Origin of the sequence: Mesorhizobium sp. AR02 (genome assembly GCF_024746835.1) — a bacterium.
Lineage (GTDB): Bacteria > Pseudomonadota > Alphaproteobacteria > Rhizobiales > Rhizobiaceae > Mesorhizobium.
The window spans coordinates 3,855,344-3,913,014 of sequence record NZ_CP080531.1; the positions used below are offsets into that span (position 1 = coordinate 3,855,344).

The 57,671-nt window shown below is 58.9% G+C and carries 40 protein-coding genes and 12 pseudogenes (2 of these 52 running past the window's edge); 30 read left to right on the plus strand and 22 right to left on the minus strand.

Annotated features, from left to right (window positions below):
• Positions 1–918, plus strand: partial view of an ornithine cyclodeaminase gene (locus DBIPINDM_RS22830; RefSeq protein ID WP_258581350.1) — the 3' portion only. 159 nt of this gene lie to the left of the window's left edge; the window shows 918 of its 1,077 coding nt (coding positions 160–1,077); the start codon falls outside the window, past its left edge; it ends in the stop codon at positions 916–918.
• Between the two features lie 305 nt (positions 919–1,223).
• Here DBIPINDM_RS22830 and DBIPINDM_RS22835 read toward each other — a convergent pair.
• The 6 genes and pseudogenes from DBIPINDM_RS22835 to DBIPINDM_RS22860 form a co-directional block, all read right to left on the minus strand.
• Positions 1,224–1,358 (minus strand): annotated as a pseudogene (locus DBIPINDM_RS22835) (IS5/IS1182 family transposase); the annotation flags it as partial.
• 562 nt (positions 1,359–1,920) lie between these two features.
• A pseudogene (locus tag DBIPINDM_RS22840) lies at positions 1,921–3,018 on the minus strand (recombinase family protein); the annotation flags it as partial.
• Positions 3,015–3,200 (minus strand): hypothetical protein, encoded by a 186-nt coding sequence (locus DBIPINDM_RS22845; RefSeq protein ID WP_258581351.1) that lies wholly within the window; start codon positions 3,198–3,200, stop codon positions 3,015–3,017. The pseudogene DBIPINDM_RS22840 and the gene DBIPINDM_RS22845, both read right to left, overlap by 4 nt.
• Before the next feature lie 186 nt (positions 3,201–3,386).
• Positions 3,387–3,686: pseudogene (locus DBIPINDM_RS22850) on the minus strand (transposase); the annotation flags it as partial.
• A 19-nt stretch (positions 3,687–3,705) separates the two neighbouring features.
• The gene (locus DBIPINDM_RS22855; protein WP_318036892.1) at positions 3,706–5,307 is read right to left on the minus strand and encodes an IS66 family transposase; all 1,602 of its coding nucleotides are present in this window, start codon (positions 5,305–5,307) and stop codon (positions 3,706–3,708) included.
• 99 nt (positions 5,308–5,406) lie between these two features.
• Positions 5,407–5,820 (minus strand): annotated as a pseudogene (locus tag DBIPINDM_RS22860) (IS5 family transposase); the annotation flags it as partial.
• 665 nt (positions 5,821–6,485) lie between these two features.
• Here DBIPINDM_RS22860 and DBIPINDM_RS22865 point away from each other — a divergent pair.
• From DBIPINDM_RS22865 to DBIPINDM_RS22880, 4 genes and pseudogenes are all read left to right on the plus strand, one after another.
• Positions 6,486–7,565, plus strand: coding sequence for a dipeptidase (locus DBIPINDM_RS22865; protein WP_258589319.1), 1,080 nt, complete (start codon positions 6,486–6,488; stop codon positions 7,563–7,565).
• Positions 7,566–7,876: 311 nt separating this feature from the next.
• Positions 7,877–9,484: an ABC transporter substrate-binding protein gene (locus DBIPINDM_RS22870; protein WP_258581352.1), complete on the plus strand. Its 1,608-nt coding sequence runs from the start codon at positions 7,877–7,879 to the stop codon at positions 9,482–9,484.
• Between the two features lie 2 nt (positions 9,485–9,486).
• Positions 9,487–9,615 (plus strand): annotated as a pseudogene (locus DBIPINDM_RS22875) (ABC transporter permease); the annotation flags it as partial.
• 709 nt (positions 9,616–10,324) lie between these two features.
• Positions 10,325–11,403: pseudogene (locus DBIPINDM_RS22880) on the plus strand (IS630 family transposase).
• Here the strand turns inward: DBIPINDM_RS22880 and DBIPINDM_RS22885 are convergent.
• From DBIPINDM_RS22885 to DBIPINDM_RS22895, 3 genes are all read right to left on the minus strand, one after another.
• Positions 11,400–12,383 (minus strand): D-alanine--D-alanine ligase family protein, encoded by a 984-nt coding sequence (locus DBIPINDM_RS22885; RefSeq protein WP_258581353.1) that lies wholly within the window; start codon positions 12,381–12,383, stop codon positions 11,400–11,402. The pseudogene DBIPINDM_RS22880 and the gene DBIPINDM_RS22885 overlap by 4 nt on opposite strands.
• 181 nt (positions 12,384–12,564) lie before the next feature.
• Positions 12,565–12,930 (minus strand): hypothetical protein, encoded by a 366-nt coding sequence (locus tag DBIPINDM_RS22890; RefSeq protein ID WP_258581354.1) that lies wholly within the window; start codon positions 12,928–12,930, stop codon positions 12,565–12,567.
• 520 nt (positions 12,931–13,450) lie between these two features.
• The gene (locus DBIPINDM_RS22895; RefSeq protein ID WP_258581355.1) at positions 13,451–13,921 is read right to left on the minus strand and encodes a hypothetical protein; all 471 of its coding nucleotides are present in this window, start codon (positions 13,919–13,921) and stop codon (positions 13,451–13,453) included.
• Positions 13,922–14,416: 495 nt separating this feature from the next.
• Here DBIPINDM_RS22895 and DBIPINDM_RS22900 point away from each other — a divergent pair, with 495 nt between their 5' ends.
• From DBIPINDM_RS22900 to DBIPINDM_RS22935, 8 genes are all read left to right on the plus strand, one after another.
• Positions 14,417–16,024, plus strand: coding sequence for an ABC transporter substrate-binding protein (locus tag DBIPINDM_RS22900; RefSeq protein WP_258581356.1), 1,608 nt, complete (start codon positions 14,417–14,419; stop codon positions 16,022–16,024).
• A 2-nt stretch (positions 16,025–16,026) separates the two neighbouring features.
• Positions 16,027–16,968, plus strand: coding sequence for an ABC transporter permease (locus DBIPINDM_RS22905; RefSeq protein ID WP_258581357.1), 942 nt, complete (start codon positions 16,027–16,029; stop codon positions 16,966–16,968).
• Between the two features lie 2 nt (positions 16,969–16,970).
• Positions 16,971–17,852 carry an ABC transporter permease gene (locus tag DBIPINDM_RS22910; RefSeq protein WP_258581359.1) on the plus strand — a complete coding sequence of 294 codons (882 nt, stop codon included), beginning with the start codon at positions 16,971–16,973 and terminating at the stop codon, positions 17,850–17,852.
• A 1-nt stretch (position 17,853) separates the two neighbouring features.
• On the plus strand, positions 17,854–18,861 hold the full coding sequence (locus tag DBIPINDM_RS22915) for an ABC transporter ATP-binding protein (RefSeq protein WP_258581360.1): 1,008 nt from the start codon (positions 17,854–17,856) through the stop codon (positions 18,859–18,861).
• Positions 18,858–19,895, plus strand: coding sequence for an ABC transporter ATP-binding protein (locus DBIPINDM_RS22920; protein ID WP_258581361.1), 1,038 nt, complete (start codon positions 18,858–18,860; stop codon positions 19,893–19,895). Before DBIPINDM_RS22915 ends, DBIPINDM_RS22920 begins: the two co-directional genes overlap by 4 nt.
• 73 nt (positions 19,896–19,968) lie before the next feature.
• On the plus strand, positions 19,969–21,363 hold the full coding sequence (locus DBIPINDM_RS22925; RefSeq protein WP_258581362.1) for a CapA family protein: 1,395 nt from the start codon (positions 19,969–19,971) through the stop codon (positions 21,361–21,363).
• Positions 21,364–22,259: 896 nt separating this feature from the next.
• Positions 22,260–23,339, plus strand: a complete 1,080-nt coding sequence (locus DBIPINDM_RS22930; RefSeq protein ID WP_258581363.1) for an IS5 family transposase — start codon at positions 22,260–22,262, stop codon at positions 23,337–23,339.
• Between the two features lie 485 nt (positions 23,340–23,824).
• Positions 23,825–25,309: a M81 family metallopeptidase gene (locus DBIPINDM_RS22935; protein WP_258581364.1), complete on the plus strand. Its 1,485-nt coding sequence runs from the start codon at positions 23,825–23,827 to the stop codon at positions 25,307–25,309.
• Between the two features lie 864 nt (positions 25,310–26,173).
• On the opposite strand, the gene DBIPINDM_RS22940 is transcribed toward DBIPINDM_RS22935, so the two are convergent.
• On the minus strand, positions 26,174–26,515 hold the full coding sequence (locus DBIPINDM_RS22940; RefSeq protein ID WP_258581365.1) for a hypothetical protein: 342 nt from the start codon (positions 26,513–26,515) through the stop codon (positions 26,174–26,176).
• An 863-nt stretch (positions 26,516–27,378) separates the two neighbouring features.
• Here DBIPINDM_RS22940 and DBIPINDM_RS22945 point away from each other — a divergent pair.
• The 7 genes and pseudogenes from DBIPINDM_RS22945 to glyA all read left to right on the plus strand — a co-directional run bounded on the left by DBIPINDM_RS22945 (position 27,379) and on the right by glyA (position 34,883).
• A complete protein-coding gene (locus DBIPINDM_RS22945; protein WP_258581366.1) occupies positions 27,379–28,458 on the plus strand; it encodes a D-alanine--D-alanine ligase in 1,080 nt (359 codons plus the stop codon).
• 45 nt (positions 28,459–28,503) lie between these two features.
• Positions 28,504–29,726, plus strand: a pseudogene (locus tag DBIPINDM_RS22950) (IS701 family transposase).
• A gap of 556 nt (positions 29,727–30,282) precedes the next feature.
• Positions 30,283–30,469: pseudogene (locus DBIPINDM_RS22955) on the plus strand (ISL3 family transposase); the annotation flags it as partial.
• A 650-nt stretch (positions 30,470–31,119) separates the two neighbouring features.
• Positions 31,120–31,368, plus strand: a complete 249-nt coding sequence (locus DBIPINDM_RS22960; protein ID WP_258581367.1) for a hypothetical protein — start codon at positions 31,120–31,122, stop codon at positions 31,366–31,368.
• Between the two features lie 62 nt (positions 31,369–31,430).
• Positions 31,431–32,189 carry an aspartate/glutamate racemase family protein gene (locus tag DBIPINDM_RS22965; protein ID WP_258581368.1) on the plus strand — a complete coding sequence of 253 codons (759 nt, stop codon included), beginning with the start codon at positions 31,431–31,433 and terminating at the stop codon, positions 32,187–32,189.
• 46 nt (positions 32,190–32,235) lie between these two features.
• Positions 32,236–33,576: a hypothetical protein gene (locus DBIPINDM_RS22970; RefSeq protein ID WP_258581369.1), complete on the plus strand. Its 1,341-nt coding sequence runs from the start codon at positions 32,236–32,238 to the stop codon at positions 33,574–33,576.
• A 56-nt stretch (positions 33,577–33,632) separates the two neighbouring features.
• A complete protein-coding gene (gene glyA / locus DBIPINDM_RS22975) occupies positions 33,633–34,883 on the plus strand; it encodes a serine hydroxymethyltransferase (protein WP_258589320.1) in 1,251 nt (416 codons plus the stop codon).
• Between the two features lie 721 nt (positions 34,884–35,604).
• Here glyA and DBIPINDM_RS22980 read toward each other — a convergent pair.
• Both DBIPINDM_RS22980 and DBIPINDM_RS22985 read right to left on the minus strand, forming a co-directional pair.
• Entirely contained in the window at positions 35,605–36,114 is a 510-nt protein-coding gene (locus DBIPINDM_RS22980; RefSeq protein WP_318036893.1) for a GNAT family N-acetyltransferase, read from the minus strand.
• 460 nt (positions 36,115–36,574) lie between these two features.
• The gene (locus DBIPINDM_RS22985) at positions 36,575–36,790 is read right to left on the minus strand and encodes a hypothetical protein (protein ID WP_258581370.1); all 216 of its coding nucleotides are present in this window, start codon (positions 36,788–36,790) and stop codon (positions 36,575–36,577) included.
• A 176-nt stretch (positions 36,791–36,966) separates the two neighbouring features.
• Between DBIPINDM_RS22985 and DBIPINDM_RS22990 the strand changes: the two genes are divergently transcribed.
• The 4 genes and pseudogenes from DBIPINDM_RS22990 to DBIPINDM_RS23005 all read left to right on the plus strand — a co-directional run.
• Positions 36,967–38,565 (plus strand): IS66 family transposase, encoded by a 1,599-nt coding sequence (locus DBIPINDM_RS22990; RefSeq protein WP_318036894.1) that lies wholly within the window; start codon positions 36,967–36,969, stop codon positions 38,563–38,565.
• A 629-nt stretch (positions 38,566–39,194) separates the two neighbouring features.
• Entirely contained in the window at positions 39,195–40,412 is a 1,218-nt protein-coding gene (locus DBIPINDM_RS22995) for an arginine deiminase (protein ID WP_258581371.1), read from the plus strand.
• Between the two features lie 439 nt (positions 40,413–40,851).
• A complete protein-coding gene (ctlX, locus tag DBIPINDM_RS23000; RefSeq protein WP_258589323.1) occupies positions 40,852–41,736 on the plus strand; it encodes a citrulline utilization hydrolase CtlX in 885 nt (294 codons plus the stop codon).
• Between the two features lie 142 nt (positions 41,737–41,878).
• A pseudogene (locus DBIPINDM_RS23005) lies at positions 41,879–42,307 on the plus strand (transposase); the annotation flags it as partial.
• Positions 42,308–42,356: 49 nt separating this feature from the next.
• Here DBIPINDM_RS23005 and DBIPINDM_RS23010 read toward each other — a convergent pair.
• Positions 42,357–44,324 carry a transposase family protein gene (locus DBIPINDM_RS23010; protein WP_258581372.1) on the minus strand — a complete coding sequence of 656 codons (1,968 nt, stop codon included), beginning with the start codon at positions 44,322–44,324 and terminating at the stop codon, positions 42,357–42,359.
• Between the two features lie 111 nt (positions 44,325–44,435).
• Here DBIPINDM_RS23010 and DBIPINDM_RS23015 point away from each other — a divergent pair.
• Together DBIPINDM_RS23015 and DBIPINDM_RS23020 are read left to right on the plus strand one after the other, a co-directional pair.
• Positions 44,436–45,344, plus strand: a pseudogene (locus DBIPINDM_RS23015) (ISNCY family transposase); the annotation flags it as partial.
• A 715-nt stretch (positions 45,345–46,059) separates the two neighbouring features.
• Positions 46,060–47,634: a carbamoyltransferase C-terminal domain-containing protein gene (locus DBIPINDM_RS23020; protein ID WP_258581373.1), complete on the plus strand. Its 1,575-nt coding sequence runs from the start codon at positions 46,060–46,062 to the stop codon at positions 47,632–47,634.
• A gap of 96 nt (positions 47,635–47,730) precedes the next feature.
• Here the strand turns inward: DBIPINDM_RS23020 and DBIPINDM_RS23025 are convergent, their stop codons facing one another.
• From DBIPINDM_RS23025 to DBIPINDM_RS43650, 4 genes and pseudogenes are all read right to left on the minus strand, one after another.
• Positions 47,731–48,132, minus strand: a complete 402-nt coding sequence (locus DBIPINDM_RS23025) for a hypothetical protein (RefSeq protein WP_258581374.1) — start codon at positions 48,130–48,132, stop codon at positions 47,731–47,733.
• 57 nt (positions 48,133–48,189) lie between these two features.
• The gene (gene menC, locus DBIPINDM_RS23030; protein ID WP_258581375.1) at positions 48,190–49,323 is read right to left on the minus strand and encodes an o-succinylbenzoate synthase; all 1,134 of its coding nucleotides are present in this window, start codon (positions 49,321–49,323) and stop codon (positions 48,190–48,192) included.
• 108 nt (positions 49,324–49,431) lie between these two features.
• Positions 49,432–50,181 (minus strand): annotated as a pseudogene (locus DBIPINDM_RS23035) (dimethylarginine dimethylaminohydrolase).
• Positions 50,177–50,293, minus strand: a pseudogene (locus tag DBIPINDM_RS43650) (aldehyde dehydrogenase family protein); the annotation flags it as partial. The pseudogenes DBIPINDM_RS23035 and DBIPINDM_RS43650, both read right to left, overlap by 5 nt.
• A 667-nt stretch (positions 50,294–50,960) precedes the next feature.
• Between DBIPINDM_RS43650 and DBIPINDM_RS23040 the strand changes: the two are divergent.
• Positions 50,961–51,356 carry a hypothetical protein gene (locus DBIPINDM_RS23040; protein WP_258581376.1) on the plus strand — a complete coding sequence of 132 codons (396 nt, stop codon included), beginning with the start codon at positions 50,961–50,963 and terminating at the stop codon, positions 51,354–51,356.
• 21 nt (positions 51,357–51,377) lie between these two features.
• On the opposite strand, the gene DBIPINDM_RS23045 is transcribed toward DBIPINDM_RS23040, so the two are convergent.
• Complete coding sequence (locus DBIPINDM_RS23045) at positions 51,378–52,295, minus strand: LysR family transcriptional regulator (protein WP_258581378.1); 918 nt, start codon at positions 52,293–52,295, stop codon at positions 51,378–51,380.
• 137 nt (positions 52,296–52,432) lie between these two features.
• Between DBIPINDM_RS23045 and DBIPINDM_RS23050 the strand changes: the two genes are divergently transcribed.
• Entirely contained in the window at positions 52,433–53,071 is a 639-nt protein-coding gene (locus DBIPINDM_RS23050; RefSeq protein WP_258581379.1) for a DsbA family protein, read from the plus strand.
• Positions 53,072–53,109: 38 nt separating this feature from the next.
• Positions 53,110–53,721 carry an NAD(P)-dependent oxidoreductase gene (locus DBIPINDM_RS23055; protein ID WP_258581380.1) on the plus strand — a complete coding sequence of 204 codons (612 nt, stop codon included), beginning with the start codon at positions 53,110–53,112 and terminating at the stop codon, positions 53,719–53,721.
• Here DBIPINDM_RS23055 and DBIPINDM_RS23060 read toward each other — a convergent pair whose 3' ends face one another.
• The gene (locus tag DBIPINDM_RS23060; RefSeq protein WP_258581381.1) at positions 53,722–54,525 is read right to left on the minus strand and encodes a hypothetical protein; all 804 of its coding nucleotides are present in this window, start codon (positions 54,523–54,525) and stop codon (positions 53,722–53,724) included.
• 179 nt (positions 54,526–54,704) lie between these two features.
• On the opposite strand from DBIPINDM_RS23060, the gene DBIPINDM_RS23065 reads away from it, so the two are divergent.
• A complete protein-coding gene (locus tag DBIPINDM_RS23065; protein WP_258581382.1) occupies positions 54,705–55,487 on the plus strand; it encodes a DeoR/GlpR family DNA-binding transcription regulator in 783 nt (260 codons plus the stop codon).
• A gap of 57 nt (positions 55,488–55,544) precedes the next feature.
• On the opposite strand, the gene DBIPINDM_RS23070 is transcribed toward DBIPINDM_RS23065, so the two are convergent.
• The 3 genes in view from DBIPINDM_RS23070 to DBIPINDM_RS23080 are tightly spaced (at most 2 nt apart) and all read right to left on the minus strand, a layout consistent with a single transcriptional unit that may run on beyond the window.
• Entirely contained in the window at positions 55,545–56,621 is a 1,077-nt protein-coding gene (locus DBIPINDM_RS23070) for an ABC transporter ATP-binding protein (protein WP_258581383.1), read from the minus strand.
• Positions 56,618–57,418: an ABC transporter permease gene (locus DBIPINDM_RS23075; protein ID WP_258581384.1), complete on the minus strand. Its 801-nt coding sequence runs from the start codon at positions 57,416–57,418 to the stop codon at positions 56,618–56,620. Before DBIPINDM_RS23075 ends, DBIPINDM_RS23070 begins: the two co-directional genes overlap by 4 nt.
• A gap of 2 nt (positions 57,419–57,420) precedes the next feature.
• Positions 57,421–57,671, minus strand: partial view of an ABC transporter permease gene (locus DBIPINDM_RS23080; RefSeq protein ID WP_258581385.1) — the 3' portion only. It continues 610 nt past the right edge of the window; 251 of the gene's 861 nt are visible here — the last part of the coding sequence; the start codon falls outside the window, past its right edge; the stop codon is at positions 57,421–57,423.

Below are 57,671 nucleotides of genomic sequence, written 5' to 3' on the forward strand. Positions count from 1 at the left end.
TCTCATAGCGCTGACGGTGTTATCGAGTTGATGCCGACCAGCGATGGTGAGACCTATGGCTTCAAATACGTCAATGGCCATCCGAAGAACACGCGATCGGGTCGCCAGACGGTGACCGCGTTTGGTGTGCTCGCTGACGTTGGCAACGGCTATCCGATGCTGTTGACCGAAATGACGATCCTTACGGCACTCAGGACTGCGGCCATGTCTGCCGTCGCCGCAAAATATCTTGCACCCAAAGGCGCGCGCACCATGGCCATGATTGGCAATGGCGCCCAGTCGGAGTTTCAGGCGATCGCCTTCAAGGCGATCCTCGGCGTCGACAAACTTCGCCTCTACGACCTTGATCCGTCCGCCACGGCCCGCTGCCAGAGGAATCTCGCTGGAATGGGCTTCGACATCGAGAGTTGCTCTTCCTCGCAGGAAGCTGTGGAAGGGGCCGAGATCGTCACTACCGTCACGGCCGACAAACAAAATGCGACGATCCTGAGCGACAACATGGTTGGTGCCGGCATTCACATCAACGCAGTTGGCGGAGACTGCCCTGGGAAGACGGAGCTCCACCGCGACATTCTGCTGCGCTCCGACATCTTCGTGGAATATCCGCCCCAGACCCGCGTAGAAGGGGAGATCCAGCAACTCAAACCGGACCACCCCGTTATCGAGCTCTGGCAGGTCATCGTGGGCAAGGCGGCCGGTCGCTCCGATGAACGCCAGATCACGCTGTTCGATTCCGTCGGCTTCGCAATCGAAGACTTCTCCGCGCTTCGATATGTCCGCGATCGTCTTGAAGAAACCGGCCTTTACGAGGAACTCGATCTGCTCGCCGATCCCGACGAGCCGCGCGATCTCTTCGGGATGATCCTGCGCGCCGCGAACGCGGCTCCTGTATCGGTCAAGGCTGGAGTACTGTCATAACCAGACTGTCTCGTGCAAGGCCCAAGTCTGTGGAGATAAGTAGGCCGCATATCTGATCGCTAGCGGCTAAGCTGAGTGGAAGTTCATAATACAAACTATGCGAGAGTTGTTTGTTGCGCCTGACGCGCTGTAGTTAATTAGCCATTTTGGTACAGCTGAACTGCCGGCCGCTTCGAATTCGGCAACTTCAACCTGTCGGCGATTCAAGGGATCAGCGCGGCTCTTGATCTGATCGAAGTCGGCATCGAGAAGATCTAGACTCTTTGCTTCGGTCTGGGCGACAGGCTTAGAGTCCGTTTTGAAAATCACGGATGCGCGTTTCGGCGGATGAGATTGCCGCCCATTGCGACAAGGATCATGGCGTGAGAGACGTCGATGCGCTGCTCGTAGTCGCGCACGAGGCGGCGCCATCGGGTCATCCGGCCGAAGGTCCGCTCGACGAACGTCTGTACAATGTTGCGTGGAACTGGTCATTTTGCTTGGTGATTTTGGGCGGGCTGGGCCATCGAGCGGGGGAACCCGGAAGATGATCTCGATGTGCGCGTCGTCGATTTCGACCCGGCGAACCACGGAGCGGATGATCTGGCGCATGCCGGTTCGATCAAGGGCGGCGAGCCCTGCTGTCACCTTGGCGGCGAAGTCTTCCAGACGGCTGATGAGGAGTGAGAGGTCGCGTTCGTTCTCGGCCACTTCGACCGCCGCCCGGTGCCGCTCCTGAAGCTGGGAGAGGCGTAGTTTCAGGCCAGCGATACGCGGTTCGAATTCCGCCTTGTCGATGACGCCCTCCGCATAGCTGTCGATCAGCCGGCCGATGCCGCGACGCAAGGTGGTCATCTGTCGTTCGAGGCGGACGATCTCATCCGGCTCGCGGATTTCGTCGCGGGCTTGGAGGAGGCGGCGGCGGTATTCGTCGGCCACGCGACGTGGATCCTCCAGGAGCCCTTTCACCTTATCCCACACCGCTTCTTCCAGGTGATCGCCGCGCACCGCCGGGTTGTCGCATACGGAGTGGCCGCTGAAGCGGTAGCCATCCGCACCGATACAGCGATAATAGCGCAGCGTGTTCGTCGGGTCGTACTTGCGGGAACGAGGCGCACGCTTGCCATAATAGGCGTAGCCGCAACGCCGGCAGACCGTGAGGCCCTGCAGCAGCCAGTCCGCGCCGGGAGTGCGTTGGCGCTTGCGCTTCCGGTTCTCCTCAAGCTGTGCACGGGCCGCCTCGAACACGGTGCGATCAACGAGTGGGGGAACGGGGATATCGATCCACTCTTCAGGCGGAACGGGAACGCGGCAAGTGGCGCGCGGCGAGGGCTGCGGATGGCCGCGGATCGGCCGCAGCCGCGGTTGTGGTGGCAAATAGCGGGCGCGCCCGAAAGCGGCGCGTCCGACATAGGCGGGATTGGCAAGCATGCCGCGGATCGTGGAGGCGTGCCAATGCATGACTCCTGCCCGCGTCTGGCAGCCGATCTGCTTGAGCCGCCGGCACACCTCCCGCAGGCTCATGCGATCGAGGCCGACCCATGCGAAGATCAGACGAACAATGTGCGCCTCCGCCTCCACCACCTCGAAGCGTGCCACGCCGCCACCTTGGCCCCGGCTCACATAGCGGTAGCCGAAGGGCGCACCAGTCAGAGCGCTGATGGAGCCGGAACGGGCCGCATGACGACGACCGCGACGGCTCCGCTCGAGGATCTTGGCGCGCTCATATTCGGCGATCACGCCCTGAACCTGGAGCAGCAGATCATCCTCGGCCGTGCCACCAATGGGGCGGTTCAGGAAGACGATCTCCACACCGGCACGACGGAACTCGTCGATCAGCAGCGCCTGATGGGCGTAGCGGCGGGCGAGCCGATCGGGAGCATGGACGTAGAGACGCTCGACGTGGCCACTGGCAACCGCATCCCTCAGCCGCTCCAGCGCGGGGCGAAGCAGGATCGAACCACTGTAGCCGTCATCCAGATAGCTGTGACCTGGCTCAAGCATGAAGCCATCGGCGGCAATGCGTTCCTGCAACGCAATGACCTGACTGGCAATCGTGTTGTCGCGCGTCTGGGCCTCGCTGGATACCCGTGCATAGAGCACGCATCGCGTCTCAGTCATTGCTCACCTCCCGATCTCGCCATCACTTCCTTCACCTTCGATGAGCGGTCCGGCCGCTGGCTCGTGCGCCGTATCGTCGGCACAAGACGGGAATAGGCCTCGAGCAGATGTTGGGGGCCGGTTCTTGTCGCTTCGAACGACACGTGCACGCGCAGCACAGGGCGATCCATGCGTCGGACCATGTGCGCCTCCATCGGCCAGCTCGCAGCTGGGCCGTCGATGGCGCATTAAATCCTGTGGTGGCTCTGATTCGCCCGCGACAAATCGACTCGCATTCCGACCACAACGAGCCTCAACAAGCTGCCGCTTACGGCTTGGACGCTCGATGCGCACCGACAACTCAAAGGCAAACTTGGCAACATTGTACAGCGGTTCACGACCCAGCGGCGGGGCAAGACTTCGAAGCCCTTCTGGTCGTCGGATCGACGGATGATCTCGACCACGAAGTCGAGATAGGTGGCTTTGTCCATGAGCTTCAGCCGGTCATAGGCGCCGTCGGCGAACAGATGCTTGACCCAAGGCCAGCGCTTGCGGATACCATCCAGGATCGCCTGAGCACCGGCACTGTCGGAGATATCGGCGGTGGTGAGGTTGACCATCAACAGCCGTCCATCCGTATCGACGGCAATGTGTCGCTTGCGGCCGACGATCTTCTTGCCGGCGTAACCGGGGCAGATTACCGGGCAGTCAGGCTTGAGCGGCTTGCCTAACGAGATCCGGGAGCGGCGGAATCGACTCTTGTGTTGGTATGGCGAGGCGGTCGCCGAGATAGCGGAAGAATGAGACGTCGAGCTTGATGCAGGTCTTCATCAGGCCGAGCAGGACGTCGCGGGCGTTCTTGCCTGCCTCGCTGACGGTTCCGCCGGAGATCTTGCGCTTGGTGACGAAGGTGCGGATGTCGTTTTCCGAACCATTGGTGTGGAGTGGGATCTCGGGACGATCGAGAACGCGCAGGAGTTCATGCTTGCGGCGATGCAGCCTGGCAAGAAGCCGGTCGAGCATGACGTAGCCGGTTCGTCGTCGTTTGAACAGGCGCTCGAAGCGGGCGCGCAGGGCCGCCGCGTGGCGCGGACAAGGAGCACGCTGGTAGCTCTTGAGGTCGCGATAGAACCACCAGATCAACTGGCGCATGATGTCGACGGCCTGACGTTGATCCGGGGTCACGGGTATCAATTTATGGACGAGCCGCTCGGCGTGGACCCAGCACAGAGCATGGTCGCCGATGCGGAACTGGCCGGCATCATCGGACACGACCACGGTATCGCCAAGAAAGCCGTGGTCGCGGATCGCTCCCCACATCGCCCCTTCGGTGGCGATCCTGACTGGGTTGGGCTCAACCGCGAGCTGGTCGAGGCCGAGTGCGGCCAGATGCGCCTGCCATGCGGCGCTGTCGGCAAATGCCTTGTGCGGCGCAGCCGCCAGCCGCGCGATCACCGGACCGGCGAGGTTGCGGCCGCGCATATAGGCCAGGGCCTCTTCATTGATGAAGTAATCGCTGTGCCCGGCACGCAGCGTCGCCAGGAACGCCTCCCGTGACTTCGATCGCCCGGTGCGGAACGCGGTGAAGCGGCGGTCGCCGATCTGGGTGGTGTAGCCGTCCTGGTGGGCGTGGCGCGCCGACGTATCATCGACGGTGATCCAGGGCGCCGTAGCCAGCCCGGCGCGCAGCACGTCACGGTCCTCCGCCGCGAAGGCCTCCAGGCCCTCCGAAATCAGCCGCACCACCTGGCGCTTCGAAATGTCGACCCCGATCCCGGTCAACAACGCCGTCAACCGCTCCGTCGTCACCTGGCCTTGAATGTGACAGGCCAGAATGAAGCGGCGCAGGTTCGCGCCCCAGCCGCCGATGATCCCCGCCGGCAAGGGCGCCACCATCGTTTCGCCGGTCGGTGTCACCCAGCGCTCGCGGCGATAGCGCACCACCTCGGCCGACAACGCCAGATCGCGCACCAGGATCGTCTCATACCCCTTGAAGCGAGAGCCCGCAGGAGCGCTCACCGCAACCGTCACCTCGCGGCTCACGCGACCGCCGTCGCGCTTGGCGCCGCGCCGGCGGCGCTTGCCCTTGCCAGATGTCGGCTGCGTCGCCTTCTCCATGCCCGATGGCTTGGTCGGCTTGACCGGGGGACGCGGCGGCAGGTCCTTCAGCCGGGCGATCTCATCCTTCAGGGTCTGGTTCTCGGCGCGTAGCGCCTGGTTCTCGATCTCAAGGCTCTCGACCCGGCCTTGAAGACCGCGCACTTCGCCGATCAGCGCAGAAACCAGCCCGCGGAGTTCCGCGAGCGACAAGCCTTCAAGCGAATCAGTCGGTGGTAACATCACGCAAAGGGTGAATCACGAACGCACGCGCCTGCAAACCCCCACCGCCCGGTAATCTGCCCCGGTTACCTTGCCGGCGTCGTAACCCCTTGTTTCAGCTTGCGGAGCCTTGACCGACTGGCTGTCGATCACGCCAGCCGTGGGACTGGCCTCGCGCCCAGCTCGCTCGCGATCCAGCATCAGCGCCACGTCGTGGATGGTCTGAAACAGAAAGCGCCTCGCCAATTCGCGGAACCAGCCGTAGACCGTCTGCCAGGGTCCGAAATGGATCGGCAGCATCCGCCAACCGCAACCGGAGCGGACCAGGTAGCGCACCGCGTTGACCACCTCCCGGAAATCAACCTCGCGCGGACGCCCGCGACGCCTAGGCTTGGGCATCAGCGGTGCGAACTGCTCCCACTCCTCGTCCGTCAAATCAGACGGGTAGCGCTTGGTCTTCTTGGCAATCTGGGCCATCCGGCCACGGCTCTGCTCTGTCCACATCCACAGCTTGAATCATAACCCAGCCCCAGACGGAACCCATAGCAAGCCGATTTTCAAAACGGTCTCTTAGCGGGGCTTGATGCGCTCGACATCAAGCTTGTTGGTCCCCGCGACCGCTCTAATCGCGCACCGTATATCTACGTTGCCGCGCTTCCCAGCCGATGAATGGATCAACTACGTCGCCTCCAAAAGGATGTACGTGGCGCGCCCGAGTGCGATGGCATTCGCATCTCGCTTGGCATGTTCAACACCGTCACTCCCCCTCTGGCGCCCGATTCCGACTCCGCATCAAGGGTGCTGGGGAACAATCGCCGCAGAGACCGCCTTTTTCGCAACACGCCACGTGTTTCTCAATTATCGGAACAACTCATACAAAAAGATTAAGAATAGTTTAGACAAACCTACACCCTGTGTGCGAACTTTCCTTCGGTTCAGTAACGAACGCTATCGATCCGCCTCGGGTTCTTTTGAGAGCAGTTTGGGGGAGGATAGGTGTCCAGACATGACTGCGTTCAATCCAGAAAAACGGTTAGCTTAGCCGGCATTCGCGAAAGCCCCGCAGTACTGGGACCCATGAAAATAGTTTCGTCGTCCGAACGGACGACGTGATCAGTCAGATCAACGCGGTCGCGTCGCCGCGACCTGATCAATCAAAGGATGCCCTGATGCCTGATTCCGGCATTGTTCTCGTATTCGACGGCCATAATGATTTACTGCTCCGCCTCTATCGCCGTGGCGGGCCGGATGCTGCGCGCTCGTTCATTGAAGGAGATGGCAAGGGGCATCTCGATTTGCCGCGCATGAAGGAAGGCGGGATGGCGGGCGGGTTCTTCGCCATCTTCGCGCCAGCTATCGAGCACGCACGGTATAAGGCGGAAGCCGAGGCGCTCTACGCCGGCGAGACCTACGATGTACCATTGCCGCCCAGCGTGCCGTGCAATGTCGCGCAGGCGGCGACGCTGAACATGGCCTCCAGGCTGTTTGCCATCGAGCGCGAGAGCGACGGCCAGTTCAAGATCGTGCGCAACGCGGCTGAACTCGACCGGTGCATCGCTGATGGCATTGTCGCGGCGATTCTGCACATTGAGGGGGCCGAAGCCATCGATCCGGACTTCCACCTGCTGGAAGTGCTGCACCAGGCGGGGCTGCGATCACTTGGGCCGGTCTGGAGCCGTCCGAACATCTTCGGCAACGGCGTGCCGTCCCGTTTTCCGAGCACCGGCGATACTGGTGATGGACTGACTGAGCATGGCATCCGTCTCGTCAAGGAATGCAATGCGCGCAGGATCATGATCGACCTGTCGCATCTCAACGAGAAGGGCTTTTGGGACGTGGCGCGTCTCTCCGACGCGCCGCTGGTTGCGACGCATTCGAACGTCCATGCCATCAGCCCGCATTCGCGCAATCTCACCGACACGCAGCTTGCCGCCATCCGGGAGACCGGGGGCATGGTCGGGGTGGCCTACGCCGGGAGCTTCATCCGGCCCGATGGGCGTGTTGGGGCCGATCCGCCGCTCGATATGCTCATCGACCATATCGCCTATCTCGTTGACAAGCTCGGCGACGACAAGGTCGGCATGGGCTCGGATTTCGACGGGGCGACGGTACCGACCGGGATCGGCAACGCCGCGGGGTTGCAGAATCTGGTCGAAGCCATGCGTCTGCGCGGTTTCGACGAGCCGACGCTCGAGAAGATCTGCCACGGCAATTGGTTGCGCGTTCTCGCCAAGACTTGGGGCGGGTAAGAAAAGGCGACATTTCCCGGGCTTGACCCTGGATCCAGCCCGCCAGCTCTACCGGCAGGACCTATTACCAGTGAAGGAAAGGAAGAAAGATCAAGTCTGTGCTGCGTGCTTCCAGTAACGACGCGAGCCTACCCGGAGGCACCGAAGATGGACAACTGGTGGGTATTCAGAGCGTCAGCAAAGCCTCGTGATCACTTCAAGCCTTGCCGCTTCAGAGCATAGATAGATAGCCTTGCGCGGACAAGCAGCCGCAACTTGCCCTCAGATGAATACCACCCAACATTAAACTAACGAAGAAAGGGAACTGAATTATGACGGTCTCTCGACGCGACTTCATGAAGACGGGCGTAGCGGCTGGAGCAGCTGTATCCATGCCGTCGGTGCTGCGGGCGCAGACGACACCAATCGCCGCGCGGACGGTCCACATGGCGTGGGGCACTGAGCTCAAGGTCTTTGACCCGATCTGGACGACGGATGGCGCAACCCAACGCCACGGTGCAGCCATTTTCGACACGCTGTTCTCGCTCGATTCCAAGTTCATACCGCAGCCGCAAATGGTCGGGAACTGGGGTGTTTCTGACGACAAGAAGACCTACACGTTCGAGCTCCGGGATGGCTTAGGCTGGCACGATGGCACCCCCGTCACCGCGGTGGACTGTGTCGCCTCGATCCGTCGCTGGGGCCAGGTGGCGCCCGGCGGACAACTGATCATGGAGCGCGCCAGGGATATCTCGAAGAAAGACGGCAAGACTTTCGTGATCGCGCTCAAGGAGCCACTGGGGTCTCTAATTAATATCCTCGGAGACGTTTCGGCGCCGGGCCTTTTCATCATGCGCGAGAAAGACGCAGATCGTCCCGCTACCGAACAGGTAACGTCAAATATCGGATCGGGACCGTTCAAGTTCAACCAAGCTTTTGCCAATCCGGGCGCAAGCTTCACCTACGACCGGAATGAACAATATGTACCGCGCAAGGAAACACCTGACGGATTGGCCGGCGGCAAGGTTGTCAAGGTCGATCGTGTCACTTGGGACAATATCGCCGATCAGCAGACTGCTGTCGCAGCCTTGCAAGCGGGTGAGATTGATTTCGTTCAGTCACCGCCCGTCGAACTTCTCGCAGTGATCGAGAGTGATGCCAACCTCGCACTCGAAGCTATTCTGAATCCGATGGGCGTAGACTACATCATGCGCATGAACTGTCTGCAGAAGCCATTCGACAACGTGAAAGCGCGTCAGGCGATGCTTTACCTTGTCGATCAGGAGGCGATGATGCAAATCGCTGTCGGCAACGCAAAATACACCCACTCCGTGACTTCGCTGTTTGGATTTCGGACGCTCGTTACGAACGACGAAAATACGGGATGGTTCAAGAAGGGCGGCGACCCGGAAAAAGCAAAGCAACTCTTCAAGGAGGCCGGATATGCCGGCGAGAAGGTCGTCATTCTTCAAGCCACCAATGTACCAGAGTACAGCAACGCGTCGCAGCTTCTGGCGGCGACGCTCCGGAAGATCGGGGTCAATGCCGAGCTCGCGCCGAGCGACTGGGGCGGGATCGCCACGCGTCGCGCGAACAAGGGCCCCGTTGAGAACGGCGGCTGGAGCATGTTCATGACAAGCAATAACGATTACGATTTCGGCAATCCGCTCGGCACACCATTCCTCCTCGCGAATGGCGACAAGGGCTGGTACGGTTGGCCAAAGAACGATGAATATGAGACTCTCCGGGCCAAGTGGGCAGATGTCGCAACGCTCGAAGAGCGCAAGGCCCTGGCCCGTAAGATGCAAGGAATCTGGTGGGACTTCGTCGGCGACATTAGGCTGGGTCAGTCCACTACGCTCAACGCGCGCCGCAAGACGCTGACCGGCCTCATCTGCATGCCGCAGATTCTCCCGATGTGGAACATGCGGAAGATCTGACGTTGATTAGCTATATCCTTCGCAGGATGGTCGGGGCATTCATCTTCCTGCTTGTTAGATTGGCGCCGGGCGATCCAGCCGCCATCATCGCTGGCCCAACTGCCACAGAAGCAACGATTGCTGGAATTCGAAGACCTGGGGCGGGTAGAAAGGCGACGTGTCCCAGGCTTGACCAGGGACCCAACCCGCCAGCTCTACTAGGCCCCTGATCAAGCCCGGGGCCACGGCAGGGACTAAATCACCCCAACATGCCGCGGCCTACGGCCCGCGTGCCGTCCATTGGCGTTGCGCGACGGGTTCTGCCGGGCACCTTCGTGGCCATGGGCCGGCCGGTTGTCGCCGGCGGCGTTGCCCAATGGCTCGACGTCTTCTTTCCGTGCCAATGGCCAATGGCGGGAGCGACCGTCTGTTCGGCGGTGCTCGCCACCATAGTTGCCCTGCCTGCGGATTCCAGGAATTAGCCGGACAGGCTTTCCGGTAATCTCCGGACGTGTCCGGCTTCAGCTCGTCCGGCATCACCTGAATACGCACCAGAAAAGACTCGATCTTATCATCGGGTATCGAATATTCGACTTTAGCAACGATGGGACTAGAGGGGGTAACGGGCCTCTGGCGCCGCCGCCAGACTTTCGGTTGAGGCGGTCGTCCCTCACAATGATGGTGTGACGTGGTTGATGGGGAGGGCAAGACCGTGCGGGAAGCGAAGGTGGCGAGCGAGCCGGAGGCGCTGATCGACTGGTTTGCGGCGCCAGAGGCCCGTTACCCCATCTAGTGGATTGATCGAGACAAAAGAGTCCGATGTTGGATTCCCATCGGTTTTCGCATGTGCGACGATCGGGCATGCGCACCGGTATTACATTTGACGTCACTGCCGCCGACAGGATCCGGCTCGAAGCCATCGTGGCAAAGCACGGTTCGCCGCAGAAGCATGCGTGGCGGGCGAAGATCATTCTGATGAGCGATGACGGCTTGGGAACTGTGGCCATTATGGAGGCTACCGGCAAATCGAAGACCTGCGTGTGGCGATGGCAGGAGCGTTTTATGGCCGAAGGCGTGGATGGGCTTTTGCGCGACAAGAGCCGCCCGCCAGGCATTGCGCCACTCGATCCCGAACTGGTCGATCAGGTGATCACGCTGACGCTGGAAACGCCCAAGCAAGAGGCCACACACTGGACCGTTCGCGCGATGGCAAAGGCGGTGGGGATCGCGGCCTCTTCGGTCGTCAAGATATGGCACGAGCATGGTCTTGCACCGCACCGCTGGCGCAGCTTCAAACTGTCGAATGACAAGGCCTTTGCCGAGAAACTGCACGATGTCGTTGGGCTCTACGTCTCGCCGCCGGCCCATGCCATTGTTCTTTCCGTCGATGAAAAGAGCCAGATCCAGGCGCTGGACCGCACCCAGCCGGGACTTCCTTTAAAGAAGGGGCGGGGTGGCACGATGACCCATGATTACAAGCGCCACGGGACCACCACCCTGTTTGCTGCCCTCAATGTTCTCGACGGCTCGGTGATCGGCCGCAACATGCAGCGACACCGGCATCAGGAGTTCATCCGTTTCCTCAACGTGATTGAGGCGCAACTGCCGAAGGATAAGGCCGTCCACGTCATTCTCGACAACTACGCGACCCATAAGCAGCCGAAGGTCCGCGCCTGGCTGGCAAGACATCCGCGATGGACCTTCCACTTCGTTCCAACATCATGTTCATGGCTCAACGCTGTCGAGGGCTTCTTCGCCAAACTGACACGACGGAGACTGAAACACGGCGTCTTCCACTCCGTCGTCGACCTGCAGGCGGCAATCAACCGCTTCATGACTGAGCACATCACGAACCGCGGCCATTCGTCTGGAAAGCAGACCCCGATGAGATCATTGCAGCAGTCAAACGCGGGCACCAAGCGTTGGAATCAATCCACTAGTGGATGCCGATTCCGAAATACCGCGTATAGGCGACATCGAGGATGCGATTGACCAAGCTCGAGAAGCTGTGTCCGGCGTTCGTCGCGGCCAGGACATAAGGGCTGCGCATACCGAGCCCCGGCATGGAATTGATCTCCAGGACAAAGGGCTGGCCGGAGCGGTCGATCCGGAGATCGATACGGGCGTAATCCCGGCAGTGGCAGGCACGGAATGTCGCAACCGAAATATCCCGAAGCCCCGCCGCAAGCTTACTCCCGATGTGCGCCGGGCAAATACTCTTCACCGCCGCAAGCGCATCCCCAGTCAGAAGACGCGTTTCGTGGTCGCCGAAGGCATGCTCCACCACAGGCAACACCTCGAGTTCCCTGTTTCCCAGCAGCGCGATGGTGATTTCTCGCCCCTCGATATATTCTTCCACCAGCGCATCTTGCGCATACTGCGTGACGACCACCTCTACGGCCTGCCTCAACTGAGCAGGCTCATGTACAAGCTGCACTCCGCAACTGTCGGATTCGTGACGCGGCTTTACCACCATCGGGAATCGCAGGTCGCCGGTACTCTCGGTGCCGCGCCGCATTATGCGAAAGTCCGGCGTCGGCACGCCGAGATCGCAGATGAGCCTCTTGGCGATAACCTTGTCGAGCGCCAATGCATGCCCGAGCGGGCCAGATCCGATGTACGGAACACCCGCCATCTCGAGCATGGCCGGAACGTGGGTGAGACGGCACTCTCCCTGAATTCCGTATGCCAAGTTGAAAACGATTCCCGAGGGGCGCGCTTCGGGCTCGGGTGGCATGAACCGCTCGAGCGTAGCGAGCAGACTTTTATCTCCTTCGCACAGCAGCGTCTCGTGGCCGCCCTCTTGCAGTGCCGCCACTACGCTTTTGACCCTCTCGCGGCTGTATTCCCCCGGACAAGGCCGACCAAATCGGTTGATCACGCCCGTATGATCATCGTTCCACACGACAGCTATTCGCATGAGCTACTCCCTCATTCTTTCGGATAGATTAATTGGAGACAACAGTTCGTCTGGGTTCCGCAAGCTCGTCAAAGTACAACGACGGGAGCCGCCAACCATGGTGAACGCGAGCCAGACCGTTTCGCGAACCCCATCTCGATCGAGTACATTTGCGAAGCTCTCGCAGGTCGAGTACAAGGCGTTAACCGGAAAGAATGCGATCTCGCGAAGCTAACGGCGCCAAAAATATCGCAACCGCAATGCTCAACCGGATGGTACCCGTGCATAACTGTGGTCCTCCTTGCCAGCGGAAGGAAGACGACAGTGGTACCAACAGCAGGATTGCAGGGCTGATGGGGATTCCGACGATTTCAACGCCACCACCGTCAAGAAGCCAAGGCCCCATATTGATTTGATCGGCCTTACGGCCGCCCTGCAAACGTGGCAGGATATGAAGCCGCCGCTGGGATAGCGTCACCCGCGATGGATGCGGCAAAGCTTCAATTGGCGGGGCCGCACTCAACAGTGCAGCGTCTGTCGTATTGGTTTGGAGTTCAAGCAAGCTCATATAGACCTCCTCGGTCGGAGACTGAAAGACCGCTAGGGTCTCTTAACGGATCCCATGCAATCGGCGTGCCGCCGAAGAGGTCGTGAGAGCAAGAGGCACAAAACCATGTATTTCGCGCCGCGACGGCGGAATACTTGCGCCTCAGTGTGTCGGGTTCCGCACAGGGATGTCTTCAACCGGATACGGCTGAACACGGCAACACGGACGTCGAATGACGGACTCGACGATCATGAGGTACGCGGAGGGGCGGATCTTCAAGGTCATCGACTGCGGAGTTGAACTGCCCCTACTTTCGACCGAACATTGAGCATAACCAGAACGGCTCAAGCACATGCTTCACGATAGGCATAAGTTTAATGAGTATCGACAGGTCGAACTGATGGTTGGCGATGTCCGGCGTCGGCGCTGGACATCCGAACGCAAACTGCAGATCTTCGAAGAGACTGAAATATCTTAGGCTATTATGTATTATATGTTTCTAATCAGTTCGCGATCTCGATAAACCTGTTTCAGCCATCATTCACGCCGATGCCACTGTCACTTGGCAGTTAATGAGTGCTGCACTGATTGTTTCCTGTGGTTGGCCGAACCTCATTGAGGAGACGGGCGATCGAACGATCGAGATCGTCGGCGTTTTGAAGGGGCAGCCATGCGAGGATTTCGGCGATGGCGCTTTGTGACCGACGCGACTTTTTGCAAGTCCGCCCGCTGCGGCTCGATTGATGCCGATAGTGCGGGTGAAAAGTTGCAAGCGGTCTTTCGCCTCGGCGAAGAAAAGCACGACGTCGGCCGGGATCGTGACTTTGCGCTGGCGACTGTCTTGGACGCCGCATTCAAAGCATGCTTGGGAACAATCGCCGTGACGGACGTCCTTTGCCGTGAGGACCAATAATTTCTCATTTATCGGAATATATTGCACAAATAGATAAGAATGAATTAGACAAATCTGTGCCTGCGTGCCAACTTCCTTTACTTCAATAGCGAACGCCATCAGCGCCTTGGTGTACCGCTTGGCGTTGGGGAGGATCGATGTCGAACCATGAGAGCATTCAACTGATGAAGAACGCTTCGGCGAGCGCATTGAGATGCGAAACGTAGCCGGCAAGTGCCGTATCGTCGCTGGCCAGGGGCAGCCGATACGAGCGCATCGAAACCTTGGATTGTCCTTCTAGACTTCGATTAATGGGCGTATTACGCCGGCCTCAAAAGAGGCTGTTGAGGCACTCACGTGTATTTTTAAGGAGCCTGCTCACGGGACGATCCGGTGAGTGGAAGCCTTGCTCAATGAGGTTGGCTGCACGACAAAAGTGATAGCCGTCCAGCCCGCGCGTGCCCACGGATTAACCGAAGATGGATAGCTGGTGGGTGTTCAGATCGTCGGCAAAGCTTTGGCCTGCGGTCTTAGCCATGGGCGAATAAGCAGCCGCAACTAGCCCACGGATGAAATAACTTCAACATTACACTAACAAAAAAAGGGGAATGAATTATGACAATTTCTCGACGTAGCGCGCTAAAATTGGGGGTGGCGGCCGGAGCGGCGCTATCGATCCCATCCATCGTGCGGGCTCAGACCGGGTCGGTCGATCCGCAAGTCGTGCGCATGGCGATGCACGATCCCCTCACCGCCTTTGATCCGATCTTTGCCGGTACTGACGTAACTGTCGATCACGCTATGGCAATTTACGATACTCTGTTTGCCCTCGACTCAAAGTTAACTCCACAGCCTCAAATGGTGGGTAAGTGGAGTGTTTCCGAGGATAAGAAGACCTACACATTCGAGCTCCGGGACGGCCTCCTCTGGCACGACGGCAGTCCCGTCAGGGCGCAGGATTGTGTGACTTCGATCCGCAGATGGGCTCAAGTCGATCCTGGCGGGCAATTAATCATGGGGCGAGCCGAGGGCATCTCAAAGAAGGACGATAAGACGTTCACGATCGTGCTTAAGGAGCCGCTGGCAATTTTGATCGACATCCTCGCTTCATTGAACGGTTATTACCCGGCTATTATGCGTGAGAAGGATGCAGATCGTCCGGCGACTGAACAGGTTACCGCGAATATCGGGTCGGGGCCGTTCAAGTTCAATCAGGAACTTGCTAGGCCGGGCGCGAGCTTTACCTACGATCGCAACGAGGCTTATCTCCCACGCAAGGAAGCGTCCGACGGATATGCCGGCGCCAAGGTTGCGAATGTCGATCGTGTCGTGTGGAACCAAATTTCCGATTCGCAGACTGCCTTGGCAGCCCTGCAGGCCGGTGAAATTGATTTCATTGAATATCCGCCCGCGGATCTATATTCGGCGATCGAGAGTGATGCTAATCTTGAGCTTCAGATTTTGAATAAATCTGGCCAAGATTACTGTCTCAGAATGAATCACCTGCAAAAGCCATTCGACAACGTCAAGGCGCGCCAGGCGGTTCTACATCTGATTGACCAGGAAGCGTTCATGCGTGTTATCGCTCCAGATCAAAAATACGCCAGCACCGTGAAGTCGATATTTGGAAATTCAACATTGTATTCCAATGACGAGAATACAGGGTGGTTTAAGCAAGGCGGCAATCCGGAGAAGGCGAAGCAACTGTTTCAAGAAGCAGGGTATGCTGGCGAGAAGGTCATAATTCTTCAGGATGCGACCACGCCGTCATATAGGGACGCCTCGCAGCTTCTTGCGACGCAGTTGCGCAACATTGGGGTCAATGCGGAGCTTGCACCGAGCGATTGGGGCGGGATTGTCGCGCGCCGGGTGAACAAAGGGCCTGTTGAGAGCGGTGGTTGGAGCATGTTCATGACAAGCGACCCCGATACCGCCATGGGTGATCCGACCTCCGAAGTCTTCATGAATGCGAGTGGCGATAAAGCCTGGTACGGCTGGCCAAAAAATGACGAGTATGAGGCCCTCCGCGCCAAATGGGTGCAGGTCGAAACGCTTGACGAGCGCAAAGAGTTGGCCCGTCAAATGCAGAAAATTTGGTGGGACTTCGGGGGCGACGTCCGGCTCTGCCAAGAAATTAGGCCAACCGCACGACGCAAGGCGCTCACCGGCCTTATTGGAATGCCTATCAACGTTGTTGCAATGTGGAACATGCGGAAGGTCTGACGTTGGTTAACTACATTTTTCGCAGGATTGTCGCGGCCATCGCCGTCATGGCGATGGTCGGGGCATTCATCTTCCTCCTCGTTAGATTGGCGCCGGGCGATCCCGCCGCCATCATCGCTGGCCCAAATGCCACACAAGCGATTGTCGCCGGAATTCGCGAGCAGATGGGATTGAACGATCCCATAGCAGTTCAGTTCGTTCATTGGCTGCTGGACATACTTAGCGGGAATCTCGGCACCTCTGTTTTTTCGGGACGGGCTGTTAGTGAACTCATCTCGCAACGGCTGCAGCCGACGATTTCGCTATCGCTACTGACAATGATGTTTTCGGTGACGACGGGGGTTTCCGTTGGCGTCGTAGCGGCATGGCGAACTGGCGGTCTCGTCGACCGCCTCCTTGCCGTCTTTTCGTCACTTGGTTATTCTGTCCCGGTCTTTGTAGTCGGCTATTTTCTGATCTATTTCTTCGCCATGAGGACCCATTGGCTGCCGGTCCAGGGATATGTGCCGATAGACGGGGGCCTGGGACCATGGTTCGTTCACTTGGTCCTGCCCACCGTGACGTTAAGTCTTACCTATATTGCATTCATCGCCCGGATTACGCGGGCGAGCATGCTCGAGGTCCTGTCGGAAGACTATATGCGAACGGCCGCGGCCAAGGGCGCTTCGTCCTATGCCATGCTTTTTCACCATGCGTTGAAAAATGCCGGCGTTCCGATTCTGACCGTGATCGGCTTAAGTTTCGCAGGTCTGATCGGTGGGGTTGTTCTCACGGAAACGGTATTCAACATACCTGGCGTTGGTCGTTTGGTTGTCGATGCGATAAACGGCCGCGATTATCCCATCATCCAAGGCGTGCTCATCCTGGTTTCGGGGCTATACGTCGTAATCAATCTGGCGGTCGATCTTTCCTACACCCTGGTCGATCCCCGCATCCGGTACTGATCATGACGCTCCTCTCCGCACCAGTTGAATACGTTCCGACGGGTCGCCTGCGACTCTCTGACCTTCCCCGTCTGGCAAGGCGGCATCCTTTGGTCTTTGTAGGCGGCGGCCTATTGGCGGTGTTGATCATTCTGGCGATCGCTGCCCCGCTTCTCGCCGGCGATCCGGTGAACATGGATCCGTTCAAGCGCCTCCAGCCGCCGTCGGCTGACCTGTGGTTCGGAAGCGATAATCTTGGCCGCGACGTGTTTGCACGAACGGTGTTCGGCGCACGGATCTCACTAACAGTCGGATTGACGGCGGCAGCGGGCGCAGCTCTAGGCGGGCTTCTTATCGGCGTCATTGCCGGCTATGTCCGCAGCTTTGATAACATCGTAATGCGGGTCATGGATGGCCTGATGTCGATCCCGACAATTCTGCTGGCCATCGCCCTTATTTCTCTGACGGGTCCCGGGATTGGCATTCTCATCGTCGCCATCACGATCCCCCAGCTGCCAGGCGTCACCCGGCTAGTCCGTTCGGCGGTTCTGAGTGTCCGGGAACGTCCTTATGTGGAGGCCGCCCTCTGCGGCGGTGCGCGCCTTCCGAAAGTGCTATGGCGGCATATTCTGCCGAGCACCATTCCACCGCTTATGGTGCAGGGCGCCATAGTCTGCGCAGATGCGATTCTGACAGAGGCGGGGCTGAGCTTCCTGGGCGTGGGCGTGCCGCCTGAGATCCCGAGCTGGGGGAACATGATTGCAAGCTCCCGACTCTATCTCGCTATCGCCCCAATGACGATTTTCGCCCCCGGCATCTTCCTTGCCGTCACCGTCCTTGCCGTGAACCTGCTCGGGGACGGGCTGCGGGACCTCTTCGACCCCCGCTCAAAGCGGAGGCGCTAACATGCAGATGCATCAAACTGCAGGGAACGACGTGCTTCTAGATGTCCGAAATCTGGAGACGCATTTTTACGGCGAGGAAAGCGTCACCCGCGCCCTGGGTGGCATCAGCCTTCAGGTCAAGAAAGGCGAGACGCTCGGCGTCGTCGGCGAATCTGGATGCGGGAAGAGCGTCACCGCTCTCTCCATTCTTCGTCTGCTGCCGAAGCTGTCCGCCAGGACGGTCGGCGGCGAGGTCCGCTTCCACGGACGCGACCTCCTTCAGCTGTCCGATCGCGAGATGCGACATATCCGCGGCGACCAGATCGCCATGATCTTCCAGGAGCCGATGACGAGCCTGAACCCAGTCTATACTGTCGGCCACCAGATAGCCGAAGCGGTGCAAATCCACACCAAGGCCTCTAGGTCCGTTGCCATGTCGAAGGCCGAGGAGATGCTTCGTCTCGTCCGCATCGCTGACCCCGAGCGTCGCGTCAACAACTATCCCCACGAAATGTCGGGCGGTATGCGTCAGCGCGCCATGATCGCCATGGCTCTTGCCTGCTCGCCGGAATTATTGATCGCGGACGAGCCGACGACCGCGCTAGACGTCACCATCCAGGCACAAATCTTGCGGCTCATCGTCGATCTGAAAGAGCGCACGGGAACGGCTGTCATGTTTATCACGCATGATCTGGGTGTTGTGGCCGAGACATGCCAACGCGTGATTGTTATGTACGCTGGCCGGATCGTTGAGCAGGCGACCGTAATCGATCTGTTCGCGCGTCCGGCGCATCCCTACACCCAGGGCCTGATGCGATCGGTGCCGGATCCGCGGCGCGGCCGTCAGCGCCGCCTTCCAGAAATTCCCGGGATCGTGCCAAACCTGCGCGAGCCCATTGTCGGGTGCAGCTTTGCGCCTCGCTGCCCGTTCGCTATCGACATTTGCCGCGAGAAGACCCCCATCCTGCGTGATGTCGGGTCGAGCCACGCCGCGGCTTGCTGGCGCGCCGAAGAGGTGATGGGCGCATGAGTGGTCCTTTGCTGAAAGTCGAGAATCTGACCAAGCATTATCCGCTCGGTGCGGGAATCTTCAAGAAAACCATTCCGGTGATCCGGGCAGTGGAGGATGTATCCTTTTCCGTTGAGGCGGGCGAGACACTCTGTATCGTCGGCGAATCTGGCTGCGGCAAGTCTACCGTCGCTCGGCTCTTAATGCGGCTCGTGGAACCGACGGGCGGGCGCGTGCTGATCGACGGGACCGATATTGCAGGCCTCAAGAAGGACGCGCTTCACGCCTGGCGCCGTCGCATGCAGATGGTCTTTCAGGATCCTTACTCGTCGCTGAACCCGCGCCTTACCGCCGGGCAGATCATCACCGAACCCGTCGAGAATTTTGAGCGCCTCAGCCGGAAGCAGCGTCAGGCACTCGCCGCGGACCTTCTGCGAAAGGTCGGAATGTCGCCTGAGATGATGCACAGGCTGCCATCCGAGTTGTCGGGCGGTCAGCGCCAGCGGCTCGGCATTGCACGCGCCCTGTCGCTCAACCCCTCTCTCATCATCGCCGACGAAGCGGTGTCAGCCCTTGACGTCTCCGTGCAGGCGCAGATCTTGAATCTGCTTCTGGATCTCCAGCAGCAGATGGGCATCGCCTGCGTCTTCATCTCGCATGACCTCGGCGTCGTGGAGCATATCGCGCATCGCGTTGCCGTCATGTACCTGGGGCGGATCGTGGAGCTCGCCCCGAGCGAGGCGCTCTTCGCGAAACCGGTCCATCCCTACACCGAGGCGCTGATTGCGGCAGCTCCGGTGCCGGATCCGACGCGCGTTCGGTTGGAGGCGCCCGTCGAGGGCGAGGTGCCGAGCCCCATCAACCCGCCGAATGGGTGCGCGTTCCACCCGCGCTGCCCACTAGCCGTCGAGCGTTGCCGCATCGACGTGCCGCCTTTGGTGCCAATGGCAGAAGGGCGCGTTGTGGCCTGCCATGTGCGCGCTCCAGCGACGCACGCTCTGAGCCCGCCAGCTGCGGCGGCGAATTCCTCGCTTGCTCATGTGGCTCAGCCATAGCTGCTTTCCCGAGGCATCGGGAAGCGCAAATACATGACAGTTAAATCCTCAATCAGGAAAAGTAGGAGAGCACATGGCGAAAGATACGCACGATAATGGACGCCACCCGATCCAGCACGAGGGTGGCTTTGATACGGTCGGCTCGATTGCAACCAACATTGAAGACGGCTTCACGATGGCGGCCGTTGGCGATCTTCTCTTGGCGCGACCCGTGACTAAGGGCCGACATCCTGGGTTTAGCGAACTCATCAAGATCCTGCACGGTGCTGATGTCGCTTTCGGCAACATGGAAACCAATATCTTAGATCGCTCGTTCACAGGAAGCCCGCAGGCTGAGTACGGTGGTGCATATTGCATCAGCGTCCCGGAATTGGGCCCTGATTTAAAAGCAATGGGCTTCAACATGGTGAGTCGCGCCAACAACCACACACTCGACTGGGGCCTTGAAGGTATGCGCGAGACGAGCCGAGTGCTCGATGAGAACGGGATCATCCATGCAGGTGCGGGCGAGAACCTTGCACAGGCCGGCGCCCCTCGCTTCATGGAGACCGCTCGCGGGCGCGTTGCACTAGTGTCCTTTGCCACATCGTTCAGTCCGATGGCTCGTGCGTGCGATCCCGCTGGCGAGGCGCCAGGCAGACCTGGACTCAATGCTCTTCGTCTGGCGAAAAGCATCGTGGTTCCGCCGGAAATGCTCGAAAGCCTGAGACGGGTACGCGAGATCTTACCACACTATGATCGGGCTGGAAAAGATCCAAGCCGGGTTGCAATTGAGGAGACGATATTCAAAGCGGGCGAGAAAGCAGGCTATAACTTTGAAGCTGACGCGCGCGATGTCGCCGAGATTCTACGAAACGTTCGTCAGGGCAAGCAGTTCTCCGACTTCTGCATTGCTACAAACCATGGACACCAACAGGAATGGAGCGACGAACCGCCTGATTACGAACAAACGCTTGCTCGCAGGCTTATTGATGCTGGAGCAGACACATACGTTGGGCACGGGCGGCATGCTCTGCGAGGCATCGAGATCTACAAAGGGCGGCCAATATTTTATAGCTTGGCGAACTTCTTCTGTGAGGATCTCCGGACGCCGGTCGGCGCTGACATGTTCGCCGTTTACGGTAAGGATCCAAAACTTGACACGGATGCTGAGGTGACGATCGACGAGGTGGCGAAAGGATACCCGAAAGCAGAGGGGCTTGTGGGAGCGCTCACTGACTTGATCTACTATGAAAGTGTTATTTCCGTCAGCCGTTATGAGGATAACCAGCTTGCTGAATTGCGGCTCTATCCAATCGAGCTTGGCCACTCGAAGAGGTTAGCCAACCGAGGCGTTCCGCGTCTCGCTCTCGAATCGCAAGCAAAATCCATTCTGGAGCGGCTACAGAAGCTATCGAAGCCGTTTGGGACCCAAATCCAGATTGAAAACGGCGTTGGATTCATTCGACTGCAGCCAATGTCGGCTTAACGCGGCATGTAACAGCTCGCCGAACTCTGCGCCGGACGGCGCTATGTTTGATCCTAGGCTTTGATTACGTCCCCGTTCATCGTCGCGCTGCACGAGATCGATGCGACCGTGGAGCGACTTGGTGAGGCGTTCGATGCCGCTCCTGCGATCTGGCGTTGATACGACGTGAGCATGCTGATTTACGCCACCTCCCAAGGCGTGCCGGCCCGGCAGGAGCTTAGGCTCCTGCCGGGCGTTTACTTACGCGTGCGCCTTGGGCGCACCAAAGTAGGAGTCGGCTTTGTGCTTTATTAGCGGACGCAGTTTCTGATCGAGCGGAGATGCCCTTTCAACAACAACGGCCAAATATTTCCAAACTTTGAGGGTCATCTCGCCCATAAACTATTCGTTCACTCCGACGTCTTGAACCGGTGCCTTTTTGCCGTTGGAAGGCGAGCCGGGGCTTTATTGTTTGAGCGCTGAAGTGGCGTTCTGCGGCTAACGGCGGTCGGAGCGGAGAGCGTGCCCACGTCCCGGCTCCTAGTCGAGAACATCGATCATGTAGGGACAACGCCCGCCAGATGGGCACCTGTCATGGCAGTCTGCTGGCGTCGCTCTCCGTTACAAATTGCAACGCGCGTTGACCAAATATGCTTGGCCAGTTCCCGAAGGGTGGCGATCCTGAGGGAACAAGGGACAACGCTTCCAAGTTTTCCGCGCTGATGTACGCGAGCATCGATATCGCGATCGTCACCGGCCGCCCGACTCCTGGCGAGGAAGATAGACTGGGAACAAGCCGCGCATACCGAGCCTTCGCACGCTCAAAGGGCGGCATGGCAGTTGGACAGTTCGAAATACCTCGCCTTTGGAACCGGATTTTGATTCACTCGACGCGTTGATTTGCACGGAGGCAGTGGATGCGGGGACAGGCTGGTTTCTGGGACATTGACGAGCGATATGTCCGGCTGAGCGAGGCCGGCGATCCGCTGGAGAAGCTGAATGCGGTGGTGCCGTGGGAGGTTTTCCGCAAGCCGCTGGGCAAGGCGCTGAAGCGCTCCGATGGCGCGAAGGGTGGCCGGCCGCCTTACGATCCGGTGATGATGTTCAAGATCATGGTTCTGCAGGCGCTCTACGGCCTGTCTGACGACCAGGCCGAGTTTCAGATCCAGGACCGGCTATCCTTCATGCGCTTCCTGGGGCTGGGTCTCGGAGACAGGGTGCCGGACGCCAAGACGATCTGGCTGTTCCGGGAGCATCTCACACAGGCCGGCGCGGTGGACAACCTGTTCGCCCGTTTCGACAAGCACCTCGGCAAGGCCGGCTACCTGGCGATGGGCGGGCAGATCGTCGATGCCACCATCGTGGCGGCGCCCAAGCAGCGCAATACCGACGCCGAGAAGACTGACATCAAGGCGAGCACGGTTCCGGACGAGTGGAAGAAGAAGCCCACGAAGCTGCGCCAGAAGGACCGCGATGCACGCTGGACGGTGAAGTTCTCGAAAGCCAAGGTCGCCGAAGAGGGAAAGGCGCAGCAACGCGACATCGCCATTCCCGCCTTCGGCTATAAGAACCATGCCTCGATTGATCGCCGGCACGGCTTCATCCGGGGATGGAACGTGACGAGCGCGTCAGCCTATGACGGCGCGCAGCTTCGCAATGTGCTCAACCGCGGCAACACCGGCTCGACGGTGTGGGCCGACACGGCCTATCGCTCGAAAAAGAACGAGGAGTGGCTGGAGAAGAACGGCTACGTCTCTGACATCCACCAGAAGAAACCGAAGGGTCGGCAGATGAGCGAGGCGACGTCGCGGGCCAATGGGCGGAGATCGAAAACCCGCGCATTCGTCGAACACGTCTTCGCGCAGCAGAAATCCAGGATGGGCCTGTTCGTGCGCACCATCGGCATCGCCCGCGCCAGGACGAAGATCGGCATGGCCAACCTTGCCTACAATCTCACCCGCTTCGTGTGGCACGAGGGGCGAACTGCGTCCGCATAACGGGCGAATGCGGCGAAAACCGCCGACGCAACGCCGAAATCAATCAGCCATCTACCCAGGCAAGGGGCGAAAACCTTGTCATAGTGTCAGATTCGGCCAACCGCACCCGTTTGTCCGCCTTGCCGTTCAAAAACCGCGGTAAATCGATCTGTCCAGCTGGATACTCAGCGGCACTGGGCCGCCTCCTTGAAGAAGTCCATAGGGTCTGCATTTTTGCAAGCGCTTCCTCCGTCAGCATCGGCTTTAACATGAATTTATTTTGTTTCAAACTACGCCATTTTGCGCGGCCTTTATTGCAGCGGCCAACGATTTTTGGTTCAAACGTTCCTCTCCTAGGTGTTATCAATCGATAGTTGTTACACTTGGTGGTCTATAGTTGTTGCGACTCGTGTCGGAACTGATCAAAAGGACGATAATACGGTTGTCTAGCACAAGAGCATCCGTTGTCCTGAACCTATGGCCTAGCCATTCTTCGAAGAGCTTCCATGACCTATCGCATCCTCACTGGCGAGATCGAACATGAGGCCAACACCTTCAGCATGGTGCCGACGACGCTCGAGAATTTCCGGTCCGGCGCCTTGCTGCTGGGCGAGGAGATTCCACCAGCGCGCCGGGGCACTCGCACGGCCCTGGGCGCGACATTTGAGGCCGCAGAGAAATTCGGCTGGACGCTCTCTCATCCGCTCGTCGCTAGCGCCAATCCTGGGGGCACGGTAACTAAGGAAACATTCGACCAGCTCTGCGCCTGGTTCCTTGGAGGCGGCCAGGGCTGTGATGGCGCACTCATCAACCTCCATGGTGCAATGGTTGCCGAGGGATGCGAGGACCCGGAAGGCGAGGTTCTCGCCCGGTTACGGGCCATGCTCGGGCCCGACGCGCCGATCGTCGCCACGCTCGACCTGCACGCCAACGTCACGGCAAAGATGGCGACAAACGCCTCCGCGCTGATCGCCGTTCGCACGTATCCTCATATAGACTACTATGAACGCACCTGGCAGGGGGCAGAACTACTCGATCGCGCGCTACGCGGCGAGATTCGTCCCCGCACCGTTATGGCGAAGCGTCCAATGCTTCGCGGTCTCGATTACGGGCGGACTCAAGTGGGCCCGATGCGTGAACTGATTGACCGCGGCGAGTTGCTGGAGGGCTCCGGAACGGTGCTCGTGGTCAGCGTCTGCGCAGGTTTCGCCCGGAGCGACATTTACGATGTCGGGCCGAGCGTTACCGTTACTGCCGACGGCGACACCACCGACGCGCAGCGTATCGCCGAGGAATTCATGGACTACGCGTGGGAGACACGTGAGTTTATCTCTTCCCCCTGGACAACCGCCAGCGTCGCCCAGGCCGCGGAACGCGCCAAGTCCGGAGAGTTGCATGCCAGACAACCCGTGGTGCTCGCTGATGACAGCGATAATCCGGGCGGCGGTGCTTATGGCGACGCGACAAACCTGCTGCGCGCCATGATTGCGGCCGGCCTTCAGAATGCTGCCTTCTATGCGATCTTCGACCCGGAGGCCGTGCAGGCGGGCATCGCCATCGGCATCGGCAATAAAGGGCGAATCCTGCTCGGCGGCAAGCACGCCCCCGAGATGGGCGGGGCGCCGCTCGAGGTCGAGGCGCAGATAGTCTCCATCACCGATGGCCATTTCCGCTGCCACGGTCCTATGGGCGGAGGCGCATGGCGCAGTTACGGGCCGAGTCTGATGCTGCGCGCGGGCGGCATCGAAGTTGCGGTGATCTCAGGGAACGATCAAGCGACCGACCTCGCCCAGCTCACTTCTTTAGGTATCGACCCGCTTCACTGCATGACAATAGCACTGAAGTCGTCTCATCATTTCCGTGCGGCGTTCGAACCTATCGCTCGCGAGGTGATTATGGTCGATGGGGGCGGGATGTTGGGATCGGCGCTCCTGTCAAGTTATCGCAATGTTCGCCGTCCGATCTGGCCACTTGACGACATCAAACTCTAGGATGCGTGCCAATTAGCTGGCCGGGCCAGAAGAAATGCTGTCAGAAACCTGCTCTACGTGCGCCGTTTACAACGAGCGAGAGAAAATATCGATTGGCATGGTCCAATTCACTGGGCGGCTCTATATTGACGGTCGCTTTCGATCCAAACGAATTTCGCTGGATGCGCGACGTGCCGCCACCGACGGTGTGTGCCGGCAGCGTGGTCTGATCGCGTTGTCTGTGGCGCTGTTCATGTGTCCACAAGAAGCTCTGTCTGCGCCAGTAGGGGGTGACTATTAGCTGGCCATTCCATCGGGCCAAGGAGTTTACATAGCCTCTTCGCCACCGCATGAGCGAGGATGCGAGGACATGAAGATGCGGAACCTCGCCATCAAACCCCCGGCGCTCCTACCTTCGGCGGGTCTCGCTGCTTCGAGTCGCCGGACTTGCTCGGGCGAGAGGATTTCCGGACCTAGTGGCAGCTGCCCCGCAGGACAGCCCAGCCTCCCGCTCCGCTCCCGCAGCCAAATCGGCATCCGGGGTCTTCTCCACGAGCGTGCGCAGGTTCATCAATGGCGTCGGACATCGGTGGTCCTTCCGAAATGGGTTGGCGTAACAACCGGGTCCAGAACCACCGAGAGCTGTCGCAACCGCTCCTGCTCGATCTCGTGGACCGAGATTACGGGGCAACTCGGCTTGGCTTCGTTCCGGTTGGGGCATACCTTCCGCCGTATGGAGAGCTCCAATTTCTCGGCAGCTTTGCGCAGATTGGGGTTGAAGGTGCGAATGCCGAAGCGAGCGAGGATTGCCTTGATGTGTTTACGATCCGTGTACGTTCGCGGACGAGATTGTCTCGTTCACGGTTCGGACGGCGGGCCCCCTCCTCATTGATGGTTGGGATGGCTGCCATGCTGCAGTGGCCCTTCTCGCCCCGCAGCCAGCCAAGAAAGGCGCGCATCAGCAGTTCGGTATCGGCGTCCAGCCTCATAGGCGACAACGATGCGCCGGACTTCACGCCCAGCTTGGATGGCTTCTTTGCGCCAGCGACGCAACAGGCTGAACACCGAATCCGGGTCGGCATCGAGCTTCTTGAGAGGGTTACGTTCAAAGCCAGGCACCGTCGCAGCAATGAGCCACTTTGTCTGGCTCATCTCAATCACTGCGACCAATGTGCTGTCCTGATCAAGGGCGGTAAGGGATGGGCTTGCATCTAAGGATGGTGACATGGGGCGCTCCTTAGACGTTATGACAGTGGTCTGAGCGGCGGCCCGCCCTTAGTCTTTGCAGCTGTAAGCAAACGGGGATTGCTCGGGAGTGTCGAGCCGAGCCCCAGGCAGGGAAAGGACGGGCCACGACAGAAGACAGCGTTTTCTACGTCCGTGTCGATGTGGCGAAAACCAAACACGCGATCGCAATTGCCGTGGCGGACGGAATGGACCAACCATCACCCGTTCTGACGCAAACATGCGGCGATTCTTGCGATCGACCACAGACACAGAAGAACCTTGAGCTCGGCAAGCCCCGCAAGCGACGCGAAAGGAGCTCGTTGAGAGAAGCGATCAGAGAACCTGATGGGACACGACCGCAACTCTGTATTCGAACGATTCAGCTGCCTGGGGCAGAACAGACACGACCGTCTGGTTGTCAGGTCTGCAACACACGCATGTTGAACCAATCTCCTGTTTGGCCTCAGGCAGTATAGTTGAAAAGCAAGATAGAGTGCCGCCTTCAGCTAGGTCAGCAAATTGGCACGAGCTTTGCGCGCTTTAATTGCGAGCGGCGGAAGCCGCTAACTGGCTTCATGGGTGAAATCGCGATCGATCGAGGAAACGAAAATGTCAAGTCCTCGTCAAAATGTTCTACGATGCTTGGACAGGGGATGATGGAACGGTGGCGTTCGAGGTTTGCGAGGGCTCGCCCTCGCGGTAACGCCCTAAACAATCTTGAACTAGCCTTTTGTTGTAGCTTACGGGGGCAGACTAGGCGCGTAGAACACCAACCGGAGAACCATCCCGCTTAGTCCACATGGTCTTCGTGTTCCACACCCAACGATAAGCTGACCCGCACTCATTCTGAAAGGTCCTTTACGATGCAATTGGCGCTCATATATGGCGGCCGCTCAGTGGAGCATGACGTATCGATCGCGATGTACAATCATATCGCCGACGTCTTCAACAATGCTTCCGACGCCAATATTTCTCCAGCACGCATATACTACATCTCCCGATCCGGGGACCTGCTCAGGCTCGCACTTGACTGGGATCGACTTCCCAAGCACGACGAGTTCGCAACTCGCGCTGAAACGCATCCGCTCGCTTCTCTCGCACACCTACTCAAGAGCGAAGGCCTGTTCGTCTTTTCACTTCTTGTGGGCCAGGACGGGGAGGATGGCCAAATCCAGGCTCTTGCCCAATTTCACGATATTCCGGGTAGCTTCGGCGACAAGACTGCGGCCATGCTCTCAGCAGATAAGTATCTACAGGGCGTAGTTGCTAATCGACTTTGCCCCGAGTTAACTCCTATTCCGACGGTCCACGTCTCCCAAGGCAATCTCGACGCCGGCATTACAGAAGCCCTTCGGCATCTTGCTGGGCCGTGTGTCCTCAAACCGAACACGCTCGGTGGATCCTTCCTCACCGAGTGGACAGACAAACTCTCAGAGGAGAGCCTCCGTACCTATTCCGAACGGATCGCTGCGTATGACGCTTCGTTTTTGGTCCAGCAGCGAATTGTTGGAACGGAGTACACGTGCGGCGTCTTAATAAACCACCATGAGATTATGCCGCTTCCGATTGCGCGGATCAACAATCCCTCCGGCTTCCTCGGGTATGATCAGAAGAAGCGAGAGGTTTCTGTTACCTTCCACGACGTAGAGGAGATGCTTCACACTCGTATCGGCTCGATTTGCACGAAGATTTCTCGGGAGTTCAGGCTTCACACATTCGGGCGCCTTGATTTTATCGTTGATGAGCGGCAATGTATCCACTTCTTCGAAGTCAACGTGGTCCCAGGGCTGACGGCAACAAGCATTTTTACCAAGATGCTCGCACAAGCCGGCTTTGACTTGTGCCGCCTCATTCGGCTAGCTGCCTCCAACGAGGTATATCAACGGCACCTAGAGAACATTCGCAAGATCGAAACCAGCCGTATATGCACTACTACAGTCTAGCATTACAGTTGCATATTTATCTACGGTCTGAATCTATGGGTCTCCATGATTCGGAGGTCATGGATGACAGGTGCATCAATCGAGACGACGCTTGAGCTTTGGGCATCATCGCTGCGTGACGTGAAGGCTCGCATGCGCGGACTGTTTACGCAGGAGCGAGTTTCAGCCTCTGCGAACCTCTTCCTGGACGGCCTGCTGGGTGACGAGCGGCGTAAGACAGGTTGGATGCGCGCTGAGGCGGCCGGTGACCCCGGCCCGTGGCGGCAACAAGCCGTTCTGGGTCGCGGGCGTTGGGACGCGGACGCACTTCGCGACATCGTGCGAGAGTATGTTGTAGGAAACCTCGCCACGGATGATGCGGTCCTGGTCATCGACGAGACGGGCTTCCTCAAGCAGGGCAAGACATCGTGCGGTGTTGCGCGTCAATATACAGGTTCGGCAGGCAAGATAACGAACTGCCAGATCGGTGTGTTCGCCGCCTATGTGTCCGCTCGCGGTCATGCCTTTATCGACCGGGCCTTGTACTTGCCCAAAAGCTGGACCGGAGATCGGGCAAGGCTTGCAGCAACCCATGTTCCTGAGGCTATAGCCTTCGCTACCAAGCCAGGCTTGGCTGTCGATATGATACGGCGTGCGCTAGCAGCCGATGTGCCGTTTTCATGGGTGGCCGCAGATGCGGTGTATGGCGTCGGGGACGTCGAAGGGACCCTGCGCCGAGCCTGCAAAGGCTACGTTCTTGGGGTCAAATCGGACAATCGGACCACCATTTCGCCTCCTGGTCAGGTAAGCCTCCGGTCGCCGGCACAGCTCAGGAGATCGCCCGTGATCTTGATCCAACTGCATGGCAGCGTCTTTCCGCCGGTGAGGGCACCAAAGGCGCGCGGCTTCATGACTGGGCCTACTGCGAACTCGCCGATCTCGATGCCGACGAATATAACGAGACGAAATCGGGGCTTTGGACCCGTGGCCTCCTAATCCGGCGCAATATCAGCGACGGTGATCTCGCATTCTTCACCACATGGTGCCCGGCCGGGACGGGCATCCAGACGCTCGTTTCCGTTGAAGGCCATCGCTGGGCGATCGAAGACAGCTTCGAGACCGCCAAGAACGAGCTCGGACTCGATCACAACGAAACCCGGTCATGGCATGGCTGGCATCGCCACGTCTCCCTCGTCATGCTGGCCTTCGCCATGATGGCGGTGATCCGATACCGCGCCAATGACGTGACGCCCCAAAAAAGACCGCGGATGCCGACCATCAGGATTTGATCCGCTGGTCTATCCAGGAAGTCCGGCGCATCGCCATCAGACTCGCCCAGCGTCGCATAAACCCCGCCTACGTCATCGCATGGTCATGCTGGAGGCGCGCCCATCAGGCGGCCGCTCGACGAGCTCATCTGAAATCTAAAACGCAACTGTAATGCTAGGCTCAGGACCTATTAATTTGGTCTGAGATGTGATTCGCGGGTCTCCAATGAAGGAGACGGTGATGGGTGATTTGTTTCTGCTGAGCGAGCGCCAGATGGCGCGGATTTCTCCGCATTTTCCACCATCGCATGGCGTTCCACGTGTCGGTGGTGCGTAGGCGCATGGGACTTTACGGCTTCGGCTCGAGGGATGCACGGCTCGATGCCCCTGGCTGCGAGTTGCTCGCGGAACCAGGCACTGTCGTAGCCGCGATCGGCGATCAGATGAGAGGCTGGGGGCAAGGCGTCGAGGACGAGGCGGGCATCCGAGACGGTGACGCTCGACATCAACGATACGCTGGATTTCGTGCACGGCCATTAGCAGCTGTAGCTCTTCAAAGCGACAGGTCTTAGCGTAAGGGCAGCGCAACGGAACGATCATCTGCGATCTGGAGCGCAACCGCGTCCTCGATGTGTTGCCGGATCGAAATGCCGACACGGCCTGGAACGCTATCCTGGTTCGAGATTATCGCTCGCGATCGTGCCGGCGTTTATGCTGAGGGCGCCCGTCGCGGTGCTCTCGATGCAACGCAGGTCGCCGACAGGGGGGCCATGGCGTCCGAGATCGCCGGAAACGCGACGCCGAAAGGCCTGGCGCATGGAAATGGCTGGGCTGATCATCCTCGATGGCGGTTGGATGAAGAACCGCTGTCTCCCTCCGCCGCGACGGAGGGAGATAGCGGCCATGTCGGCCCCATCGCGCTCGGTAACATTCCTCGGTGAGGCAATATGCGGATCCCGACGATTTACCGGACGGCACTCCTTCACTGTCCGGAATCATTGGAATACGCAGCAATATGAGGGATCAATTCCTCGTGTCGCTTGACACCGTCCTAATGGGCCCTTTTCGAGACTATCTCGAAATCCGCCGGGAGGAAGGCCAGCGCAACGGGTCGCGGCTGCGGACCGTCTACAGGTGGGCCGCCATCCGCAAGGAGCGGTCATCGACTGCTCCGCCAAACTCGCGATGGCGGCCGCCATCGCGTCGCCACAGCTTTGCTATCCCGCGCGAAACTTGCCCGCCGTTTTGCTGCCTCAGACAAAACTTACGACAAGGCCTGTCGGATTTGTTTCGCCTACGACATAGTGGTGTGTGGCCCAATTTCGTCCCGCACTCGGGCTTAAATATATGATATTAATATCAAAATCTTTTTTCGGCGCCTTCTGCGAAGTTGGCATGACTTTTGGAGCTTTCATTGCGCGTCGCCAAGCATAGCAAATCTAGGTGGATACGCATCGTTGTAGATTCAGGGATGCCGGCCTGCGACGACGGAACGACCAAGGATGACTGCAACCGAACAGATTCGAAGGCCGGCGGCAACCGAAGATTGCGCCCGATTTTCTTTGGCTCCGTCAATGCTTTTTCTGAATGCAATCCAGCCGATTTGTCGACCAAGACGGACGTTGTCGCACAATCCGAGCAGTTGTCAGACCTGATGAGTTAGCAGTGTTCTCGTCTGAAGGTTATCTGTTTTGGCGTAAAATATTGAAAAATAGGATTTTTCGAATGATCGACGTCATACCGACACACTACCCCCCGCCTTTCGAACTATTTGGGCAACAGAAACCACTTGGAGTGGTAGGCGGAATGGGAAGCTTGGCAACTGCTAATTTCTTGCAGGTTCTGGCTCGAAAAAGCCGAGCTGACAGAGATCAGGATCACATCCCATTTATCGCTCTCTCACTTCCAAATATCTTTGATCGTTCGCAAGCAATCTCAATCGGCAGCGCCGCGCCTTTGCGGCAAATTGTGGAACGCGCATATTGGTTAGAGAAAGCTGGATGTGGAGCAATTGCCATCCCCTGCAATACTGCACATTTCTGGGACTCGCAGATTAAGCAAGCCCTATCGATCGAGTTGATCAATCTCAAGGCAATCACCAGAAAAGCGATATATGAGGCGCGTCATAACGAAAACAATGATCTACGCATAATAACCTTAGGGACGAGTGCCACTATGCAACACTCCCTGTATCCTCCCACAACTGTCAACCGTTTCGGGGACGAGTTTTTGCACGGTTTTAAGGGATTGCAGGACGCAACCGTCAAAATTATTGGGGATGTCAAGTCCGGAAATATCACACGAGCAGAAGCAAATCTCACACGACTTATTCAGAAAATCCGATCCTATAAACCGGATATAATTATCTTGGGTTGCAGTGAATTGTCCGCAATCTCTGCCAGCCTGGCAAATGACGATGACGTTATTGACCCAATCAATATTCTTGCAGATGCGTGCATTAAATGGTGGCAAAACGACGGATAAATGCCACTGCCACTCATCTGACATCTGAGTACGACGGAGATAAAAAATGGCCCGAATTATACTTGGAAATGTCGGTACAGATGCGATGGCTCCGCCAGCTCCATTGCTTTCCGACGAATTTCTGAGGACAAATGCAGCGTCGGCAAAACGAATGATTTGGCTTGCTAAGAACGACGACGTATTTATCAACCCGACACCGGTAACGCAACTATTTTTAGACTATGTCAACTCCCTAAAGGGTGGCAGTAATATCGTGTCGCTATCGACTTCCTCAGTATACACCACGCGCCCTCATCCCATCTCGAAAAGTGACTTTGCCGCTAGTAGTCGTTTGTCCAAATCTCTGCGTCTGTTGGCTTCAGATACCCACGTTTCGTGTCTGGAACCGTATATCGCAGACGAAGTCTCCATGGCCATTGCACACGTTCTCGGGGATATTCCCGTAATGTTTTCAAATCAAAATGTTCGGGCAAGTCCTAACGCAACTCGTCTTCTTAACGACAAGGCAAAATTTCGCGAGTTTGCGCCCAAGCTCGGCGTGCCGATTGCCAGTGGCAGTATCTGTGTAAGCATGCAAGAATTGGTTGATGCTGCATGTAGAGCCATAGCAGTTTCCGATATCATTATTCTGAAGATGGTATGTCATTCAGGTGGCGATGGCAACAGCGTGATCTCAAAGGGTATTGAAAGATCGTTCCAAGGCGCCATGCGCTCGGTTTCTGTTCTAGAAGGTGATGCCAATTCCATACGAGCAGCGGTTCGCGAAATTGGATTGGTTGCGACGGAAAACGAACCAGTGATAGTCGAGGTGTATAATGAAAATGAGTCGTCCATAGGCGTGCATTTCGACATTGGCGTGGACAGAGTTGAACTTGTCGGCGTCGCTTCAATCCTGTTGAATCCAGGTTATGGAGGAGCATATTGGGGTAAATCGCTCGTTGATGACTTGCCAAGCGAGGTGCTGGCCTGGTGTTACAATCTCGGTTATTATGCAAAAGAGATTGGGTATTTCGGGCCCCTCAGCGTCGATATCGTCAAAGCCAAGGAGATTGGCTTCTTTGCGTGTGAAGTAAACGGGCGGCATGGAGGCTTTTCTTCAGTCAGGGCGGTATCGAATTCCTTGGGATTAGAAACCGATATCAAAAACGGTGAGCGTGTCGTCTTATCGCGAAATTTCGTCCCGATCGACATTCGGTTCCCTTATCTCGTTGATCTTCTGAAGCAGAAACAACTTCACTATAAATCATCTGATAGAAGCGGAGCAATTGTGATGGTGGAAGGCCATGACGATAAGGGGCCGTTTGATTTCGCCATTTTCGGAGGAGACCTCGCACAACTTCGGCGTATAGAGGCTAGTATCATGCGGTTGGCCGACGGATCATATTGAGTGATCCCATATTAAGATATATTGGCGAGTAGAAAGGATGTGGTATAGTGGTCGGTATGTTGGAGACGGTCGATGTAGAAATTAGGAAGCTTGTGTTATTGGAGGAGCAACGGCAATTGTCTCAGCTAAGCCTGGTCGCCTCTGAAAATTATTCCTCCCCGACGATCAGAGGATTCGAAGGAAGTATATTTGCGGACAAGAATGCGGAGGGTTACCCGGGGAGGCGGTGTGTCTCAGGTTGCGAATATGCTGACCAACTAGAGAATTTGGCGATCGAGAGGGCAAAATCTGCTTTTGGCTGCGAACACGCGAATGTTCAGGCCATGAGCGCTACCATAGCCAATTTCGCGATAATGAATGAGCTTTTTCAGCCACGCGACGGACTAATGGCAATGCGGCTTCAAGACGGCGGTCATTTAAGCCACGGCGCCTCTTTTCATGCGAGCGGCCGAAGTTTTCGATGGTGTTTCTATGGAGTTTCAGAGATCGATGAGCAACTGGATTATGATGAGGTGCGGTCAATCGCGCTCGAAAATCGACCCGCGGCAATCATCTGTGGAGGTTCATCATATCCACGATTGATTGATTATGAAAAGATGTATGAGATCGCACAGGAGATTGGTGCACTTCTTTGGGTGGATCTAGCACATACCGCAGGCCTTGTAGCGGGACGCGCAATCCCGTCTCCTTTCCCTTACGCAGACATAGTTACGACTTCCACACACAAAACCCTTCGAGGACCACGTGGCGGTGGAGTCATTTTATGTAAACAGAAGTTAGCTAGAAAGATTGACAGAGCAATATTCCCGGGTTTGCAAGGCGCGCCAAAAATGGACTTAATTGCGGCGCGGGGGGCATTGCTGGCCGAAGTACAAACGCCTCGTTTTCGCGAATATGCTAAGGATGTGTTAAGCAATGCGAAGGCGTTGGAGCGTGGCTTGCTTGATGCGGGGGCCTCGCTTGTTTCCGGTGGCACATCGTCTCATCTAATACTTCTTAACTTGTTGAAATGCAATACAACGGGCCTTGAGATTGAAGGGTATTTGTCAGAGGGTCGGGTTATCACGAATAAAAATCCGGTCCCGTTTGACACACTTCCATCATCTAAGGCGGGTGGGCTAAGAATTGGTAGTGCTGCACTGACAACGCGAGGATTTGATGAAGCGCGATTTTTTGAACTTGGTGTTTTGATTGGAAAAGTCGTTACGTCTACCCATAAGCGCGATAGAATTGTGGACCTGAGGTCCTTTGTTGATCGAAACACGCAGGGGCTTCCTTTATTTAATCAGAAGTGGCTGGCGCAATGAGCGTAAAATCGTCGAAGCAGGGAGTCAAATAAAAATAGCGTTGATACCAATAGATATAATTGTAGCGTCTTCGGTCGGTGTGATGATACTTCCTCTGCAAAAGGCAGCCCTCGAATCCTTCTCGATGCGATAGGCCGTGGCCGTGCTGATCGACGCCTTCGCCGCTGCGACAGCCGTCGTATTGGTCTGACGGAACTTCGCAGCGTGAATGCCCATACGCCGGCCGAAAACGGGTTTTAGGGCATTTTCAATTGGTTACGAGCGTGAGTAATTTGCCGTGCGGTTGCGCTAAGCATGCGCCCAGGGTGTCCACTCATTTAGCGTTGATCGCGCTGGCTCGGTTAAGCCGACAGCGGCGAGGCTCCCAACGAACGTCGCTGAAATTGTGATGGAAAGATAGTAAGCCCTCCCGCAGCTGCGCTCCGCAGATATTGCCCTCCGGTTCGAGGGCGTAGGGAACGTTCTCTCCGCCATGCCATGCTATGCCTAGCGATGTGGCGGCAGTCGGCGATCCTTTGCGAATCGGAATGGAGAGAGATGACGGAGTACTTTGCGGGTGTATATTTGCTTCGAGACGACGAACATTCCCCGATCTCAACAGGGTTGCCCGCTGGAACAAAACGCGGCACCCCCGGACCCAACTGGCCAGTGCCATACGGGTTCCGTCATGCCGACATATTTCTGCCGGACGAGGATGTTACCGTTCCGCATCATCTTAGGATCACTGAGGCGGACGGCGCATTTCATAGAACTGATACTTTGTTCCATTAAAGACAATTGGCTCCAGGCAGGAAAGGCCCAGTGCATTTGCCATTCTGAGTGACCGTGTATTCGTCGGGCGTATGACAGAGACCAACCGATCGATAGGTTGGGTTGCGAAGGCGAGTTCGAACACTGGCTTAAGACTTTCCGGTCCAATCCTTTGACCGGATCGGGATCCGAACAAGGCGCACCCGAATTGAATATCGCTACCGAAGCGGCTCACCCCGGACCGTCCCACGAAACGCAAGTCACCACTCTCTTCTCGTTCATAGACTATCCAAATCCCAATCCCGTAGGTCTCCCACTCGTGAAGATAGAGGGACAGTCGCGCATCAGACATTTCTCGCGTTGGCGGAATTCCCCGCATTGTTGATTCGACTACTAGCGGATCACATTGAAGGCGATGCAGAGCACCAGCGTCCCAAGCACGTATTGGGCGCATGAATAAGCGTTGTGTTTCTAGATTCATGTAAATCTCATCTAATTTTAGACAAGCAGCAGCGGCAATGCAAACAAGGCGGTGGGTAAGAACGGGTGGGTGCGAACTAAGGTCGTAACTCCGAAACGGCACATGATGGGGGCGTAAGCCTTCCGTGAATCTCTAACGCGCGCTCGCCGGGTTGCGATCAGGGACAGGGTCGGCGGTATCACCAAATGGACGCGTTGACGACGCAGTTCGTAAGGCGACGAGCGCTCGTGCCGAATGGGCGTTGCCAATTAGTTTGCGATCTTCCTTCTCCTTGGTCCGTGAGGTTTTGCGGATAGGCGTGCATATGTCGTGCCAAGCAAAAAGTTATTACAAAATAGTATGATAGCTCCTATACTTGCTATGTCGTATGTCCGACATCGTCGGACATCTGCCGGTGCGCTTCGGGATCAGCGACGGCGCAACGACATCGCAGCGGTGGCCGAGCTCAAAGAGCTGGCGGCTAAAGCCCCGTAGCCGGTTGGACCGGCCTCGTAGCAGAAATGCAGGCGCGGATATTTGCGCTCCAGCTCACGCACGAAGCGTTCCACGCCGCCGGTGTCACCTCGAACTCGCCGAAATAGCGGACCTCCCCCTCCCGGCCACCCTCCGCAATCGCAATCGCGTGCTTGGCTTTCGAAACGTCGACACCGACGTAGAAATCGTTATCTTCTGCCATGGCGTGTCCTTCCTTTGCTGGGGGCTCGGCTCGCATTCCCGAGCAATACAGCTGCAAAGACTTAGGACGGGCCGCCGGTAACCGGGGCAGATTACCGGGCGGTGGGGGTTTGCAGGCGCGTGCGTTCGTGATTCACCCTTTGCGTGATGTTACCACCGACTGATTCGCTTGAAGGCTTGTCGCTCGCGGAACTCCGCGGGCTGGTTTCTGCGCTGATCGGCGAAGTGCGCGGTCTTCAAGGCCGGGTCGAGAGCCTTGAGATCGAGAACCAGGCGCTACGCGCCGAGAACCAGACCCTAAAGGATGAGATCGCCCGGCTGAAGGACCTGCCGCCGCGTCCCCCGGTCAAGCCGACCAAGCCATCGGGCATGGAGAAGGCGACGCAGCCGACATCTGGCAAGGGCAAGCGCCGCCGGCGCGGCGCCAAGCGCGACGGCGGTCGCGTGAGCCGCGAGGTGACGGTTGCGGTGAGCGCTCCTGCGGGCTCTCGCTTCAAGGGGTATGAGACGATCCTGGTGCGCGATCTGGCGTTGTCGGCCGAGGTGGTGCGCTATCGCCGCGAGCGCTGGGTGACACCGACCGGCGAAACGATGGTGGCGCCCTTGCCGGCGGGGATCATCGGCGGCTGGGGCGCGAACCTGCGCCGCTTCATTCTGGCCTGTCACATTCAAGGCCAGGTGACGACGGAGCGGTTGACGGCGTTGTTGACCGGGATCGGGGTCGACATTTCGAAGCGCCAGGTGGTGCGGCTGATTTCGGAGGGCCTGGAGGCCTTCGCGGCGGAGGACCGTGACGTGCTGCGCGCCGGGCTGGCTACGGCGCCCTGGATCACCGTCGATGATACGTCGGCGCGCCACGCCCACCAGGACGGCTACACCACCCAGATCGGCGATCGCCGCTTCACCGCGTTCCGCACCGGGCGATCGAAGTCACGGGAGGCGTTCCTGGCGACGCTGCGTGCCGGGCACAGCGATTACTTCATCAATGAAGAGGCCCTGGCCTATATGCGCGGCCGCAACCTCGCCGGTCCGGTGATCGCGCGGCTGGCGGCTGCGCCGCACAAGGCATTTGCCGACAGCGCCGCATGGCAGGCGCATCTGGCGGCGCTCGGCCTCGACCAGCTCGCGGTTGAGCCCAACCCAGTCAGGATCGCCACCGAAGGGGCGATGTGGGGAGCGATCCGCCACCACGGCTTTCTTGGCGATACCGTGGTCGTGTCCGATGATGCCGGCCAGTTCCGCATCGGCGACCATGCTCTGTGCTGGGTCCACGCCGAGCGGCTCGTCCACAAATTGATACCCGTGACCCCGGATCAACGTCAGGCCGTCGACATCATGCGCCAGTTGATCTGGTGGTTCTATCGCGACCTCCAGAGCTACCAGCGTGCTCCTTGTCCGCGCCGCGCGGCGGCCCTGCGCGCCCGCTTCGAGCGCCTGTTCAAACGACGAACCGGCTACGTCATGCTCGACCGGCTTCTTGCCAGGCTGCATCGCCGCAAGCATGAACTCCTGCGCGTTCTCGATCGTCCCGAGATCCCGCTCCACACCAATGGTTCGGAAAACGACATCCGCACCTTCGTCACCAAGCGCAAGATCTCCGGCGGAACCGTCAGCGAGGCAGGCAAGAACGCCCGCGACGTCCTGCTCGGCCTGATGAAGACCTGCATCAAGCTCGACGTCTCATTCTTCCGCTATCTCGGCGACCGCCTCGCCATACCAACACAAGAGTCGATTCCGCCGCTCCCGGATCTCGTTAGGCAAGCCGCTCAAGCCTGACTGCCCGGTAATCTGCCCCGGTTACGGGCCGCCGCTCAGGCCACGGTCATAACGTCTAGCGGTACGATGCCTCTGTGGGACGAGGCAGCAGCCATCACGTGGGCTTTGTTGCCGCCTGAGGGCCTAAGACCTAATTCTCAGGGGAGCAGATTGACCGCGTATGCAACAGGGCGAGGCTGAGGTGCTTCCCAATCGATGGTCATATTGTTGCAAGCCCGACAAAATTTTGCTGGCCGCGGACAGGCAGAATCGGGGCGAGAAGACAAGGTACTGAGCCAAAATGACTTTTTTGCGTGGCATGACATTTGCTTGGGGAAGACAACGATCAACCCGCAACGGGGCCGCTCGATGTTTATACCAAAGATTCCGCGTGAGGGCACTGGAACGACGGGTTTCGAAAATTTGCTGGTGACCGCAGAATCCGGTGGCTGCGCATCACCGTCCTGCGGCTCGTACACAACACCGGACGTCATGCATTCTACTGCGTTTTTATGCGTGCTGCCCACACCTTGCGCGGTGTCTCCTTCTAGCCCTGGGCGTCGCGCAGCGAGCGCCGATGCCGCTATAACCGCCCATTCGGTCGCGGTGCGATCTATGAAAGTGGACCTGCTCGCTCTGAGGTTACTCCAATGACGAGCTTAGGTGTTCATTCCGAGGTTGCCCCGTTGCGAGAAGTTCTGGTGCACCGGCCAAGCTTTGGCCTCGATCGCCTCACTCCACAGAACTGCAAGAGCCTTCTTTTTGACGATGTGCCTTGGGTGAAACGCGCGGCAGAGGAGCATGACATCTTCGTGGAGGGATTGCGTGACCTTGGCGTGTTAGTTCACTCATTCGACGAAATGCTTTCGGAAACGATGGCATCATCGGAAGCCCGCCGTTGGCTCCTACACCGTCGTATTGACCCCTCCTCGGTGGGGCAAGATAAAGTCGATGAGTTGAGCGGCTGGCTTGAAGAGATACGGCCTGATCAGCTCGCCGCCTATCTGGTTAGGGGGGTTCTGGCTGCGGAAATCCCGTTCCAGCAGCGCGGCCTGACGGGGCAAACGCTGATGCCGGAAGATTTCGTCCTGCCGCCATTGCCGAACCAGCTTTTCACACGAGACAGCTCCTCTTGGTTATATGGTAGCGTCTCGATCAACACAATGTATTGGCCGGCGAGACAGCCTGAAGCTGCGAATGTCGAGGCGGTCTACCGCTTCCATCCGCGGTTTCGCGAGGTCAGCTTCACTTACTTGTTGCCTGATGGAATAGACCCCGCTTTCAGTCTCGAGGGCGGAGACGTGATGCCGATCGGCGGCGGTGTTGTGCTGATCGGAATGGGCGAACGAACCACACCCCGCGCAGTCGAGGCTCTGGCGCGCCGCTTGTTCAGGACGGATGAAGTGACGCACGTTATCGCAGCACTGATGCCGCGGAATCGCCGCTTCATGCATCTCGACACAGTCTTCACGTTCTGCGACCGTGACCTCGTGACGACATACCCGCAAGTCATTGAGCGATTGCAGACGTTTTCCCTGAGACCGAGCAATCCTGAAGGGGCGCTTGACGTCACCAAGGAGACAAGACCTTTCTTATCGGTGGTGGCCGATGCGCTGGGGCTGAAAGCTCTCCGTAACATCCCAACTGGCGGCAATAGCTTCGCGGCGGAGCGGGAGCAATGGGATGGCGCCAATAATGTGCTCGCCGTTGAGCCGGGCGTAGTGATTGCTTACGACCGTAACGCACACACGAACACGCTGCTGAGGGGCGCCGGTGTGAAGGTAATCACTATCGGCGGCTCAGAACTCAGCCGTGGCCGTGGCGGGGTGCATTGCATGACTTGTCCACTGGTGCGCTACCCGATCTAACAAACAAGAAACTGCTTGCTGGCCACGAAGGCGGACTCGCCATTATCCGCATGAGATCTTCGCCATCGACCGGCGAGCAACAGCAAGGACCAAACACGTTCGGCGTCAACATTGGTCTGCGGAAGCAGAGCCGGTAAGCGATTGAGGGCGATTTGCACGACGATGTTTTGACGTGCGGTGATACGCTCAGACTGGATCGAGGGTGGGATCCCATAAATGCTTGCTACGCATCCGGCAACTGAACTGGAGAGTGATCACTGGTCACCAGGCCGAACAGCGATCTGCGGAACTGAGTTTCGGCCATCGCCTCATTCTTGGCAACCGAGGATGACCAGAGAAATCTTTTCGGCATGCCTACAACGCGCTCGCCAACCCGAAAGGAGTCTTCCCCGTGCCACGACGTTCAGAATTCTCGGTTCAGTCTCCTTCCGCTGTGGTTATGATCCGTCCACATCATTTCACGATCAATGCCGAGACTGCGACCGACAACAGATTTCAGGTAGCGGAACGTGATACGAGTGACCTGTCGCCGCTCGCATACGCGGAAATCACTCGCGCCGCTGCGCTGCTTCAAGAGAAGGGTGTTGCGGTGCATTTGTTCGAGGACGAGGGCAGCGACACCCCGGATTCGGTATTTCCGAACAACTGGTTTTCAACCCACCCCGAAGGACACGTAGCGATCTATCCGATGAAGGCTCTAAGTCGCCGGCGTGAGCGCCGAAGTGACATTATCCAGTTGCTGAAGCAGTGTTATAGAGTGCAAGTGGTAATTGACTATTCTGGCCTTGAACCGGACGGTCTCTTCTTGGAAGGTACAGGTGCGATGGTGCTCGATCATATCCATCGCGTCGCATATGCGGTAAGATCCGAGCGGACGAATCCGATCGTGCTTGAGAGATTCTGCAGCCAATTTAGCTTTGAGCCCATGCTCTTTTCGGCGAAAGACCCCAGGGGGGCGGATATTTACCATACGAACGTGTTGATGTGCGTCGCGACCGATTTCGCCATGATCGGGCTCGACATGATCACTGACACAGTGAGACGGCGCGAAATCGTCAATCGTTTGGAGCGGACCGGCCGCCGGGTAGTCGGGCTTACGGCGGGCCAGATTGAGAATTTCGCAGGCAATGCGATTGAGCTAAAAGGAAAAAACGGGCGCGTCCTGGCCTTGTCGACCACCGCATTCTTGGCATTGAGGCCGGAGCAGGTCGCCATCATCGGCGAGAGCGCGCAACTGCTGCCGCTGGCAATTCCTACCATCGAGCGGGCGGGCGGTTCTGTACGATGCACGATCGCGGGCGTGCATCTCACGCCACGGAGCTAGCTTGTGCGCGTCCATAAACGGCAAGCTGCTGATATTATTGAATGAATCCTGATTTTGGGGCGGGCAAAGCCCGGCGGTTTCAGATACACTTCGAGATCAAGCCACTGATTCCAAAGCGTTTCTGCCACCGCCGGAGCCGACAATGCGCCAAGAACGCACCGTCCAATCCAGTGTATTTGATCTTTCGCCGGACACGAGATCGGCTGTGAATTGAAAAGCCATGTCGCAATGGCCGGACGAGCATCGCGAGCTTTTGAGCATGGTGACGCGGGACCTGCGTCGGTACGGCCTCAAGGAGACCGGCCGCGAGGGCCTGCCGGCGGAGGCTGTGCTGCGCTGCGCGCTGCTCAAGCAGCACCGCCAACTAAGCTATCAGGAACTGGCCTTTCACTTGGAGGATTCCGCCTCGTTCAGGGCTTTTGCCCGGCTGCCATGGGGGTGGCGCCCAAAGAAATCAGTCCTGCACAAGACGATCAGAGCGATCCGAGCGCCGACCTGGGAAGAAATCAACAAAGTACTGCTGGCAAGCGCCAGGCGAGAGAAGCTGGAAAGCGGCAAGGTCGTGCGCGTGTGTCGCATTGCCTCACGTAATTTTGTTACCGGCTGCCTCACCAAGAATGTTACCCGCTCGCCAGACGGGTGGAATCTGAAGCGAGGTATGGCGCTAGGCTGCTGACCTCGCCGATGAGCCGCTGCACGGCTTGTTGTCGCCACGCCCTTACTCGCTTCTGCAACGTGTGAAGCTGGCGCAAGCTGTATCGCCCGGGATAACGGACCTGGAACTCGACGAGAAGTTCAAGTGCGGTCTGATCCGGACGCTCTTCAAGGCACCGTGCCATCTCTTCCCAATGGTCCTTAAAGATCTCGGGACGTCGACCGCGCGGTTTGTCGTTGAGCCGGCGATACGTTGTAACGCGACAATCTGGAAGAGACGCGCTCTCACGTTGATTGCCGCGCCGCAGATACGTCTTCGGCCCAACGACAACACCGCGCGCGCGAGCCGCTCGGCGCCACAGACTGACCCGTCGGACGAGCGTTTTGTACTGCTTGCGGGTAAATCGACCTGGAAACTGGACGCACAGCTCCTCGAAGAGCTGCGTGGCGTTGATGTTGGGGAATTCCTCCAATCGGCGGCAAACGATCGGCCACACCATGCGGAGCGCCTGGACGCGGGCTTGGCCAGGCTCGGCGTAGACCGGCTTCGGCTTCTCCTGCATCTTCGCGGCTGTCGCGGCAGGAGTGGGTGGGATCACCGGTTTGAGCGCCGGCGAGGGACTCGCAATAAGGGTTTGTGTCGAGACCTTTTGTAGACTGCGCAGGTAACGCGGTTTGGCTTCGATAGAGAAGGTCGGACGGATCTCGCCCGCATGCCAGGCGCTCGATAGGCTTGCTACGAACGCGGCCAGGTTGGGCGGCTCCGATGTCGCCGGTGGCGGTGTTTCGCCGTCAGCCAGGGCTGCCAGATAAGCCTGTACAGCTCGCATCTCCTCCAAAAGCTTCAGCGGATCGAGGTCGGCGGCGATCTCGCGCAGCTTGCTCTTGGCGGCCATCGGGATACCCTCCGCCTGCAGGAGACGCTCGCAGGGAGTCTGCGGTGGATGATAGCGCTTGGCCACCTTCGCTCCGTCGCGCTGCTTGGCAGCCAGCTTGAACGAGGGCTGGAAGAAGTTCACAAACAGCCGGGATGCCCCGTAAAGGCGCGTGATCGCTCTGGCCGCCGCCAAGCCCTCGAAGCGCCGATAACCCAGGAGCTTCCGAACAACCGCGCCATTTTTCTGCTCTATCCACGCTTGGTCGTTCTTACGGTAAGGCCGCGAGCGAGTGAGTTCGATGCCGTGACCAAGGCAATATTCGATCAGCCTGTTGTTGACGAACTCGCTGCCATTATCCACATCCAGCGCTCTCAGCGCAAAGGGCAAGCCCATGCGGATGCGCTCGAGTGTCTCGACCACGAGGGTGCCTTCTCGGACCACGATGGGCGCGGCCTCCGTCCATCCGCTCGCGATATCGGTCAGAACCAGGCTGTGAACGTAGCTACCGCGGTTGGCCTCTCCGCAATGAGCAACCAGGTCCATTTCCATACTGCCGGGAAGCGGCTCGTTCCAGTCAGCAAAGGTGCGCATTTTGATGCGCCGCCGGGGCTCCGGCACAACCCTTGGCTTCTTTTTCGTACGCATGGTGCGCCTCGGCATTTGGAGCAAGCGGTCGATCGTCGCGGCGCTCATCGACAGGATCTTGTGGCGTATCTCCTCCTCGAGCTTCAAATGATCGTTGCGTTCCAGCGCCGGCAATAGAATGGGCAGCAGTGCCTTAAGGCGCTTACCGCAGACTCGATCGGAAGCTTCCCACAGCACAATCAACGCGCCCCGAGCGGCCTCGTCATAGAGCGACGGGCGTTGACGGATCTGGCGATGCTTCGGCTTCGGTTGGCTGTTCAGGACACGGATTGCGGACTTTTCGTGATACCCCGTCGCGGCGATGAACTCCTGCAAGATACGGCGCTTGTCCTTGGTCGTCGCGGCCGCATAGCGATCCCTGACCGCATTGGCCAGTTCCATGCGCATGGCATGTGTCATCTTCGTCTTCATGATGCCTCCCTGATGGTGAAGGCATCATGGCGACATGCGCCTTCACGAGTAACATTTTAGGTGAGGCAACGAACCCGCTCGGTAACATTTTCCTTGAGGCAATGCGACAGCGTGGACAGCACCGTCACCGCCGCACTCATCCATGCGCCGAGCGACAGCAGCCTGTTATGGGACGCCGTGCGGGTGATGGTGCGGCTGTTGCAGCACGCGGATGCACTGGGCAGCGCCATCCCATGGCACGATCACTGCCGCGCGGCGAAGAAGCGGTCCCGGGCGATCGAATATACCCGCGGCCGCCCGAAACGGGTGAAGCACTACCGCGAGCTGCTCAGGATCACACGCACCACCTTGGGCTATCTCCAGCAGGCGGCTGAGCAACCGACCCTCACGGCGAGCCCGGCCGTTGAACTGTGGCAGGCCCAAGTCCGCCATTACCGGCCGCTGATCGAGCGGATCATCGTCCAGACCGAACGGCGGGTCCTGGCAGGCGCCCCCGTCCCGGCCGGCGAGAAGCTGGTGAGCCTGTTCGAGCCGCATGCCGATATCATCGTCAAGGGCAGCCGCGACGTCGATTATGGTCACAAGATCAATCTGACCACCGGTCGCAGCGGACTGATCCTCGATCTCGTCATCGAAGCGGGCTACCCAGCCGACAGCGAGCGTCTGCTGCTAATGCTGGAGCGCCACATCGCGTTTTACGGCGAGCCGCCACGTCAGGCGGCGGCCGACGGCGGCTATGCCAGCCGCGCCAATCTGCGCCAGGCCAAGGCTTGGGGCGTGCGCGATATGGCGTTCCACAAGAAGAGCGCCCTCAGGATCGAAGACATGGTCAGCCGCCGCTGGGTCTATCGCAAGCTACGCAACTTTCGCGCCGGTATCGAGGCCAGCATCTCCTGCCTGAAACGCGCCTATGGCTTGGTCCGCTGCACCTGGCGCGGGCTCAACCACTTCAAGGCTTACGTCTGGTCCTCGGTGGTCGCTTACAATCTCACCCTCTTCGTCCGCCTCAGGCCGACCTGACCCCAGTCATCGGGCTGCGTTCAGGAGCATGCCGGCGAGCGCCGGACGATAGCCCTATGACCCCGTTGCCGCCAGATCGACCCTCGGCCGCACCTCGATGCCCTTGTACCATCACGCGTCCCCAAAACATCGCTTCAGCAGGGCCAAAGACCCCTGAAACCTCCGGGAAAACAGCCGTTTATGGACACGCACTAGCCAGTTGTGTGCCAGGAGACGGCATGGCGTCCTGGCGCTTCAGCGCAAGCTTCGTCGGCTAAAGCGAGCCATTGGGCTGTTGTGGGGAGCGAGGGCCTTTGCGGCGCCTACCGCTTGGGTCACTTCGATGGCGTCGTAACAGCCGTTACCAAACTGTCCCCGGAGCAGGCGCAAAGCTGCATCAACTGATTTCAGCCAATATTCCAAAGATGTCTATCATCGCCCTGCCACGAGTCGGTCGCGGTATAGAATCTTATGGGCGCATCAAAATTTTAATATAGTTCATAAAAATGAAACATTTATAAAAACATTTCAGACAAATGTTAATGAAAATGTTACATTCGGCGGCTCAAGTATGTGCTATTACATATATAAATAACGGATTCTAATATCTCGCCGTAAGCACTAAAACTGGAAACACAAAAAGATTATACGTCTTTACAAGTATAAATGGTGTCTATCGAATTAAATTTCCCAGAAACCAAAAGTTGGTACCATTCATCACTAGGAGCTAGGCAACATGAGAATAATTTCGCTGAAGCCGGGCCATGATGGCGCAATTGCAGCACTAGATACATCGGCAGCCGAGCTCATCTATTCATACGAGGCCGAGAAAGACAGCTTTCCCAGATATTCGGCTATCAACCCGACCTCGGCCCTTGACGCAGCTGGCCGTCTGGACGCCATTCCGGATGTGATTGCTGTCGGTGGGTGGTCGAAGACGGGAATCGCGGGCGATAGCCCGGTCGCGGCAGGCTACTACGGCATAGCTCAGGGGTCCGAGGTTGTCGGCGAGAAGACGATCTTCGGCAAGAGGGTGCATTTCTATTCCTCGACGCACGAGCGCTCCCACCTCTGGGGCTCCTACGGCATGTCACCGTTCCCCGCCGGAATGCCTTGTTACGCGCTGATCTGGGAAGGGGCGCTCGGCGACTTCTATGAAATTGATCAGTACCTGCAAGTTGTGCACTTGGGACAAGTGATGGCGTGCCCAGGCAACAAATTTGCTTTTCTCTATGCGCTGGCCGATCCGAAATTCACCCTGCCAAATGGGTTGCGCAATGAGGACGCCGGCAAGCTGATGGCGCTTTGCGCTTTTGGAAAGGACGGATTACCCGACCGGGACGAGCAGGCGCTGTTCGATTTCCTGCTCCCACGAGACAGTATTGTGCGCTCACTGAGCAAGGAGGATTTGCGGAATTCGCCTTACTACAACATCGGGGTAACCCATCAAAATTTCACCAACCTCGCTCGGCGTTTTTCGGACGCCATCTTCGATTCGTTCCACACCTTTGCGAAAAAGAACCTAACAAAAGGATTTCCTCTGCTGATTTCCGGCGGGTGCGGGCTGAATTGCGAGTGGAACCGCCGATGGGTCGAAACAAACCTTTTTTCGGATGTTTTCATTCCTCCGTGCACAAACGATACAGGCTCAGCAATCGGGACCGCAGTCGACGCGATGCGGCATTTCACCGGCCATGCTAAGATCAAATGGAGCGTCTATTCGGGCCAGCCTTTCGTATTTGACGAGTTCGATAGGACCGGACTCGAGGTCCACTCACTCGACTACGGACAAATTGCATCGGCGTTGCTCGACGACAAGGTCATTGGCTGGGTACAGGGGAATTGCGAAATCGGACCACGGGCGCTCGGCAACCGGTCAATTCTCGCGGCGCCTTTCTCAAAGGCAAGCCATGAGCGGTTAAACCGCATCAAGAAGCGGGAGGGTTTCCGCCCGATCGCGCCGGTTTGCCTGGAAGGGGACGTCGCACTCCACTTCGACTTGGCACGCCCGTCGCCCTATATGCTTCTTTTCCAGAAGGTTCTCGATAGCCGGTTGGAGGCCGTCACGCATGTTGACGGCACAGCGCGGGCCCAGACCGTTTCGCAGGAGCAGAACCCGCACCTCTTTCAACTGCTTACCTCTTTCAAGGCGAAAAGCGGGGTCGGCGTTCTTTGCAACACATCGCTGAACTTCAATGGCACTGGCTTCATCAATCGCGCAAGCGACTTGCTGACCTATGCCCAAGCCGTAGGCCTCGATGGATTCGTGATCAACGATGCCTTTTATCTCCTCAAGGAGGCCATTGCTTAGTTCGCTGTTTGCAATTCTCTGATTAGGGTCGTTGAGGTCAAGATGCCCCTGCACTTTTTCTGGACCGTTCCGTGGGTCACTCGCTTCTTTTCGCGGTCAGCAGCGCTTGAGCCGCCGCATGATGGGGGCAGGAGGGCGAGGCGTCTCAATCTGTTTCACGACCTTGCCGTGCTTGGGCCGGTTCGGGATTCTCAACGAGATCGCCTCGCCCATCGTCCCGAGGGAACGATCCGGGCATCGCCCTTTCGGGCGAAGGCTTTGTTCGTGTTGCTCCTCGATCTGTCTCTGTTCACGCGGCCAGTGAGCAGGCTCCTTTCCAAAGCGGAACTCGGTCGCGTCGGCCCACATGCGATGGAGAATGACGCCACTTTGCAGGCCACCGCCACTCGCGCCCGCGCCATGCCCCGGCGCCTGGAAATGTTCATTCGAGATCGCTTTGGTATTGGTGTCGAGGTGCGGGCGGAAGCAGATCGGCTGATCGTCGTCACCCGAGACCATCGAATCCTCTGACTCTCGCGGAACTGGGCCACCCTTTCGGGTCGCGATGAGTGAAACTCATGCCTTGATCGTCTCGACTGAAGAGGAAACGGTGTCCAGAAAATCCCAGTCCATCGTCACGCCGATCCCTGCGCCGTTCGCCGGGATGGGCATGAGGCCATTGGAGGTTTCCAGCCGCTCGACGACGATGTCGCGTTCGAAGTAGCGAGACGAGGACGAGGTGTCTCCCGGACGCGAGAACTGTTCCAGCGTGCAGAGATGGATGTTGTGGGCACGGCCGATCCCGGTTTCCGTCATGCCGCCGCACCAGACCGGAACGTCATGGGCGAGGCAGAGGTCATGCACCTGCTTGGCCACCGTATGGCCGCCCAGACGGCCGACCTTGATGTTGATGACCCGCCCGGCATCCGACTGCAGCGCCTTGCGGCAATCTGCCAGCGTGCGGATAGATTCATCCAGGCAGATCGGCGTGCGCAGTATGGATTGCAGGCGCACATGGTCGTGCAGGTCGTTCCAGGCCAGCGGCTGCTCGATATAGTCCAGCCTGTAATCGTCCATGTTTCGCAGCACGGGCAGATCGGCCAGCGTGTAACAGCAGTTCGCATCCACGGTCAGATGGATGTCGGGGAACTCGGCGCGCACGGCATCGAGAAGCTTCAGGTCATGGCCGGCCTTCACCTTCAGCTTGATTCGGCGATAGCCTTGCTGAACATGGTGGGCCACTTCCTGCAGGGTCCGCGGGATCTCCTTGATCCCCAGCGAAACGCCAACCTCGATCTGGGAGCGAGTGCCGCCCAGCACCTGCCAGAGCGGCAGACCCTGCACCTTGGCCCATAGATCCCAGAAGGCCATCTCGACCGCGGCCTTCGCCATCTGGTGATCGCGCCACGGCCGGAACAGCCGCTCGATTTCTTGCGGATTGGCAAAATTCTTGCCGACGACCGTAGGCAGCAGTACATCACGCATCATCATCATCGAAGAGACGACAGTTTCGGGCAGATAGTCGGGCAGAACATCTGCTACGCCTTCGGCGTAACCCTCGCAGCCCCCCCCCCGCAGCACGACAATTGGCGCCACCCTCGTCACCATGGTCCCCGAGGAGATGGTGAACGGGTTCAGCAGCGGAAGCTCGATCAACCGCAGTTCGGCGGATTCGATGACCAGGGGGTCCTTCAGAGGCGGATTCGACATGATATTCCTTCTGTACGAAAAGTCGGATAGCGGCCATCATTCACGGGCGACTCACGCAGTCTACAAGAAAGTCAAATTGTGGCAGTATTCATTCCGATTTTCGATATTTTATAGAATCTGGCTGTCCCGGTGCCAGCGCGGCGACATGCAGGAGAGCCCGGCCTCGATCTCGTCGATCACGGCGGTTTTGAGAAGAACCTCCTTTTCGAGCCTCTCGATCGTGCGCGGATAGTCCGTGCTGACCATGACGATGTCGTTGACGCGCAGCACGTTCGCCGCAGGCTCCTCGCCTTCCGGGACGATGATCTGGCGGAATTCCTTGAACAAGGCAGCGTTCGCGAGTGCGGCGATCGAAATCACGGTTTCATCGTCGAGCAGCGAGGATGCCGTCTTGAAATGCAGAATCCCTTTCGGGGTCCCGGCAATCTGGGCCTTTCCATCGAGTTGCTCGATGCAGGAGACAAGAGCCTCCGCCCCGGCCTTGTCGGCGCCAGCGGATAGGCCCACCAGGACGCCCTTTGGGGTGTACATCAGAACCCCGCCGTGGGCTTGCCCCGGGGCAGGGAGTTCGAGCACGGTGTCGAACATCTGGATCGGCCCGATCTCCGCGGTATCGTCGACCCGGCTTGGCGTGCCGGGACGGAGCAAGATAGCGCCCCGGTGAAAACGAGCGCCGGGTCTTCGACAAACATGGAGTCGGAAAAGGCCTCAAGAGGCGGAAGGACGGTTACCTCGACACCAGCGTGCCGCCTGGCGGCAACGTATGCGTCGTGCTCGCTCTTTGCGCCTTTATAGGTCGACTGCCCGATCATCGGCGCGTAGGCCGTTGACGACCGAGATGGAGGGTTCGCGAACGATCCACCCCCGGACGCTGGACAATAGATGCGGTTGGCGGTGAGGCAGTCCTGTCCGACGTGGCGAATTTGGCGTCGATGGCAACGCTCGCCGCTCTGTCTAGATCGGCGTCGGCAACGTAGCACGGCGAACCCCATCGATTTCAGTCGTAGGGCAAGTTAAATTACTCTCACCGCAAACTACCTTCAACCCGCTCTCGAGCGATGCGTCACTTTCGATTTCGGATGGATCGCCCAGATCTATCTGCGCAACTTCGTGCTGATCACGATCATCGCCGGCGGACTGCACCTTTATCTTCACACCGGGGAACTCGTTGGTATAGGAGGCCAAGAGTGCGGACGGGCAAGTGCGTTGATGGAATAGAGCTTCGCCATCTGTGCTACTTCGTTGTAGTGTCGGAGCGCGGAAGCTTCCGCTAAGCGGCCGCAGCGCTTGGTAGGCAGGAATCCCCGATCAGCCGCCGCGTGCACGGTCTCAAGGACCGAAATCGTGGTGCGCGCTGTTCTCCGGAGGTTCGGCGGTGATATACTTGGCGCTTCAGGCCGCTGTCGCGCCACGGGGCGCGACGGTTCCCCAATGTTCATTTTCTGGTGAAAATCCACCGCTCGCATATACGGCAAACGGCGACCATGGCGGATGAAGTCGCAGAATCGCCGAGGTCTGCGGGGCAGGAGAGATTCGAAGTCGTCTTACATCGAGCGCTTATGCTGCTAGCTTTGGTATGGCCCTCTCGACCAATCGCAAGAATCGGGTGTTGCGAGTCCCCGCAACCAGATACAAAAATGGCCCGCCTCGTGCGGGCCATTTTTGTATTCGGCTGTGGTGGCCGGCTGATTTTAACCCTCATCAGCAGCCCGCAAGGAGGCGAAGCCGACGCTGTGGGACAGAAAAGCCAAATCCTCTCCCCAAAACCAAAATCTCAAACGGCCCGCCAGGCGCAAACCCGGCGGGCCGTTTTGCTGTGCAACGACGCTCGCCGGCTGATCTTAACCCTCATCAGCAGCCCGCAAGCAGCCAAAGCCAAAGCCGCAGGGCAAAACTCAACATCAGAACACCAAATCCAAACAGCACAAACACCCCGCATCGCGCAAAACCAGCAGGCCGTTCCCGTTCGAGGGGCGATTGAAGCGCATCCAGCGCAAGCAGAGCCAAAGCACATTAATGTAAGCTCCTACTAACATTCTGCGCAGCGTGTCGTGTTACTCCCTGGCGACGCCGCGCGCCCGCTTTCTCTCGGCAGCCGCGAGCAATTCAACGAAGGCGCGCACCTTAGCGGGCCGGAAGCGGGCCGGTGGGAAGACGGCATGGATGCCCCCGGTGGGCAGGGTCCACTCGGCGAATATCCGCACAAGCCGCCCCATGGAGATATCCTCATCGACCGCATAGTCGGGAAATATGCCCAGACCGATGCCGGCGAGCACGCAAGCATAGGCCGCCGGGCTTTTGTCGCAGACGACGACGGGATTGAGTTCAGTCAGCACCGTCTCGCCGTCCTTGGAAAAGAGCCATTGGCCGACGCCGCGCAGCTGGGCATTGCCGACCCAGGCCAGCGATCGCGCCTGGTTCGGGTTCGCGTCCACGGGCAGGCTTGCCACGAAGGCCGGGCTCGCAACGACGATCTGCCGAATCGTGCCCAGGCGCCGCGCCTGGTTGGAGGAATCGGTAAGCCAGCCGACGCGGATGCCGAGATCGATCTGCTCATCGACCAGATTGCTCACCGCGTCGTCGAAGATCGCTTCGATGCGCATCTGTGGATAGGCCTTCAGATACGCCGCCACGATCGGCGCCACCATCCTGGTGCCATAGTCGAGCGGTGCGGTCAGTCTCAGCGTTCCGCTCGGCTCGACCGCGCTGTGCGAGATCTCACCATAAGCCGACTCCGCCTCGCGCAGGATGATCACCGCCCTGTCATAGAAGAGCCGGCCCTCTTCCGTCGGCGTGACACGCCGCGTCGTGCGCTGCAGCAGCGTCGCGCCCAATTCCTCTTCGAGCCTGCCGATCTGATGGCTGACGACGGCTTTGGCGACGCCGAGTCTGTCCGCAGCTGATGTGAACGAACCGGTCTCCATCACCGTGGTGAAGTAGACGAGCCGATTGAGGTTCAGAAGGTCGGCCAAGGCGATTGCTTTGTCTGATTTGATCAGACAGTTTGTATTATTGGGTACCATTTATCGCAAGACCCCCGCCTGCCACATATGGCCAAGACATTTGGCGGCCCGTCAGCCGACAGTCCGTACCAAGGATGGCAGCGATCGTGAGCAATTCAGACGTAACTTACCTTTTCGACCCGCTCTGCGGTTGGTGCTACGGCGCCACGCCGATGCTGGACAGGCTGTCGGCCAGCGGCGTGCGCCTCGCGCTGCTGCCGACCGGACTGTTCTCCGGCGCCGGTGCTCGGCCGATGGATGAGGGTTTTGCCGCTCATGCCTGGGCGAACGACCAGCGTATCGAGCGTTTGACCGGACAGACGTTCACGCAGGCCTATCAGCATAATGTCCTCAATATCCGCGGCACCTTGCTGGACTCGCATGCCGCGACCCTCGGCATCAGCGCCGCCGGCCTGGAAGACCCCAGCCGCCGGCTCACCGCGCTTAAAGCGATCCAGCGTGCGCGCTATGTCGACGGCCGCGATATCGTGACTGTGGAAGGCGTGGCTGGCGTGCTCGCCGATGCCGGCATGGCGGATGCCGCGGCAACGCTGAAGAAGCCGACCGAAATCTTGCTGACGGCTCACGGCGAGCTGGTCGGCCGTGGCCGCGCGCTGTTCCAGCGCCTTCGTGCCGACGGGGTACCGTCACTCGCCGTCGTCCGCAACGATACGCCTCAACTCATCGGCTCCAACGCGCTGTTCGGCAGCTTCGACAATCTCCTCGCCCATATCGCGGCGGCGTGATCCCTCCCAACTGACCTCCAACAAGGACTGTAAAAGACATGGCAAAAGTCGCTCTCATCGGCGCATCGGGCGCTGTCGGTTCGCGCCTGCTCAAGGAACTTTCTGACCGTGGCCACACGGTCACCGGTATCGCCCGCAACCCCGAAAAAATCGCTGCGCTGCCCGGTGTGACGGCCAGGAAGGGCGATGTCTTCGACAAGGAAGGTCTCGCTGATCTGATCCGAGGTCATGATGTGGTGATCAGCGCCGTGCACTTTCTGGACAGCGACCCCGACACGCTGATCGCCGCCGTGCGTGCTTCCGGTGTGAAGCGCTATCTCATTGTCGGCGGCGCCGGCAGCCTTGAAGTCGCGCCCGGCAAAAGGCTGGTCGATACCCCCGAATTCCCTGCAATCTACAAGGCCGAAGCACAGAAGGGCGCCGACTTTCTCGACACGTTGAAGACGGTGGGCGACCTCGATTGGACCTTCCTGTCGCCCTCCGCCATGTTCGTCCCGGGCGAGCGCACCGGCAAATACCGCCTCGGCAAGGACACGCTTCTTGCCTCGGACAAGGGCAGCAGCATCTCCTTCGAGGACTACGCCATCGTCATGGTCGACGAGATCGAGAAGCTGGCCCACATCAGGCAGCGTTTTACCGTCGGCTATTGATCAAACGGCGGCGGCCGTGTCTCGATCGAGGCCGGCCGACGCCAGCCGCATCAGCGCTTCGCGGACGCCGACACGCCGATAGGTTTCGGTGACAAGGCCGTCCTGTCTCAGGTCCTGGCGGCGACGTTCGACAAAGGCGCGTTCCTCGCTGGTCAAGTCATGCTCACGCTTGCGTAGCCAGTCCTGGTAGGACGAATCGAGTTCCTTGACCGGCTTGGCCGCGGTCGAAACCGAAGCCGGCCGGCTGTCGTTGTAGCGCGGCCGCAAGGCACTGCTGGGATTGTATTCGGTCCGCTTGTCGTTGCCTGAAATGACGAGGTCGGGATCCGAAACCCGGCCCGACGGATCGTAGACGAAGGCCGATGCGATGCGGTCGAGCGCCGCATCGACTTCCTTCGGCCGATGCACCACCTCGCGCGGCGCGCGATCAGGAACGGCCAGCCTTGTGATGCCGCGATCATTGATGGCGTCGAGCATCTCACGATGATCGCGCGAAGTGATGACCTCGCGCCGGGCTGGCCAGAAATCATAGGGCGCATGCGCGCCATAACCCTTGCCGATGTGGAAGGCATAGATTTCGGGATAGACCGTCAGCTCCGTGCGGCGGCTCGGCTTGATGTCGTAGAAGGAGGTGATGGCGATCTGCAGCAGATGGGTGGCGCCGATGCCGCCAAGCGCATCGTCGATCACCAGGCCGAAGCGATCATGCGGGTTCCAGCCCGGCAAGGCCTGCGCGATCGAGGCGGGCTTGCCGTCGATCTCGACGTCGAACATATCAGCCTTCAACAATGTCACGACATGCATTGCGGTCTCCGTCGTCTTCCGCCGATTCGTCAGAACGTCATCAGATCAGCAGCGCTTGCGCTTGTCAGCCGGCATCCGGCTTAACCGTTCGGATCGAGGCAGGCCAGCTGGGCCTTGCGAGACTCCTTCCCCATCAGCGTCGGCATGGTTAATACTGTCGACTTCGCGGAGAATCGATCATGGAGCAGAGCCGGCTATCGAAGAAGGAGCGGCATGCGCTTATTCTGTCGGAAGTGCGCCGCTCGGCCTCGATCCGTATCTCCAGGCTCGCCCTGCGCCTGGGTGTCGCCGGCGAGACGATCCGGCGCGATCTGATCGAGCTTGGCGATGCGGGGTTGCTCAACCGAACCTATGGCGGCGCGACGATCTCGCTGGTGACATCCGAGCCGGTCATTGCCGAGCGCAGCCAGACCATGATCGAGGAGCGTGCCCGGATCGGGCGTGGCGCGGCCGGACTGGTCGAGAAAGGCCAGATCGTGATGATCGATGGCGGCTCGACGACCTACGAGGTGGCGCGCAGTCTCTCGCAGCTGAAGCGCGACCTCACCGTCATCACCAACTCCATCGGCGTGGCTTCGGTGACCGGCGCCAATCCGACCTTTCGTGTTATCCTGTGCCCCGGCACCTATGACAGCCGCGAAGCCAGCGTGGTCGGTGAGGATACGGTGGAATTCGTCAGGCGCTACAATGCCGACATTGCCATCATCGGGGCGTCGAGCCTGTCCGCGGATGGGCCCAGCGACATGATCTCGGGGGCGGCGGCGGTCAAGCGGGCGATGATTGCGCGCGCGCTGTCGACGGCGCTTGTTGTGACCAACGACAAGTTCGGCCGCAACAGCCTCGAACGCGTCTGCGCGCTCGGCGAGCTTTCCGACATCGTCACCGATCGTGAGCCGCAACCGGCGCTGCGCGCTGTCATTGAAGCGGCTGGAACGGAACTTCATGTCTTCAACGGCGACTGAGCGACCGCTGCGGGAGGATCAGTCGAAATCCGACCCCAGCAGGAAGATTTGCGGCCATCAGGCCGGGAACAGGAACGCCGAAGCGGGATCGAAAAAGATGCGCCGGCCTGATGCGATGGTGCTATCCGACCCCTCTGCGTCAGAGGTTGGCCTGACATCGATTTCGTCGCCGCCGGCCGTGCGCGCCACGACGCGCCGGCGGTCGCCGAAGAAGGCGGTATCGACGATCTCGACGGCAAGTGCCGCGCTCGCCGGCCCGGGCGTCAGGCGGAAGGCTTCCGGGCGCACCATCAGCCGAACCTTCTGGCCTTGGCCGAAGGACGTTGTCGTCTTGACGCCGGTCACGATCGAGCCGTCGGCCAGGCGGATCGTTGAAGCACCACCCGCGGTTTGCAAATGCTCTGCCGGCAGGAAATTCGAGTTGCCGATGAAGCCGGCGACAAACTCGCTCGCCGGCCTGAGATAAAGATCCTCACCGGTGCCGATCTGTTCGATGCGGCCTTCCCTGAACAGGGCGATGCGATCCGAAAGATGCAGCGCCTCTTCCTGATCATGCGTGACATAGAGGATGGTGACGCCGGTCTCGCGGTGGATGCGGCGGATCTCGGCCTGGATTTCCTGGCGCAGCTTCTTGTCGAGCGCCGACAGCGGCTCGTCCATCAACAGGATCGGCGGGTCGTAGGCGAGCGCGCGGGCAAGCGCCACGCGCTGCTGCTGGCCGCCAGACAGTGCGCCCGGATGGCGGTCGGCGAAGTTTTCCAGGCGCACCAGCGCCAGCATGTCGGCGACCTTGCGCTTGATCTCGCCGTCGGGCCGGCGGCGCACGCGCAGCGGAAAGGCGACATTCTCGGCGACGGTCAGATGCGGAAACAGCGTGTAGCGCTGGAAGACCATGCCGATGTTGCGCTTGTGCGATGGCACCGAGAGCAGCGACTTGTCCTCCAGGAGCACATCGCCCGAGCTCGGATCCTGGAAACCGGCGATGGCGTAGAGCGTCGTCGACTTGCCGGAGCCTGATGGGCCGAGGAACGTCAGGAACTCGCCCTTGGGCACATCGATGGTGACGTCATGGACGGCGACGAAGGCGCCGAACGTCTTTCTCACCGCGCGTATGGACAGGAAGGACCGGGTCATCTGGACATTTTTCTGCGAAGGAGTGCGGTCACGATCATCAGACAAAGGGTCAGGCCGACAAGCAGGCTGGAGGCGGCGGCGACGACCGGGCTGAGGTCGGCGCGCAGGCTGCCCCAGATCTTCACCGGCAAGGTCTGCAAGGTTGGGCTTGCCATGAAGATCGCCACCACGACCTCGTCCCACGAAGCCAGGAAGGAGAAGATCACCGCCGAGAAGATACCGATCCTGATCGACGGCAAGGTGATCCTTAGCCGCGCCTGCAGCGGGCTGGCGCCGCAGACGATGGCCGCGTCCTCGATGGATTTGTCGAAGCCCTCGAGCGCCGCGGTGATCGGGATGATGGCGAAAGGCAGCGCCAGGATGGTGTGAGCGATGACGAAGCCGACCGTGGTGCCGGCGAGGCCGATGCGCAGGAAGAAGGCGTAGATGGCGATGGCGAACACGACGACCGGCAGCACCATCGGCGTCAACAGCAGCCCGCGCAGGAACTGACGTCCGCGAAACTCACCCCTGACCAGGCTGAAGGAGGCAAACAGGCCGATGACGACGGCGAGGATGGCGGCCATGGCGGCAATCCGGGCGCTGGTCAGCGCGGCATCGATCCAGGTCGGGTCGGCCAGCAATTGCTGGTACCATTTCAGTGTCCAGCCGGGCGGCGGGAAGGCCAGCCAGCGCGACGAGCCGAATGACAGGAGCACGATGAAGACCACCGGCAGCAACAGGAAAGCCGCGACAGCCGCGGTGAAGCCGACAAGCGCCACACGCAGCCATCCGAGCCGGTCATAGTCGAGCAGCATCCTCAGATCCCTCCGCCGGCGCGCCTGGCGCCGACCAGGCGAAGCTGGATCGCGTAGAGCGCCATGGTGACGACGAGCAGGACGAAGGCGGCCGCACTTCCGAGCCCCCAGTTGAGCAATGACTGCACCGTCTGTGCGATCATTTCGGCCAGCATCATGTTGGATGTACCGCCGAGCAGGGCTGGGGTGACGAAGTAGCCGAGCGACATGACGAAGACCATCAGGCCGCCAGCGGCGACGCCGGGAAGCGACA

What these genes read in the sequence shown, in the direction of transcription:
- DBIPINDM_RS22845 (WP_258581351.1), bottom strand. Translation starts at nt 3,200, where the DNA reads ATGGTCCGACGCATGGATCGCCCTGTGCTGCGCGTGCACGTGTCGTTC.
- DBIPINDM_RS22865 (WP_258589319.1), top strand. Translation starts at nt 6,486, where the DNA reads ATGCCTGATTCCGGCATTGTTCTCGTATTCGACGGCCATAATGATTTA.
- DBIPINDM_RS22870 (WP_258581352.1), top strand. Translation starts at nt 7,877, where the DNA reads ATGACGGTCTCTCGACGCGACTTCATGAAGACGGGCGTAGCGGCTGGA.
- DBIPINDM_RS22885 (WP_258581353.1), bottom strand. Translation starts at nt 12,383, where the DNA reads ATGCGAATAGCTGTCGTGTGGAACGATGATCATACGGGCGTGATCAAC.
- DBIPINDM_RS22890 (WP_258581354.1), bottom strand. Translation starts at nt 12,930, where the DNA reads ATGAGCTTGCTTGAACTCCAAACCAATACGACAGACGCTGCACTGTTG.
- DBIPINDM_RS22895 (WP_258581355.1), bottom strand. Translation starts at nt 13,921, where the DNA reads ATGGCGTTCGCTATTGAAGTAAAGGAAGTTGGCACGCAGGCACAGATT.
- DBIPINDM_RS22900 (WP_258581356.1), top strand. Translation starts at nt 14,417, where the DNA reads ATGACAATTTCTCGACGTAGCGCGCTAAAATTGGGGGTGGCGGCCGGA.
- DBIPINDM_RS22910 (WP_258581359.1), top strand. Translation starts at nt 16,971, where the DNA reads ATGACGCTCCTCTCCGCACCAGTTGAATACGTTCCGACGGGTCGCCTG.
- DBIPINDM_RS22915 (WP_258581360.1), top strand. Translation starts at nt 17,854, where the DNA reads ATGCAGATGCATCAAACTGCAGGGAACGACGTGCTTCTAGATGTCCGA.
- DBIPINDM_RS22920 (WP_258581361.1), top strand. Translation starts at nt 18,858, where the DNA reads ATGAGTGGTCCTTTGCTGAAAGTCGAGAATCTGACCAAGCATTATCCG.
- DBIPINDM_RS22925 (WP_258581362.1), top strand. Translation starts at nt 19,969, where the DNA reads ATGGCGAAAGATACGCACGATAATGGACGCCACCCGATCCAGCACGAG.
- DBIPINDM_RS22930 (WP_258581363.1), top strand. Translation starts at nt 22,260, where the DNA reads ATGCGGGGACAGGCTGGTTTCTGGGACATTGACGAGCGATATGTCCGG.
- DBIPINDM_RS22935 (WP_258581364.1), top strand. Translation starts at nt 23,825, where the DNA reads ATGACCTATCGCATCCTCACTGGCGAGATCGAACATGAGGCCAACACC.
- DBIPINDM_RS22940 (WP_258581365.1), bottom strand. Translation starts at nt 26,515, where the DNA reads ATGTCACCATCCTTAGATGCAAGCCCATCCCTTACCGCCCTTGATCAG.
- DBIPINDM_RS22945 (WP_258581366.1), top strand. Translation starts at nt 27,379, where the DNA reads ATGCAATTGGCGCTCATATATGGCGGCCGCTCAGTGGAGCATGACGTA.
- DBIPINDM_RS22965 (WP_258581368.1), top strand. Translation starts at nt 31,431, where the DNA reads ATGATCGACGTCATACCGACACACTACCCCCCGCCTTTCGAACTATTT.
- DBIPINDM_RS22970 (WP_258581369.1), top strand. Translation starts at nt 32,236, where the DNA reads ATGGCCCGAATTATACTTGGAAATGTCGGTACAGATGCGATGGCTCCG.
- glyA (WP_258589320.1), top strand. Translation starts at nt 33,633, where the DNA reads ATGTTGGAGACGGTCGATGTAGAAATTAGGAAGCTTGTGTTATTGGAG.
- DBIPINDM_RS22980 (WP_318036893.1), bottom strand. Translation starts at nt 36,114, where the DNA reads ATGAATCTAGAAACACAACGCTTATTCATGCGCCCAATACGTGCTTGG.
- DBIPINDM_RS22985 (WP_258581370.1), bottom strand. Translation starts at nt 36,790, where the DNA reads ATGGCAGAAGATAACGATTTCTACGTCGGTGTCGACGTTTCGAAAGCC.
- DBIPINDM_RS22995 (WP_258581371.1), top strand. Translation starts at nt 39,195, where the DNA reads ATGACGAGCTTAGGTGTTCATTCCGAGGTTGCCCCGTTGCGAGAAGTT.
- ctlX (WP_258589323.1), top strand. Translation starts at nt 40,852, where the DNA reads ATGATCCGTCCACATCATTTCACGATCAATGCCGAGACTGCGACCGAC.
- DBIPINDM_RS23010 (WP_258581372.1), bottom strand. Translation starts at nt 44,324, where the DNA reads ATGAAGACGAAGATGACACATGCCATGCGCATGGAACTGGCCAATGCG.
- DBIPINDM_RS23020 (WP_258581373.1), top strand. Translation starts at nt 46,060, where the DNA reads ATGAGAATAATTTCGCTGAAGCCGGGCCATGATGGCGCAATTGCAGCA.
- DBIPINDM_RS23025 (WP_258581374.1), bottom strand. Translation starts at nt 48,132, where the DNA reads ATGGTCTCGGGTGACGACGATCAGCCGATCTGCTTCCGCCCGCACCTC.
- menC (WP_258581375.1), bottom strand. Translation starts at nt 49,323, where the DNA reads ATGTCGAATCCGCCTCTGAAGGACCCCCTGGTCATCGAATCCGCCGAA.
- DBIPINDM_RS23040 (WP_258581376.1), top strand. Translation starts at nt 50,961, where the DNA reads ATGGCCCGCCTCGTGCGGGCCATTTTTGTATTCGGCTGTGGTGGCCGG.
- DBIPINDM_RS23055 (WP_258581380.1), top strand. Translation starts at nt 53,110, where the DNA reads ATGGCAAAAGTCGCTCTCATCGGCGCATCGGGCGCTGTCGGTTCGCGC.
- DBIPINDM_RS23060 (WP_258581381.1), bottom strand. Translation starts at nt 54,525, where the DNA reads ATGCATGTCGTGACATTGTTGAAGGCTGATATGTTCGACGTCGAGATC.
- DBIPINDM_RS23065 (WP_258581382.1), top strand. Translation starts at nt 54,705, where the DNA reads ATGGAGCAGAGCCGGCTATCGAAGAAGGAGCGGCATGCGCTTATTCTG.
- DBIPINDM_RS23070 (WP_258581383.1), bottom strand. Translation starts at nt 56,621, where the DNA reads ATGACCCGGTCCTTCCTGTCCATACGCGCGGTGAGAAAGACGTTCGGC.
- DBIPINDM_RS23075 (WP_258581384.1), bottom strand. Translation starts at nt 57,418, where the DNA reads ATGCTGCTCGACTATGACCGGCTCGGATGGCTGCGTGTGGCGCTTGTC.